48 protein-coding genes (2 of these 48 cut by a window edge) are annotated in these 57062 nt (G+C 73.2%); 18 read left to right on the top strand and 30 right to left on the bottom strand.

Translation table 11 applies throughout. From position 1 onward, the window contains the following. A protein-coding gene (locus MTO99_RS12340; protein ID WP_243553941.1) for an IS256 family transposase crosses the window boundary here: on the top strand, positions 1–441 show its 3' portion. It extends 786 nt beyond the left edge of the window; the window shows 441 of its 1227 coding nt (coding positions 787–1227); its start codon lies off the left edge, out of view; the stop codon is at positions 439–441. Positions 442–746: 305 nt separating this feature from the next. Here the strand turns inward: MTO99_RS12340 and hutI are convergent, their stop codons facing one another. The 4 genes from hutI to hutH all read right to left on the bottom strand — a co-directional run bounded on the left by hutI (position 747) and on the right by hutH (position 6978). Further along, entirely contained in the window at positions 747–1937 is a 1191-nt protein-coding gene (gene hutI / locus MTO99_RS12335) for an imidazolonepropionase (RefSeq protein ID WP_243553940.1), read from the bottom strand. 5 nt (positions 1938–1942) lie between these two features. Beyond that, entirely contained in the window at positions 1943–3616 is a 1674-nt protein-coding gene (gene hutU / locus MTO99_RS12330; RefSeq protein ID WP_243553939.1) for a urocanate hydratase, read from the bottom strand. 151 nt (positions 3617–3767) lie between these two features. Then, entirely contained in the window at positions 3768–5225 is a 1458-nt protein-coding gene (locus MTO99_RS12325; protein WP_243553938.1) for a M23 family metallopeptidase, read from the bottom strand. A gap of 121 nt (positions 5226–5346) precedes the next feature. Continuing rightward, positions 5347–6978, bottom strand: a complete 1632-nt coding sequence (gene hutH, locus MTO99_RS12320) for a histidine ammonia-lyase (RefSeq protein ID WP_243553937.1) — start codon at positions 6976–6978, stop codon at positions 5347–5349. Between the two features lie 187 nt (positions 6979–7165). Here hutH and MTO99_RS12315 point away from each other — a divergent pair, with 187 nt between their 5' ends. After that, complete coding sequence (locus tag MTO99_RS12315) at positions 7166–7900, top strand: IclR family transcriptional regulator (RefSeq protein ID WP_243553936.1); 735 nt, start codon at positions 7166–7168, stop codon at positions 7898–7900. Positions 7901–8073: 173 nt separating this feature from the next. On the opposite strand, the gene MTO99_RS12310 is transcribed toward MTO99_RS12315, so the two are convergent. Both MTO99_RS12310 and MTO99_RS12305 read right to left on the bottom strand, forming a co-directional pair. After that, positions 8074–9102, bottom strand: coding sequence for a YihY/virulence factor BrkB family protein (locus tag MTO99_RS12310; protein WP_243553935.1), 1029 nt, complete (start codon positions 9100–9102; stop codon positions 8074–8076). A gap of 63 nt (positions 9103–9165) precedes the next feature. Further along, a complete protein-coding gene (locus MTO99_RS12305; protein WP_243553934.1) occupies positions 9166–10179 on the bottom strand; it encodes an alpha/beta hydrolase in 1014 nt (337 codons plus the stop codon). Between the two features lie 278 nt (positions 10180–10457). Here MTO99_RS12305 and MTO99_RS12300 point away from each other — a divergent pair, with 278 nt between their 5' ends. The 3 genes from MTO99_RS12300 to MTO99_RS12290 all read left to right on the top strand — a co-directional run bounded on the left by MTO99_RS12300 (position 10458) and on the right by MTO99_RS12290 (position 14543). Continuing rightward, the gene (locus tag MTO99_RS12300) at positions 10458–12995 is read left to right on the top strand and encodes a DEAD/DEAH box helicase (protein WP_243553933.1); all 2538 of its coding nucleotides are present in this window, start codon (positions 10458–10460) and stop codon (positions 12993–12995) included. Between the two features lie 276 nt (positions 12996–13271). Beyond that, positions 13272–14057, top strand: coding sequence for an enoyl-CoA hydratase/isomerase family protein (locus tag MTO99_RS12295; protein WP_243553931.1), 786 nt, complete (start codon positions 13272–13274; stop codon positions 14055–14057). A 105-nt stretch (positions 14058–14162) separates the two neighbouring features. Further along, positions 14163–14543, top strand: coding sequence for a hypothetical protein (locus MTO99_RS12290; protein WP_243553930.1), 381 nt, complete (start codon positions 14163–14165; stop codon positions 14541–14543). 62 nt (positions 14544–14605) lie between these two features. Here MTO99_RS12290 and mnhG read toward each other — a convergent pair whose 3' ends face one another. The 7 genes from mnhG to MTO99_RS12255 form a co-directional block, all read right to left on the bottom strand. Beyond that, a complete protein-coding gene (mnhG, locus tag MTO99_RS12285) occupies positions 14606–14968 on the bottom strand; it encodes a monovalent cation/H(+) antiporter subunit G (RefSeq protein WP_243553929.1) in 363 nt (120 codons plus the stop codon). After that, positions 14965–15237, bottom strand: a complete 273-nt coding sequence (locus MTO99_RS12280; RefSeq protein WP_243553928.1) for an MrpF/PhaF family protein — start codon at positions 15235–15237, stop codon at positions 14965–14967. The genes mnhG and MTO99_RS12280 overlap by 4 nt, the downstream gene beginning before the upstream one ends. Then, complete coding sequence (locus MTO99_RS12275) at positions 15234–15830, bottom strand: Na+/H+ antiporter subunit E (RefSeq protein WP_243553927.1); 597 nt, start codon at positions 15828–15830, stop codon at positions 15234–15236. The genes MTO99_RS12280 and MTO99_RS12275 overlap by 4 nt, the downstream gene beginning before the upstream one ends. Continuing rightward, complete coding sequence (locus tag MTO99_RS12270) at positions 15830–17431, bottom strand: Na+/H+ antiporter subunit D (RefSeq protein WP_243553925.1); 1602 nt, start codon at positions 17429–17431, stop codon at positions 15830–15832. The genes MTO99_RS12275 and MTO99_RS12270 overlap by 1 nt, the downstream gene beginning before the upstream one ends. Continuing rightward, the gene (locus MTO99_RS12265; protein ID WP_243553924.1) at positions 17428–18024 is read right to left on the bottom strand and encodes a Na(+)/H(+) antiporter subunit C; all 597 of its coding nucleotides are present in this window, start codon (positions 18022–18024) and stop codon (positions 17428–17430) included. Before MTO99_RS12265 ends, MTO99_RS12270 begins: the two co-directional genes overlap by 4 nt. Continuing rightward, complete coding sequence (locus MTO99_RS12260) at positions 18021–21026, bottom strand: Na+/H+ antiporter subunit A (protein ID WP_243553923.1); 3006 nt, start codon at positions 21024–21026, stop codon at positions 18021–18023. The genes MTO99_RS12265 and MTO99_RS12260 overlap by 4 nt, the downstream gene beginning before the upstream one ends. 106 nt (positions 21027–21132) lie before the next feature. After that, positions 21133–21990: a class I SAM-dependent methyltransferase gene (locus MTO99_RS12255; protein ID WP_243553922.1), complete on the bottom strand. Its 858-nt coding sequence runs from the start codon at positions 21988–21990 to the stop codon at positions 21133–21135. Between the two features lie 144 nt (positions 21991–22134). On the opposite strand from MTO99_RS12255, the gene MTO99_RS12250 reads away from it, so the two are divergent. Beyond that, the gene (locus MTO99_RS12250) at positions 22135–23121 is read left to right on the top strand and encodes an FKBP-type peptidyl-prolyl cis-trans isomerase (RefSeq protein ID WP_243553921.1); all 987 of its coding nucleotides are present in this window, start codon (positions 22135–22137) and stop codon (positions 23119–23121) included. A gap of 300 nt (positions 23122–23421) precedes the next feature. Here the strand turns inward: MTO99_RS12250 and MTO99_RS12245 are convergent, their stop codons facing one another. The 5 genes from MTO99_RS12245 to MTO99_RS12225 all read right to left on the bottom strand — a co-directional run bounded on the left by MTO99_RS12245 (position 23422) and on the right by MTO99_RS12225 (position 29832). Then, positions 23422–24288 carry an energy-coupling factor transporter transmembrane component T family protein gene (locus tag MTO99_RS12245; protein WP_243553920.1) on the bottom strand — a complete coding sequence of 289 codons (867 nt, stop codon included), beginning with the start codon at positions 24286–24288 and terminating at the stop codon, positions 23422–23424. Further along, positions 24285–26156, bottom strand: coding sequence for an ABC transporter ATP-binding protein (locus MTO99_RS12240; protein WP_243553918.1), 1872 nt, complete (start codon positions 26154–26156; stop codon positions 24285–24287). The genes MTO99_RS12245 and MTO99_RS12240 overlap by 4 nt, the downstream gene beginning before the upstream one ends. A 280-nt stretch (positions 26157–26436) precedes the next feature. Then, positions 26437–28236 carry a carbohydrate-binding domain-containing protein gene (locus MTO99_RS12235; protein WP_243553917.1) on the bottom strand — a complete coding sequence of 600 codons (1800 nt, stop codon included), beginning with the start codon at positions 28234–28236 and terminating at the stop codon, positions 26437–26439. A 25-nt stretch (positions 28237–28261) separates the two neighbouring features. Next, entirely contained in the window at positions 28262–29110 is an 849-nt protein-coding gene (locus tag MTO99_RS12230) for a polyphosphate polymerase domain-containing protein (protein ID WP_243553915.1), read from the bottom strand. After that, the gene (locus MTO99_RS12225; RefSeq protein ID WP_243553914.1) at positions 29107–29832 is read right to left on the bottom strand and encodes a DUF4956 domain-containing protein; all 726 of its coding nucleotides are present in this window, start codon (positions 29830–29832) and stop codon (positions 29107–29109) included. The genes MTO99_RS12230 and MTO99_RS12225 overlap by 4 nt, the downstream gene beginning before the upstream one ends. A 218-nt stretch (positions 29833–30050) precedes the next feature. Here MTO99_RS12225 and MTO99_RS12220 point away from each other — a divergent pair, with 218 nt between their 5' ends. After that, a complete protein-coding gene (locus tag MTO99_RS12220; RefSeq protein ID WP_168209177.1) occupies positions 30051–30467 on the top strand; it encodes a transferase in 417 nt (138 codons plus the stop codon). Positions 30468–30553: 86 nt separating this feature from the next. On the opposite strand, the gene MTO99_RS12215 is transcribed toward MTO99_RS12220, so the two are convergent. After that, positions 30554–31630, bottom strand: a complete 1077-nt coding sequence (locus tag MTO99_RS12215; protein ID WP_243553913.1) for an LLM class flavin-dependent oxidoreductase — start codon at positions 31628–31630, stop codon at positions 30554–30556. A gap of 175 nt (positions 31631–31805) precedes the next feature. On the opposite strand from MTO99_RS12215, the gene MTO99_RS12210 reads away from it, so the two are divergent. Both MTO99_RS12210 and MTO99_RS12205 read left to right on the top strand, forming a co-directional pair. After that, positions 31806–33158 carry a DUF4407 domain-containing protein gene (locus MTO99_RS12210; RefSeq protein WP_243553912.1) on the top strand — a complete coding sequence of 451 codons (1353 nt, stop codon included), beginning with the start codon at positions 31806–31808 and terminating at the stop codon, positions 33156–33158. A 103-nt stretch (positions 33159–33261) separates the two neighbouring features. Beyond that, positions 33262–34461 carry a baeRF11 domain-containing protein gene (locus MTO99_RS12205; RefSeq protein WP_243553911.1) on the top strand — a complete coding sequence of 400 codons (1200 nt, stop codon included), beginning with the start codon at positions 33262–33264 and terminating at the stop codon, positions 34459–34461. Positions 34462–34463: 2 nt separating this feature from the next. Here the strand turns inward: MTO99_RS12205 and MTO99_RS12200 are convergent, their stop codons facing one another. Beyond that, positions 34464–34922, bottom strand: a complete 459-nt coding sequence (locus tag MTO99_RS12200) for a hypothetical protein (RefSeq protein WP_243553910.1) — start codon at positions 34920–34922, stop codon at positions 34464–34466. 97 nt (positions 34923–35019) lie between these two features. Between MTO99_RS12200 and MTO99_RS12195 the strand changes: the two genes are divergently transcribed. Together MTO99_RS12195 and MTO99_RS12190 are read left to right on the top strand one after the other, a co-directional pair. Then, positions 35020–36018 (top strand): LLM class F420-dependent oxidoreductase, encoded by a 999-nt coding sequence (locus MTO99_RS12195; protein WP_243553908.1) that lies wholly within the window; start codon positions 35020–35022, stop codon positions 36016–36018. 74 nt (positions 36019–36092) lie between these two features. After that, entirely contained in the window at positions 36093–36974 is an 882-nt protein-coding gene (locus tag MTO99_RS12190) for a hypothetical protein (protein WP_243553907.1), read from the top strand. A 24-nt stretch (positions 36975–36998) separates the two neighbouring features. Here the strand turns inward: MTO99_RS12190 and MTO99_RS12185 are convergent, their stop codons facing one another. Both MTO99_RS12185 and MTO99_RS12180 read right to left on the bottom strand, forming a co-directional pair. Continuing rightward, positions 36999–37277, bottom strand: a complete 279-nt coding sequence (locus MTO99_RS12185; protein WP_243553906.1) for a glutaredoxin family protein — start codon at positions 37275–37277, stop codon at positions 36999–37001. 101 nt (positions 37278–37378) lie between these two features. Further along, positions 37379–40987, bottom strand: a complete 3609-nt coding sequence (locus tag MTO99_RS12180) for a TM0106 family RecB-like putative nuclease (protein WP_243553905.1) — start codon at positions 40985–40987, stop codon at positions 37379–37381. A 158-nt stretch (positions 40988–41145) separates the two neighbouring features. Between MTO99_RS12180 and MTO99_RS12175 the strand changes: the two genes are divergently transcribed. Both MTO99_RS12175 and MTO99_RS12170 read left to right on the top strand, forming a co-directional pair. Further along, positions 41146–43011 carry a DUF2207 domain-containing protein gene (locus tag MTO99_RS12175; RefSeq protein ID WP_243553903.1) on the top strand — a complete coding sequence of 622 codons (1866 nt, stop codon included), beginning with the start codon at positions 41146–41148 and terminating at the stop codon, positions 43009–43011. 85 nt (positions 43012–43096) lie between these two features. After that, positions 43097–43852 (top strand): SDR family NAD(P)-dependent oxidoreductase, encoded by a 756-nt coding sequence (locus MTO99_RS12170; RefSeq protein ID WP_243553902.1) that lies wholly within the window; start codon positions 43097–43099, stop codon positions 43850–43852. A 35-nt stretch (positions 43853–43887) separates the two neighbouring features. On the opposite strand, the gene MTO99_RS12165 is transcribed toward MTO99_RS12170, so the two are convergent. Beyond that, positions 43888–45495 (bottom strand): molybdopterin-dependent oxidoreductase, encoded by a 1608-nt coding sequence (locus MTO99_RS12165; RefSeq protein WP_243553901.1) that lies wholly within the window; start codon positions 45493–45495, stop codon positions 43888–43890. Between the two features lie 161 nt (positions 45496–45656). On the opposite strand from MTO99_RS12165, the gene MTO99_RS12160 reads away from it, so the two are divergent. After that, on the top strand, positions 45657–46601 hold the full coding sequence (locus tag MTO99_RS12160) for an NADP-dependent oxidoreductase (protein ID WP_243553900.1): 945 nt from the start codon (positions 45657–45659) through the stop codon (positions 46599–46601). Here the strand turns inward: MTO99_RS12160 and MTO99_RS12155 are convergent. The 4 genes from MTO99_RS12155 to MTO99_RS12140 all read right to left on the bottom strand — a co-directional run bounded on the left by MTO99_RS12155 (position 46591) and on the right by MTO99_RS12140 (position 51201). After that, positions 46591–48438 carry a S8 family serine peptidase gene (locus MTO99_RS12155; RefSeq protein WP_243553898.1) on the bottom strand — a complete coding sequence of 616 codons (1848 nt, stop codon included), beginning with the start codon at positions 48436–48438 and terminating at the stop codon, positions 46591–46593. The genes MTO99_RS12160 and MTO99_RS12155 overlap by 11 nt on opposite strands. Positions 48439–48519: 81 nt before the next feature. Continuing rightward, on the bottom strand, positions 48520–49218 hold the full coding sequence (locus MTO99_RS12150; protein WP_435520754.1) for an alpha/beta hydrolase family protein: 699 nt from the start codon (positions 49216–49218) through the stop codon (positions 48520–48522). After that, entirely contained in the window at positions 49187–50089 is a 903-nt protein-coding gene (locus MTO99_RS12145) for a TspO/MBR family protein (protein ID WP_243553896.1), read from the bottom strand. Before MTO99_RS12145 ends, MTO99_RS12150 begins: the two co-directional genes overlap by 32 nt. Next, complete coding sequence (locus MTO99_RS12140) at positions 50086–51201, bottom strand: carboxylate-amine ligase (protein WP_243553895.1); 1116 nt, start codon at positions 51199–51201, stop codon at positions 50086–50088. Before MTO99_RS12140 ends, MTO99_RS12145 begins: the two co-directional genes overlap by 4 nt. Positions 51202–51364: 163 nt before the next feature. On the opposite strand from MTO99_RS12140, the gene MTO99_RS12135 reads away from it, so the two are divergent. After that, positions 51365–51589 carry a hypothetical protein gene (locus MTO99_RS12135; protein WP_243553894.1) on the top strand — a complete coding sequence of 75 codons (225 nt, stop codon included), beginning with the start codon at positions 51365–51367 and terminating at the stop codon, positions 51587–51589. Between the two features lie 36 nt (positions 51590–51625). Here the strand turns inward: MTO99_RS12135 and MTO99_RS12130 are convergent, their stop codons facing one another. Next, on the bottom strand, positions 51626–52666 hold the full coding sequence (locus MTO99_RS12130) for an FUSC family protein (protein WP_243553893.1): 1041 nt from the start codon (positions 52664–52666) through the stop codon (positions 51626–51628). A gap of 46 nt (positions 52667–52712) precedes the next feature. Between MTO99_RS12130 and MTO99_RS12125 the strand changes: the two genes are divergently transcribed. Next, the gene (locus MTO99_RS12125) at positions 52713–53540 is read left to right on the top strand and encodes an MBL fold metallo-hydrolase (protein ID WP_243553892.1); all 828 of its coding nucleotides are present in this window, start codon (positions 52713–52715) and stop codon (positions 53538–53540) included. Between the two features lie 46 nt (positions 53541–53586). Then, on the top strand, positions 53587–54519 hold the full coding sequence (locus MTO99_RS12120; RefSeq protein WP_243553891.1) for a 5'-3' exonuclease: 933 nt from the start codon (positions 53587–53589) through the stop codon (positions 54517–54519). A gap of 227 nt (positions 54520–54746) precedes the next feature. On the opposite strand, the gene MTO99_RS12115 is transcribed toward MTO99_RS12120, so the two are convergent. Further along, entirely contained in the window at positions 54747–55562 is an 816-nt protein-coding gene (locus tag MTO99_RS12115) for an ABC transporter ATP-binding protein (protein WP_435520753.1), read from the bottom strand. A 71-nt stretch (positions 55563–55633) separates the two neighbouring features. On the opposite strand from MTO99_RS12115, the gene MTO99_RS12110 reads away from it, so the two are divergent. Continuing rightward, positions 55634–55969, top strand: a complete 336-nt coding sequence (locus tag MTO99_RS12110) for a gamma-glutamylcyclotransferase family protein (RefSeq protein WP_243553890.1) — start codon at positions 55634–55636, stop codon at positions 55967–55969. A 459-nt stretch (positions 55970–56428) separates the two neighbouring features. On the opposite strand, the gene MTO99_RS12105 is transcribed toward MTO99_RS12110, so the two are convergent. Then, positions 56429–57062: the 3' portion of a LacI family DNA-binding transcriptional regulator gene (locus MTO99_RS12105; RefSeq protein WP_243553889.1), read on the bottom strand. The gene runs 398 nt beyond the window's last position; the window shows 634 of its 1032 coding nt (coding positions 399–1032); the start codon falls outside the window, past its right edge; it ends in the stop codon at positions 56429–56431.

The following is a 57062-nucleotide window of genomic DNA, read 5'->3' as shown; positions in this document are numbered from 1 at the left end:
GCGAAGGTCCCCAAGGTCGCCGGCCCGATGGTCGCCTCCATCATCCGCACCGTGTTCGTCCCGCGCGGCAAGGCCAGCCTCGTCAAAGCACAGTTCGGGGAGGTCGTTCGCATGCTCGAACGCTCCCATCCGGCCATCGCCGAGATGCTCGAGGATGCCCGCGATGAGCTCCTCGCGTTCACCGGGTTCCCGGCCGCGCACTGGCAGCAGATCTGGTCCACGAACCCGCTGGAACGGCTGAACAAGGAGATCAAGCGCCGCACCGACGTCGTCGGCACCTTCCCCAACCCTGCCGCGCTGCTGCGCCTCGCCGGGCACGTCCTGATCGAGCAGCACGACGAATGGGACAGCGCCGACCGCCGCTACTTCAGCGACGCCTCCATGGCCCTGCTGAACACCACCGGAGAGGAGGACAGCATCCCCGAACTCATCGCGGCATAATCAGAAGCAGCTGACCTCGCCGGTGTTGAGAAACTCCACCACTCAGAGGGACGCCACCGTTCGACCAGACGACGCGTACGAGTCGTTGTGGAATTGCGCTGGGCCGGATGGGGCGGACCTCTCGTTCGCGCTGTTCACAACGGAGGCCGACCGGAAGGGCAGATTCGTCTCAGCATCGGCCGAGGCGGCAGTCGAGTTCGATCGTTGGGGTCTGACCGGAACGGATTCCGAAGCCGTTGCAGACATCGCTCGGGCGTTGGGCGCTCCGAGTGAGTACGTCGACGGTACGACCCAGCGGTAGACGTTCAGCCGAGCCGGGCGCCGGCGCGCCAGACCGCCTCGACGAGCGGCACCCCGGGGCGGTAGGCGAGGTGCACGTGGTTCGGCGCGCGGAGCTGCACGAGGTCGGCGCGCGCACCGGGCGAGATGCGCCCCGCATCGTCGCGGCGCAGCGCGCGGGCTCCACCGGCGGTCGCCGCCCACACCGCCTCAGCCGGTGTCATGCCCATGTCGCGTACCGCGACCGCGATGCAGAACGCGAGCGAGCTGGTGAAACTCGATCCGGGGTTGCAGTCGCTCGCGAGCGCGACCGTCACGCCGGCGTCGATCAGCCGGCGTGCGTCGGGGTAGGGCTGGCGGGTCGAGAACTCGACGCCCGGCAGCAGCGTGAGCACCGTGTCGGATGCCGCGAGCGCATCAACATCGGCATCGGTGAGGTAGGTGCCGTGGTCGACGGATGCGGCGCCCACCTCGACCGCGAGTCGTATGCCGTCGCCCGGGCCGAGTTGGCTGGCGTGCACGCGAGCGCCGAGCCCGCGCGCCAGGCCGGCCTCCAGGATGCGCCGGCTCTGGTCGACCGAGAACGCGCCCGTTTCGCAGAACACGTCGATCCACCGCGCGTGCGGCGCGCACGCGTCGAGCATCGGCCCGACGACCAGGTCGACGTAGCCGTCGGGGTCGTCGGCGTACTCGGCCGGCACCACATGCGCGCCGAGGAATGTCACCTCGGGCGTCACCTCGGCGGCGAGGCGCACGAGCCGCTCCTCCTCGTCGACGCTCAGCCCGTAGCCGCTCTTGATCTCGAGGGTCGTCGTGCCCTGGGTGGTCGCCTCGGCGACGAACGCACGCAATCGCGCTCGCAGCTCGTCGTCGTTCGCGGCACGGGTCGCGGCCACCGTCGACCGGATGCCTCCGGCGGCATACGTCTGCCCGCGCATCCGCGCCTCGAACTCGGCGGTGCGATCGCCCGCGAACACGAGGTGCGTGTGGCTGTCCACGAACCCGGGGATGACGCACGCGCCGCCCAGATCGACCACCTCGAGGTCGGAGTCCCCGGCGGCGAACTCGCGGGCACGCCCCGCCCACGTGATGCGCTCGCCCTCGACGAGCACCGCCGCGTCGCGGACGATGCCGAGCGGGCCGGGTTCGGCCCCGGGCAGCGTCGGGTCGTTCGTGACGAGTTCGCCGATGCCGGTGAGCAGCGTGCCGCGAGGCATCCGGATCAGCCCTCCTGCATGGGCACCCGCAGGCCGCGCTCGCGGGCGACCTCGGCCGCGCGCTCGTAGCCGGCGTCGACGTGGCGCATGACGCCGGTGCCCGGGTCGTTCACGAGCACGCGGGAGATCTTCTGCGCGGCGAGCTCCGTGCCATCCGCTACGACGACCTGCCCGGCGTGGATGCTGCGCCCGATGCCGACCCCGCCGCCGTGGTGGATCGAGACCCAGGTCGCACCAGACGCGGTGTTCAGCAGGGCGTTCAGCAGCGGCCAGTCGGCGATCGCGTCGGACCCGTCGGCCATCGCCTCGGTCTCGCGGTACGGCGAGGCGACCGATCCCGCATCGAGGTGGTCGCGGCCGATCACGATCGGCGCGCTCAGCTCGCCCGACGCGACCATCTCGTTGAACTTCAGCCCCGCGAGATGCCGCTCCTGGTAGCCGAGCCAGCAGATGCGTGCGGGCAGCCCCTCGAAGTGCACCTTCTCGCTCGCCTGCGCGATCCAGCGCTTCAGGTGCTCGTCCTCGGGGAACAGCTCGACGATCGCCCGGTCGGTCGCGGCGATGTCGGCCGGGTCGCCCGAGAGCGCCGCCCACCGGAACGGGCCCTTGCCCTCGGCGAACAGCGGCCGGATGTACGCCGGAACGAACCCCGGGAAGTCGAACGCGTGCTCGTAGCCGCCCAGCTGCGCCTCGCGGCGGATCGAGTTGCCGTAGTCGAACACCGCCGCACCCCGCGCCTGGAACCCGACCATCGCCGTGACGTGCGCGGCCATCGACTCGCGTGCGAGCCGGGTGAACTCCTCGGCGTCGAGCGCGGCGAGCTCGTGCCACTCGGTGACCGACACGCCCTCGGGCAGGTAGGCGAGCGGGTCGTGCGCGCTGGTCTGGTCGGTGACGATGTCGATCGGCGTCTCGCGCCGCAGCAGCTCGGGGAACACGGATGCCGCGTTGCCGACGACCCCGACGCTCAGCGCTTCGCCGGCCTCGCGGGCTGCGACGGCGCGCTCGACCGCGGCGTCGAGCGACGGCGCGATCTCGTCGAGGTAGCCGTGCTCGACGCGGCGGCGCAGCCGCGACTCGTCGACGTCGACGATGAGCACCGCCCCGCCGTGCATGGTCACCGCGAGCGGCTGCGCTCCGCCCATGCCGCCGCACCCCGCGGTGAGGGTGAGCGTGCCGGCGAGGCTGCCGTCGGCGCGGCCGAGCGAGCGGCCGACGGCGCCGAACGTCTCGTACGTGCCCTGCAGGATGCCCTGCGTGCCGATGTAGATCCACGAACCGGCGGTCATCTGCCCGTACATCGTGAGACCTTCGGCCTCGAGCCGGCGGAACTCGGGCCACGTCGCCCAGTCGCCCACGAGGTTCGAGTTCGCGATGAGCACGCGCGGCGCCCACTCGTGCGTGCGGAACACGCCCACCGGCTTGCCCGACTGCACGAGCAGCGTCTCGTCGGCCTCGAGGTCGCGAAGCGTGCGCACGATCGCGTCGAACGCCTCCCACGACCGGGCCGCCTTGCCGGTGCCGCCGTAGACGACGAGGTCGTCGGGGCGCTCGGCGACCTCGGGGTCGAGGTTGTTCATGAGCATGCGCAGCGGCGCCTCGGTCTGCCAGCTTTTCGCGGTGCGCTCGGAGCCGCGCGGAGCGCGGACGGTGCGAGCGGCGGTGGGTGCGTCGGTCATGTTCCGATGCTCGCGCAGGCGTCGGAGGGCGACAACGGATGCTCCGCGGCGGGCGTCCGGGATTCCGGACTCGCCGATCGGGCGTGTGCCGAGTCGGGTGAGCGCCGACGTCGGGCGCCGGGCACTGGATCGCCGGTCAGCGGGTCGCCGATCACTGGATGAGGATGCCCCGAGCCGCCATGAACGACTGCGCCTCGACGGGGTTGCCGTCGAGGTGCACCTCGAAGTGCAGATGGCATCCGGTCGAGAGGCCCGTGTCGCCGACGATGCCGATGACCTGACCGGCCTGCACTGGATCGCCCGGCGCGACCAGGATGCCGCCGGGCGCGAGGTGCCCGTAGCCGGTCTCGACGCCGGCGCCGTGGTTCACCAGCACCCAATTGCCGAGCCCGCCGTTCGGACCCGCCACCGTGACGATGCCGCTCGTCGCGGCGAACACCGGGGTGCCGCACGATGCGGCGATGTCGGTGCCCGAGTGGAAGTCCTTCGTGCCGGGCAACGGCTTGTTCGGACGCGGGCCGAACCCGTCGGTCACCCGCCCCGACACGGGCAGCGCCCAACCCTGCTCGCTCAGCCGGGTGACGTCGACCGGAAGCTCCACGATCTGCGAGAGGCTCGCGGCCGCCACCCGGGTCTCGAGCGATGCGACCTCGGTGCGTGCGGCGACCACCGCGTTCTCGGCCTCGGCGACCAGCTGCGCGTAGTCGACCGTCGGCACGTCGTCGACCTCGCGCCAGGCTCGCTCGGCGCGTTCCTCGGCGAACGTCGCGGCCTCGTCGAGGTCGTCGGCGATCGACGCCAGCTCGTCGGCGTTCGAGGCGAGCCGGTTCACCCGGTCGATCGCACCGAGCCCGGCGAGCAGGTCCTTTCCGGATCCGAACGCCGCCCCGAGCGACTGGAGGGCGGTGTCGTCGGATCGGCGGCTGGCTGCGAGGAACGCCTCGGCTGCGGCATCCGCCCGATCGCGCGCGCGGTCGGCGTCGGCCGAGAGCTGCTCCGCGACGGCGCGCGCCGCGCGCTGCGTCGACATCGCGCCCGCGAGGGAGGTCTGCGCGCTGCGGAGCGCCCGCTCGGCCTGACCGACCGCGGTGCGCGCCCCGATCAGCGACACCACCGCCGGGTCGACCTGCGCGGCGAGCCGGCCGGCGAGGAGCGCCGAGATGGTCGCCGCATCGAGCGTGACGCGCGGCTCGGCGGCCGTGCCGCCGGGGCCGGGAGTCGTCGTCGGGGTGGTCGGCTGCGGCGTCTCGGTCGGCGTCGGCGTCTCGGTGGGCCCGGGCGTTTCGGTGGGCGTCGGCGTCTCGGTCGGCTCGGGCGTTTGGCTGGGCGGCGGCGTCTCGGTCGGCGTCGGCGTCTCGGTGGGCTCGGGCGTCGCGGGCGGTTCGGTCGTGGGCTCGGGGGTCGGCGTGCCCGTGCCGTCGCCCGGACCCTCGGTCGACACGGGAGCGCTGGGCTCAGGAGTGGCCGGCGCCTCTTCGGCGTTCGCCGGCGCGAAGGAGCCCGTGACGAGGGCGATGGTGCCGATCGCGCCCACCAGCGTGACCGCGGCCCGCCGAGCGATCTTCGCTCGGAACGGGTGACGCCGGTGTTCGTGCGTGGTCAGCGGCATGAGGTTCCATCCGGGTCGGCCCACCTCGGGCCGACCTCCCTCAGTCTGTCAGCCGCCCCCGACGCACACAATGCCGAATCGCGCCGATGACCCCCGAATGCGGGCCGCCGATCGGGCAGACTCAGCTTCCCGAGTGCGCCGCCGAGAGGTCGTCGAGTCGGCCCGCCGGCGACGCATCCGCCGCCGTCGCCGCGATCTCGCCCGACGCGACCGACGCGACCACCGCCTCGATCTCGGGAGCGACGAACCGGTCCGGCCCCGGGCCGCCGGCGACGCGCTCGACGACCGCGACGACCGCGCCGGTCGCGTCGCCGGGCGCGAGGGGCGCGCGCAACCGGATGCCACGGGCGGCCGTCAGCACCTCGATCGCGAGCACCCGCGAGAGCCCGTCGACCGCCCGGCGCAGCTTGCGCGCGGCGGCCCAGCCCATCGAGACGTGGTCCTCCTGCATGGCCGACGACGGGATCGAGTCGACCGACGCCGGCACGGCCAGCCGCTTCAGCTCGCTCACGATGCCCGCCGCCGTGTACTGCGCGATCATCAGCCCCGAATCGACGCCGGCCTCGTGCGCGAGGAACGGCGGCAGCCCCTGGTTGCGCGACCGATCGAGGAACCGGTCGGTGCGCCGCTCGCTCATGCTCGCGACATCCGCCACCGCGATCGCGAGGAAGTCGAGCACGTACGCGACCGGTGCGCCGTGGAAGTTGCCGTTCGACTCGACCCGGCCGTCGACGGTGAGCACCGGGTTGTCGATCGCGCTCGCCAGTTCGGCCTCCGCGACCGACGTGGCGTGGGCGAGCGTGTCGCGCGCCGCGCCGTGCACCTGGGGTGCGCAGCGCAGCGAGTACGCGTCCTGCACACGCGTGCACTCGGGACCCTTGTGGCTCGCGACGATCGGGGATTCCGCGAGCATCGCGCGCAGGTTCGCGGCCGAGATCTGCTGTCCGCGCTGCGGGCGCAGCCGGTGCAGGTCGGCGGCGAACACCGCGTCGGTGCCCAGCAGCCCCTCGACGCTCATCGCCGCGGCGATATCGGCCGTGGTGAGCAGCATCCGGAGGTCGGCGATCGCGAGCGCGAGCATGCCGAGCATGCCGTCGGTGCCGTTGATGAGGGCGAGGCCCTCCTTCTCCTCGAGCACGAGCGGGGCGATTCCGGCCGCAGCGAGCGCGGCCGAGGCATCCGCGACCGTCCCGTCGCCCTGGAGCCCGACCCGCACCTCGCCCTCGCCGAGCAGCGCGAGCGCGCAGTGCGCGAGCGGAGCGAGATCGCCCGAGCACCCGAGCGAGCCGTACTCGCGCACGATCGGGGTGATGCCCGCGTTCAGCACCGCCGCGTACGTCTCGGCCGTCACGCGGCGCACCCCCGTGCGCCCCGTCATGAGCGTCGCGAGCCGCAGCAGCATGAGCGCGCGCACCACCTCGCGCTCGATCTCGGCGCCCGAACCCGCCGCGTGCGAGCGGATCAGGCACGCCTGGAGCTGCGCGCGGCGGTCGGCCTCGATGAACGTCGTGGCGAGCGCGCCGAACCCCGTCGAGATCCCGTAGTGCGGCTCGGGGTCGTCGGCCAGCGCCTCGACGATCGCGCGGCTCGCTTCGACCGCGTCGAGCGCGGCCGGGTCGAGCACGACGGATGCCCCGTGCCTGGCGACGGCGACGACGTCGTCGACCGTGAGCGGGGCGGTGCCGACGGTGACGGGGCCGACGGTGACGAGGCCGGCGGTGGCGGCTGGTGCGGAGGCGGTGCTACGGGTCATCCTCCGATTCCACCTCGACCGGCCGGCGGCGGGAACGCGCGCGCCGCGGCATCCGTCCGGTATCCCGGACTATCCTGGCGGGGACGCTCGTGGGCGCCTCGCCGCGCGGAAGCGACCACGAACGACCCCGGCGAAGGTGCAGGGGGCGCAAGGCACGCGCAGTGCGAGGGTGAAGCGGGAGACGCGAATGGCCGAATCGAAGGTGCCCGCCGCGGACCAGGCGCTGCGGATCCTCAACCACCTCGCGACGCAGCGCGGCCCCGCGCCCGCCGCCGCCATCGCCGCGGCGCTCTCGCTGCCGCGCTCGACCACCTACCAGTTGCTCGCCGTGCTCATCGAGCGAGGCTTCGTCGTGCACCTGCCCGAAGAGCGCCGGTACGGGCTCGGCATCGCGGCTTTCGAGCTGTCGAGCGGATTCAGCCGGCAGCAGCCCCTCGCCCGGCTCGGCCGTCCGCTCGTCGCCGCCCTCGTCGACCGCCTCGGCGAGAGCGGGCACCTCGCGGTCCTGCACGGTCGCGACGTGCTCTACCTCGTCGAGGAGCGTGCGCCACGCCGCCCCTCCCTCGTCACCGATGTCGGCGTGCGGCTGCCCGCCCAGCTCACCGCGTCGGGCCGGGCGATGCTCGCCGCGCTTCCGGCGTCGCAGCTGCGGGCGCTGTACCCCGACCGCCACGAGTACGCCGGCCTGAAGCGGGTGCTCGCCGACGTGCGCGCGGCCGGTCTGGCGCACGAGGACGGCGAGGTCACCCCGGGGCTGGCGTCGGTCGGAGCATCCGTGCTGGATCATCTCGGGTGGCCGGCCGCCGCGATCGCGATCACCTACGCGAGCGATGCGGCGATCGACCGCGAGGCGGTCGCGGCGGGCGTGACGGATGCCGCGGCCGAGCTCTCCCGGCGGATCGGCGGCGGCCCGCGGCGCTGAGTGCCGGTACCGTCGCGCGCGGTGCTCGCCGGCACCCGGGCCGGCAGGAGCCCCGCGGTCACGGTCGATTCGTGCGATCGAGGCCGCCCCGGGCGGGGCGTACTCGCGCAGATCGACCTTGCATCGGGTGAGGGGCGGGGGCGCGGCGGGGCGGGCGCGGCGGCGGGGCGGGGTCAGCGATGGTGCACGGATGCTTCGGCGCGCAGTGCGAGCGCATCGCGGATGTCAGCGGCCCGCTGCTCGTGATTCTTGCGCACCATCCGGTCGTCGCGCAGCGGCAACTTCAGGTCGACCTCGGCCGCGATGCCCGCGCGGAGCTGCCGAACCCGCTCGACCTCGGTGTCGAGCACCGCGCCGAGCACCAGGGCGAGGTTCGACAGCCACACCCACAGCAGCAGCGCCACCGCACCGCCGAGCACCCCGTAGTTGCGCTCGTAGGTGCGGAACCCGAGCACGTAGACGCCGAACAGCCCCGTCGTCACGACCCACACCAGCAGCGCCGACGCCGCGCCGATGCTCATCCAGCGCAGGTGGCGGCGCTTCACGTTCGGCGTCGCCCAGTAGAGCAGCGCGATCGCGAGCGCGACGAGGGCCGCGGCGACCGGCAGCTTCGCGAGGTCCCACCAGAACGCCACACCCTCGTCGAGGCCGAACGCCTCGGCCACCGCCCCCGCCACCGGGCCGCTCACGATGAGCAGCACCGCGACCGCGGCCGCCAGGACGAGCAGCACGGCCGCGACGAGCAGCATCGCCGGCCGCGACCGCCAGAACGGGCGCCCCTCCTCGACGTCGAGGATGCGGTTCATGCCGCGACCGAACACCCCGAGGTATCCCGAGATCGCCCAGAGCGCGCCGGCCACGCCGACGATGAGCGCCGACCACTGGTGCGACGCGTCGAGCAGTTGGGCGAGCGGTTCATGGAGCGCGCTCGCTGCATCCTCGCCCCACAGGTCGCCGACGATGTCGAGCGCGGTCTCGCCGAAGCGCTCGGCCGACCCGAAGCCGCCGATGAGGGCGAGCGCGGCGAGCAGCGCCGGGAACAGCGCGAGCACCGCGTAATAGGTGAGGGCCGCGGCGATGTCGGCCCACTGGTTGATGCGGGCCTCGTGCCAGGTGCGGCGCAGGACGAGCCACCACTCGTCGCGACTGAATCGAGCGGGCGAGTCGTGGCCGTCACGGCCCGGGCCTGAGGGGTGGGGCATGCCGCGATGATGGCAGGTCGCCGTCGCGGGCGTCGAGGGGTTGCGACGCCGCGCCGGCCGAGATCAGCCCAGCTGCGCGTGCAGGAACGCGGCCACGCGTTCGCGCAGCCCGGCGTCGAGGATGCCGATCGAGTGCTCGCCGCCCGGCACGACGGCCAGCTCAACCGGCACACCCGCCGCCCGGAGCGACTCGGCGTAGCCGAGCGACTGGACGAGCGGGATGATCTCCTGTTCGGCGTGCCCGATGAACACGGGCGGGTCGGATGCATCGGCCAGCGTGCCCGGCGATGCCGGCGCCGCGGCGGGGCATCCGGTCGTGTCGAGCGTGTCGGGGTCGCACGCGAGGTAGGCGCCCACGATGCCGCGCAACCACTCCTCGCCCTCGGCGATGCCGTCGAGCACCACCGGACCCGACAGGTCGACCACGGCCGCGACCCGCGACCCCTCGTCGAGCGACCCCTCGCCGTCGGCGCCGACGAGGGCGGCCAGGTTGCCGCCCGCCGAGCCCCCGAACACGCCGATGCGGGCCGGATCGAGGTCGAACCGTTCGACCTGCTCGGGGTCGCGCAGCCACTCGACGGCGAGCTGCACATCCTCGAGCTGGGCGGGGAAGACGGCGTCGGGGACGAGCCGGTAGTTCACGGATGCCGCGACGAATCCCTCGCTCGCCAGCCACAGGCACACGTTGCGCCAGTCGGCGTTGGCCTTGTCGCCGCGCGCCCAACTGCCGCCGTGCACCGAGACGACCGCCGGGAGATCGAGGCCGAGACCGACCGCCGGCGGCAGACACACGTCCAGGGTGAGCAGCGTGCCGTCCTCGCGGGTGCCGTACTCGAGGTCGGCCGCGACGCGCAGCCCCGCCGGCGGGGTGAACGTGCGGATGCCGACGATCTCGGGACCGACGACCTCGCTCGCGGCATCCGGACCCTGCGGATCGATCGGCTCGAGCCGCGTGTGGAACGCGCTCAGCACCGAAGTCGTCGCGAGCGCGGCAACGACGGCGGCGGCGATCAGCAGGGACCGGCTGCGATGCCGGCCGCCGAGACCGCCGGTGCCGCGGGTTCGGGTCTGGGTCACGGGCGGGCTTCCGGTCGGGGGTGCAGTGATGGTATCTCACGTTCGGTGGCGGCGGATTCCCAGGCGGGACCGGTATCGTGGTGGGGTCGGTCTGGACACCGCGCCACGTGCGCGGATGGGTTTGTGAGTCTGCAGGGCCGGTTCCGAGGCGTTTAGGCCTCCGGATAGTCACCGTATGTGAACGGCCCCGGTCTACGACAGTTCCGGGTTCTCGATCGTGCTGCGCCTGCGCGTGGCACGTTCGCCATGTACTCGAGTACAACCCAGGAAGCTCCACCATGCCCAAGAACAAGAAGCCCGCCGGCGGACGACCCGCTCGCAACTTCGACCCCTCGTACGCGCGCGGCGCCTCGAAGTCGGGTGCCCCCAAGTCCGGATCGCGCAGCCCCGGTCACCGCGGCTACCGCCCCGACGAGGATGCCCCGAAGAAGGCCCGCTGGAGCCGCGACGAGCGCGTCGCCAGCGGCCGCACGCCGCACCGCGCCGACGCACGCCCCGAGCAGGGCGGACGTGATGGCCGCGACGCCGGACGCGACGGCCGCGACGCCGGTCGCCGGTACGACCGTGACGACCGCGCTCCGCGCCGCGAGTTCGACCGCGACCGTGCGCCGCGCGACGGCGGTGCGCCGCGCAGGTTCGACCGCGACGACCGCGCTCCGCGCCGCGAGTTCGACCGGGCTCCGCGCCGGTTCGACGACCGCGGTGAGCGTCCTGCGCGCCGCGAGTTCGATCGCGACCGCACCCCTCGCGACGGTGGTGCGCCGCGCCGGGACTTCGACCGCGATCGCGCCCCTCGCGACGGTGGTGCGCCGCGCCGGTTCGACCGTGACGACCGTGCGCCGCGTCGTGACTTCGACCGCACCGATCGTGCGCCGCGTCGTGACTTCGACCGCGACCGCGCCCCTCGCGACGGTGGTGCGCCGCGCCGGTTCGACCGCGACGACCGTGCGCCGCGTCGGGACTTCGACCGCACCGATCGTGCGCCGCGTCGTGAGTTCGACCGCGATCGCGCCCCTCGCGACGGTGGTGCGCCGCGCCGGTTCGACCGTGACGACCGTGCGCCGCGTCGGGACTTCGACCGTGACGACCGTGCCCCGCGTCGTGACTTCGACCGCACCGACCGTCCGGCTCGCCGCGACTTCGACCGCGACGACCGCGCCCGTGCCCCGCGCCGCTTCGACGACCGCGGCGAGCGGCCCGCGCGCCGCGAGTTCGACCGCGACCGCACCGATCGCGCCGACCGCGCCCCGCGTCGCGACGTCGAGCGCCCCGGCTTCCGCGACAGCGAGCGCCGCCCCTCCTCGTTCTACCCGGCCCGTGACGAGCGGCCCGCCTTCACCCCCGAAGACGATGTCGTGCTCGAGCGGCTCGCGGCCGACGCCATCCAGGCCGAAGCCGTCGACGGCGTGAGCTTCGGCGACCTCGGCCTCGGCCAGAACATCGTCCGCGCCCTGGGCGACCTCGGCGCCGAGCACCCGTTCCCGATCCAGGCCGCGACCATCCCGGTCGTGCTCGAGGGTCGCGACGTGCTCGGTCGCGGGCGCACCGGGTCGGGCAAGACGATCGCGTTCGGCGCGCCGACCGTCGAGCGGCTCATGCAACTGTGGGCGGCGAAGCAGCGTGACCTCCCGAACGGCCCCGACGGCCGTCGCAAGCGCGAGATGGGCCGCGCGCCCCGCGCGCTCATCCTCGCGCCGACGCGCGAGCTCGCGCTGCAGATCGACCGCACCGTGCAGCCGATCGCGCAGGCCGTGGGCCTGTTCACGACGCAGGTCTACGGCGGTGTGCCGCAGGCCCGTCAGGTCGGCGCGCTGCGTCGCGGCGTCGACATCGTGATCGGCACGCCCGGACGCATCGAGGACCTCGAGCGCCAGGGTCACCTCGACCTCTCGGCGATCGAGATCACCGTGCTCGACGAGGCCGACCACATGTGCGACCTCGGGTTCCTCGAGCCGGTGCAGCGGATCCTCCGCCTCACCAAGCCCGGCGGGCAGAAGCTGCTGTTCTCGGCGACGCTCGACACCGGTGTGGCGACGCTCGTCGACGAGTTCCTCGTCGACCCGGCGGTGCACGAGGTGGCCGGCGAAGACCAGTCGTCGGGCACGATCGACCACCGCGTGTTCGTCATCGAGAACCGTGACAAGCGTGACATCGTCGCGGCGCTCGCCGACCGCGACGGCAAGACCCTCGTCTTCTCGCGCACCCGTGCGTTCGCCGAGGATCTGACCGAGCACCTCGAGGAGGCCGGCATCCGCGCCGTCGCCCTGCACGGCGACCTCAACCAGTCGCGCCGCACGCGCAACCTGCACCAGCTCACCAGCGGGCGGGTCGACGTGCTGGTCGCGACCGACGTCGCCGCCCGAGGCATCCATGTCGACGACATCGACCTGGTGATCCAGGCCGACGCGCCCGACGAGTACAAGACCTACCTGCACCGCGCCGGCCGCACCGGTCGCGCCGGCCGCATGGGCCGGGTCGTCACGCTCATCCCGCGCAACCGTCAGCGCCGTATGAACGACCTGCTCGACCGAGCCGAGATCGAGGTCGACTTCGAGGACGTGCGCCTCGGCGACGCGCTGCTCGACGACCTCGGCCCGGTGGAGATCGCGGCGATCGAGTCGGAGGAGGGCTTCGAAGCGGACTCCTACGAGGCGGATGTCGCGGAGGAGCTCGAGGCTGAGGCCGATGAGGCTGAGGTCGACGAGGAGCTCGCGTCCGACGAGTCGTTCGAGGACGAGCTCGTCGTCGTGGACCTCCTCGACACCGACGGCGAGGCGGATGCCACGGAGCCCGTCGAGGCATCCCCCACCGCCTGACGAGTCCACCCACCCGCCACCCGCTCACCCACCCACGAGGTACGCAATTCAGGTCGGGAGTCGGCGTGTCGCTCCGACACGCCGACTTCCGGGGCGCGACACGCCCTCCGTACCTGAATTGCGTTCGGGGTGGAGCTGAATTGCGTTCGGGGTGGGGCTGGAGTGCGTTCGGGGTGGGGAGGGGTGCGGGGGTCGGTCGGTGCGCCCGGTTATGCTGACTGAACGATCGGTCGGTATCGCGCCGATCTCCCCGACGACGAGGAGCAGGGAGCAGCCATGATCGAGTTCGCCGTCCACGACGCGGTCGCCGAGGTGGTGCTGAACGCGCCCGAGAAGCTGAACGCGCTCGACGAGCGGGCGCTGCGCGACCTCGACGCCGCCTACGTCGAAGCCGCCCGGCTCGCCGACGCCGGTGACGTGCGCGCCCTCGTGCTGCGCGGCGAAGGTCGGGCGTTCTGCGCCGGCCGCGACATCGCGGGGGTCGACCCCCGCGAGGACGACGTGCTCGGCTACCTCGGCGGGCTCGTCGAGCCGCTGCTGCAGCGCATCGCCGGCATCCCGGTTCCGACGTTCGCCGTCGCGCACGGCGCGTGCCTCGGGGTCGGTCTCGGTCTGCTCATCGCGAGCGACGTCGTCTACGTCGCCGACACCGCGAAGATCGGGTCGCCGTTCGCCAACCTCGGCGCGACCCTCGACTCGGGCGGGCACGCCCTCTTCGTCGAGCGCCTCGGCGCGCACCGCACCATGGACCTCATCGTGACGGGCCGGCTCATGTCGGGGTCCGAGGCGGTCGCTTCAGGGCTGTTCTCGCGCGTCCTCCCCGCCGACGAGGTCACGGATGCCACGCTCCGGGCCGCGCGCACCGCCGCCGCCGGCCCGACGCTCGCGTTCGCCGCGTCGAAGCGGCTCGTCGCCGCGCTCCGCGACGAACGGCTCGGTCTGTGGGCGTCGATGGCCGAGGAGAACCGTGCGCAGGCGGCGCTCTGCGAGACATCCGATTACCGCGAGGGCTTCGCAGCCTTCCAGCAGAAGCGCACGCCGGTGTTCACCGGGCGCGACTGAGGCGTCCTCCCGTCCGCGCCGTGGGCGATCCCTTCCAGACCGTCGAGCGCGGGTCGGCGGGCGCGGCCGCTTGACCGACGGCATCGCGCCGTCCACGCTGAGGGCATGACCGAACCGGCACGCGCCCGGGGCGCCGCCTTCTGGATCTGCTACGCCATCACGGCGGTGAGCGCGATCGTGAGCGTGAGCTTCGCCGTCATCGCCGTCGTCGACGGCGGTGTCGCCGCTGACAACGCGAACGCGCTCTATGCGGCCGCGCGCAGCATCGCGCTCGTGCTCGTCGTGCTGATCGCGCCGATCTTCCGCGTCGACTCGGCGCTGCTCGTCGGCGCGGTCGCGATGACCATCGTGCAGGGCATCGACACGTTCATCGGTGCCGTGCAGGGCGACCTCGCGAAGACCGTCGGCCCCGCCGTGCTGTGCCTCGCCACGCTCATCGCGGCGACCGTGCTCGCCCGAAGCGATCGCATGCGCGACCGCGACTGAGGTCGATCTGCGCGACTGGGACCTCAGTCGCGAGATGGGGCGCCGCGAGACGAGGCGACCGCTCAGCGCTCGGATGCTTCGGGCTCGGCGTGCTCCGCGATGTCGCGGCCGAGCTCGTCCTCGATGAGCAGGTCGAGCCGCACGTGCGAGGTGCGGTAGGCGGAGCGGCCGAGCATGTGGGCCGTCATCGGCTGGGTGAGCAACTGGAACGTCATCACCAGCACCGCCGTGGTGAGCACGCCCCAGGTCGGGGCGCGCAGGACGATCGCGGCGAGGATGGTCGCGAGGCCCAGCACCTGCGGCTTGGTCGCCGCGTGCAGCCGGGTGAGCACGTCGGGGAATCGCACGATGCCGATGCCGGCGGCCATCGACAGGAACGCGCTCAGCAGGATGAGCAGTCCGACGGCGATCTCGGCGGGGCTCACGAGACGTCCTGTCGCGCCATGAACCGAGCGATCGAGATCGAGCCGACGACCGCGAACATCGCGAGCACCAGCAGGATGACGAGGGTGTCAGTGTGCCGGTTGATCGCCATCTCGGCGCCGAGTGCGCACATCGCGATCGCGAGCAGCACATCGGTCGCGAGGGCGCGGTCGAGGATGGACGGTCCGCGGATGATGCGGGAGACGGCGGCGAGTCCGCCGATGCCGAACATGATGCCGGCGGCGATGGCGACGATGTTGAGGAAGCTCATCGGTGCTCCTTCGATCGGATGTCTCGGGCGGCCGCGCGACGTTCGCGTCGCGCCTGCCGGATGGCTTCGGCCTGCTCGTGCGTGCCGATCGCGAGCACGATGCGTTCCTCGGTGCCGAGCACGTTGCGGTGCGTGCGTTCGAGGTCGGCTTTCGTGCGGGTGCCGAGCGCGTGCAGGTAGAGCAGGCCGCGCTCGCGGTCGATGTCGACCACGACGGTGCCGGGCACCACCGAGATCGCCTCGGCGGTGAGAGTGGTGACGAGGTCGCTGCGGGTGAGCAGCTGCACCGCGATGATCGCGCTGATCGGCTTCCACCCGGGCAGCAGCGAGTACACGGCGACCTGCAGGGACGCGACCACCACGTCGAAGATCATGCGCAGGCCGAGCAGCAGGCCGCGCCAGGGGTTGAACCGGCCGCTGAGCAGCACCGGCGGCAGGTAGAGCGCGCGGGTCACCGCGATCGCCAGCACCACGCCGGTCACGACGGTCAGGACGTCGATGTGGTCCCACAGCAGCAGCCAGAGCGCCACCAGGGCGACCAGCAGCGGCAGCTGGCGCCAGACGCTGCGCCAGCGCGAGACCTCGGCGTGCATCATCGGATCCCTCCGGGGAAGACTAGGGACACGTACAGCGACGGGTCGGAGAGGTTCGCCGCCGCCCGTCCGGCGAGGTCGAAGAACGGGCCGGCGAAGACCGTGAGCAGCAGGGTGACGACGACGAGCGCGGTGGTCGCGACGACCATGAGCACGGGGGTGGTGCGTGTCGCCGTCGCGGTGGTCGCGCCCTGCGCGCCCGGGAACTCCTGCACCGATTCGAGCAGCACCGACTCGTACCCCTCGAGTTCGTCGCGTCCGCGCCAGAACGCCATGTTCCAGAACCGGGTGAGGGCGTACAGCGTGATGAGCGACGTGAGTGCGCCGGCCCCGATGATCGCCCAGATGAGCCACGGCGCGCCGCCCGGGACATCCGTGCCGCTCGCCGCGGCGCCGCCCGCGAGGAACAGGCCCGCTTTGCCGAGGAATCCCGAGAACGGGGGGATGCCTCCGAGGTTCAGCGCCGGGATGAAGAACAGGATCGCCAGCAGCGGCGACGCCTTCAGCAGACCCGCGAGCCGGTTGATGGAGGTCGCGCCGCCGAACCGCTCGATCAGCCCGGTCGTGAGGAACAGCGCCGTCTGCACGGTGATGTGGTGCACCACGTAGTAGATCGTCGCCGCGAGGCCGGTCTCGTTCGCGAGGCCGATGCCGAAGATCATGTAGCCGATGTGACTGACGAGGGTGAACGACAGGAGTCGCTTGATGTCGGCCTGGGTGAGCGCACCGAGGATGCCGACGACCATGGTGAGCCCGCCGATCACGAGCAGCAGCGCAGACACGTCGCTGTCGGCGAAGATCACCGTCTCGGTGCGGATGATCGCGTACACGCCGACCTTCGTCAGCAACCCGGCGAACACCGCGGTGACGGGCGCGGGCGCGGTGGGGTACGAGTCGGGCAGCCAGAACGACAGCGGGAACACCGCCGCCTTGATGCCGAACGCGATGAGCAGCAGCAGGTGCAGGATGAGCTGCACGTCGGCGGGCAGTTCGGCGATGCGCACCGAGAGCTGCGCGATGTTCGCGGTGCCCGTGGCGCCGTAGACGAGCGCGATCGCCGACAGGAAGAACAGCGACGACATGAGGCTGACGATGATGTAGGTGACGCCGGCACGGATCCGTTCGCCGGTGCCGCCGAGGGTGAGCAGCACGTAGCTCGCGCTCAGCAGGATCTCGAATCCGACGTACAGGTTGAACAGGTCGCCCGCGATGAAGGCGTTGAACACGCCCGCCGACAGGATCAGGTACGACGGGTGGAAGATCGACACCGGCGTTTCGCGATGCTGGTCGGCGATGCCCTGGCCGACGGCGTACACGAGCACGCCGAGCAGCACGATCCCCGAGATCAGCAGCATGATGGCGCTCAGCCGGTCGACGACGAGCACGATGCCGAACGGGGGCAACCAGTCGCCGACGGCGACGACCACGCCGTGCCCGCTCTGGTCGATCGTGATCAGCAGCGTGGTCGCGATCACCACGACGAGCCCGAGCGCGCTCGCCGAGACGGCCATCTGGGCTTGCCGGTGGCGGCCGAGGATGAGCGCGACGGCGGCGCCGAGCAGGGGCAGCAGCACGACGAGGGGCACGAGGGCGGCGGTCACGGCAGCGGCTCCCCTCGGTCGCGGTCGGTGCGGTCGCCGTCGGCGGCGCCGGTCCGGTCGGTCGCGCCGGTCCGGTCGGTTGCGCCGGTCCGGTCGGCGCTGTCGCGAACGGATGCCTCGAGCTCGAGTTCGTCGTCGTCGGGCAGGTCGTACTCCTCGTCGCTGGCGTCGATGAGCTCCTGGATGGCGCGGTCGTCCTCGCCGGACGAGCGGATGAGGTCGGCCGCTTCCTCGGCGTCCTCGGCGAGCTCGGACTCGTCGTCGATGAGGTCGCCCTTCTCGCCGAGCTGCGCCAGCCACCACGACCGGTAGATCAGCGCGAGCATGAACGCGGTGATGCCGAGGTTGATCACGATCGCGGTGAGGATGAACGCCTGCGGCAGCGGGTCGCTGATCTCGTCGGCCTCGACGCCGTCGTTCATGATGGGCGCGACGCCCGGCGCCCCGCTCATCAGGTAGATGAGGATGTTCACGGCGTTGCCGACCAGCAGGAACCCGATGAGCACGCGAGTCAGGCTGCGCTCGAGCATGATCGTGACGCCGGCGCCGAAGAGCACCGCCATGAGCACGACGAGGGTGAGCGATGCGGTCATGTGCGGGCCCTCGTCTCCGAGGCGCGCGGCACCACGCGATCACCGGCGTCGACGGCGCGTTCGCCGGTCTCGGCCTCTTCGGCCTCCTCCTCCTGGCGATCGACCTCGGCGCCGAGCGAGCGCAGGATGTCGAGCACCAGGCCGATGACGACGAGGTACACGCCGATGTCGAACAGCGTCGACGTGCCGATCGAGAGCGTGCCGAGCACGGGCACGTCGACCTCGAACCAGCTCGACTCGAACACCGCGAGGCCGAAGAGCAGCGAGGATGCCGCGGTGCCGGCCGCGAGCAGCAGGCCGGTGCCGAGCAGCCGTCCGGCGTCGACGGGCGCCGCCTCGCCGAGCTCGTACCGCCCGCCCGCCAGGTACCGCGCGACGAGCGCGAGTCCGGCGAGCAGGCCGCCCGCGAACCCGCCGCCCGGCGCGTTGTGCCCCACGAACAGCAGGTACACCGAGACCACGATCGCGGGGTGGAAGAGCAGCCGGACGAGCACCTCGATGAGGATCGAGCGTCGGCGTGGCGAGAGCGTGCGCCCCGCGAGGAGCCAGGTCTGGCGCGTCTCCGCGGCCTCGGACGCGGCATCCGTCTCGTGCTCGACCTCGGCGAGGCTGGGCCGCGCCGCGCGGATGCTCGACGCCTTCTCAGGCACCGGGCGCAACCGGTCGCGGCCCTCGGGCCGATGCTCGAGCCGCGGCGCACCGCCGGTGCGCCCGGACACGAAGAGCAGGCTCGCCACACCGGTGGCGACCGCGACGAGCACCGAGATCTCGCCGAGCGTGTCCCAGGCGCGGATGTCGACGAGCATCACGTTCACGATGTTCTTGCCGTGCGCCTCGAGCGCGAGCGCGGGCAGCCCCTCGGCGATCGTCGGCTGGACGCGGGCGCCGAGCGCGATGAGCCCGATGACCCCCATCACCCCGCCGGCGACGAATCCGATGAGGCCGCGGGTGAGTTTGTGCACCGACGGATGCCGCTGCGCGATCTGCTTCGGCAGCCGGCGCAGCACGAGCACGAACACGACGATGACGATGGTCTCGACGAGCGCCTGGGTGAGTGCGAGGTCGGGCGCACCCGACATGCCGAACAGCAGCACCAGGCCGTACCCGGTGACGCTCACCAGGAGCACCGCCGTCATGCGCTGGCGCACGGTGGCGGCGGCGATCGCCGCGACGGCCATCACGAGCGCGAGGAACGGCTGGGAGGGGTAGTCCCACAGCCGCACGCTGCCGGGCCAGGTCGTGTTGACGATCGCCGAGAAGCCGAGCCCGCCGATGAACACCAGCACGATCACGGCCAGGTATCCGGGCAGACCGCGATGCTGGATCGCGGTGGTGACCGCGGCGGCGACCCGGTCGACGACCGACACGACGTGCAGGTACCCGCGGCCCGAGTCGATCATCGGCGGCAGCGCCGCCTGCATGCGGGCGACCCGCGCGCGACCCCAGACGAGCAGCGCACCGAGCAGGTAGACGCCGAGCGAGATGAACAGCGCCGGCTCGAACCCGTGCCAGAGCGCGAGATGCAGGTCGTGGGGGCCGGCCAGCGCATCGGCGTATCCGGCGAGCAGCGGCTCGAGCCATCCGATCGCGAACGCGAAGCCGAGGCTCGCGACGGCCAGCAGCAGCGGGGACGCACCGGCCATCGCCGCCGGCTTGTGCAGTTCGGTGGGGGCGATGTTCGGCCGGGTCCAGAACGCGCCCCAGACGAACCGGACGCTGTACGCGACCGTGAGGATCGACCCGAGCACCGAGCCGATCAGCGCGAGCCACGCCCAGCCCGCGAGACCCGCGGCGCCCTGGGTCGCGTGCGTCGCGTCGAGCAGCGAGGCGAACACCCCCTCTTTCGCGACGAATCCGATGAGCGGCGGCAGGCCGGCCATCGACGCGGCCGAGACGATCGCGACCGTCGCCAGTACCGGCATGCGCCGGCCGAGGCCCGACAGGCGGCGCCAGTCGCGCGTACCCGCAGCATGGTCGATGATGCCGACGACCAGGAACAGCGCCGCCTTGAACAGGGCGTGCCCGAGCAGCAGCGCGACCCCCGCGAGGGCCGCGTCGCGAGTGCCGAACCCGGTGACGAGCACCAGGAACCCGAGCTGCGACACGGTGCCGTACGCGAGCAGCAGCTTCAGGTCGTACTGGCGCAACGCGCGCCAGCCGCCCACCAGCATGGTGAACGCCCCCAGGACGATGACGATCGGATGCCACACCTCGAGCTCTGCGTAGCCTGGCGCCAGCCGGGCCACGAGGTACACGCCGGCCTTCACCATCGCCGCGGCGTGCAGGTACGCCGACACGGGCGTGGGCGCGGCCATCGCCGCGGGCAGCCAGAAGTGGAACGGCACGAGCGCCGACTTCGAGATCGCCCCGATCAGCACGAGCGCGATGCCCCACTCGCCGGCGGCGCCCGCGACCGGGTTCGCGATCAGCTCGCTGAGCGAGGTCGTGCCGCCCGCGACCGCGAGCACGACCAGCCCGACGAGCATCGCGAGCCCGCCGAACGTGGTGACGGTGAGGGCCTGCAGCGCGGCACCGCGGCTCTCTTTGCGGCCCGTGTAGTGGCCGATGAGCAGGTAGCTCAGCACGCTCGTGAGCTCCCAGAAGGTGAACAGCACGAACACGTCGTCGGCGGTGACCAGGCCCAGCATCACGCCCGCGAAGGCCAGCAGCAGCGCGGCGAACCGGCCGAGCGACGGCTCGTCGTCGTCGAAGTACCAGGTGCAGTAGGCGAGCACGAGCGCCCCGACGCCGGTGACGATGAGCGCGAGCAGCAGGGCGAGCGCATCGGTGCGGAAGCTCAGGGCGATGTCGAGCGCGGGGATCCACTCGACGGTCTCGACGACCGGATGCCCCGCGATCACGCCGGGCAGCCAGGTCAGCAGCACCACGAAGACCGCGGCCGGCAGCACCGCCAGCAGCAGGAAGACCCGCCGCCCCAGCAGCCTCGTGAGGAGCGGAGTGACCAGCGACAGCGCACCGAAGAGCACGAGGCTGAAGATCATTCACCCTCCTCGCGCGCCATGCCGACCGTCGCTCAATCCTACCGGGGCGCGGAAGATACCCCGCCGCGGTATCCGCAGCTCGCGGCCGCGCGCGTGCGGTGGGCGCTCAGACGGGCCGGCGCCCGACTGCCACCAGCACCGATGCGTCGACCGACGCGATCGACCGGTCGGCGATCGCGGCGAGCGCCCTGGTGCGGACCCGCTCCACGGCGTCGTCGTCGAGGACGTCGATGAGCGTGCGCAGCGTCGTGCCCGTCACCAGCCGCCAGGCGAGCTCCTCGTCGAGTTCGAGATGCAGCGGCACGAGGGCGGAACGCACCCCGATCAGCCCGTACCCCGACAGCAGGCGGGCGAACGCACCGGGGGTCTCGGCGCCGGGCAGCGTCGGGTTCGCGGACTCCGCCAGCTCCGAGGCATCCGCGGCGCCGCCGTACTCGGGTGCGAGCGCCCCCGCGAGGATCTCGGGAAGCGGGTCGAACGATCCGCCCGCCCAGACCGCGATCGCGACCCGCCCGCCCGGCCGCGCCTGCGCGACGAGCCGCTGCACCACCCCGCCGACCCGGTCGAGGTCGCCCGCCGCGAGCCGCCGCACCCCGAGCGTGCACTGCACGAGGTCATAGCCACCCTCCGCCGCGTCCGCCGCCTCCCGGTCGGTCGGATCGCCGACGGACGGCCGCAGCTGCGGCATCCGGTCACCCGCGCGGTCGCGCACCAGCGCGACCAGCGCTTCGTCGGGATCGAACGCATCGACCCGCCCGCCCGGCCCGACCAGCTCGGCGGTCGGCAGCGCCGTCGCACCGTCGCCGCAGCCCGCATCGAGCACGACCTCGTCGAAGCGCGGCTGCGACCGCACCAGCACCCCGGCGGCGATCGGATCCCAGAGCACCGCGTCGAGCGCGGCATGGTCATCGGCGGGGCCGGCCGGCACCCGGCCCGCCTCCTCCGCTTCGAGTACGTCCCCCATCCGCCCATTCTGTCCCGTCGGATGCCTCGGACGCGACGGGTGACCGGCACGGATGTCACGCGGGGACGCGACGGATTCAGGCAATCCAGAGCCGCGGCACGGCAGACTGGAACTTCACGTCCTGATCGGAATCGAGACCTCCCCATGAATCGTGCCCTGCGCCTCGCTGCGCCCGTCGCGCTCGCCGCGTCGGCAGCGCTCCTGCTCGCCGGCTGCGCCGGCGGCGCCGAGTCGACCCCGACGCCCACTCCGACCGCCGACGGCGCGCTGCCCTGCTTCGAGGCCGTCCCGGGGCCCGACAGCGAGGCGATCACCGTCGACGGCGCGTTCGGCGAGGCCAACCCGACCGCGACGTTCACGACTCCGCTGAAGGCCACCGACCTGCAGACGACGGTCCTCACCGAAGGCGACGGCGACGAGGCCGCGAGCGGCACCAGCGCCGACGTGGTCATCACGATGATCAACGCCACCACCGGCGAGCAGATCCTGTCGCAGCAGGCCACCCTCGCCGTCGGCGACGGGACGCTGCTGGACTCGTTCCGCTCGGCCATCGACTGCCAGCCGTACGGCAGCCGCACCGTCACCGTCGCGCCGCCCGCATCGCTCTACGGCGAGACCGGCAACGAGACCCTCGGCGTCGGCGCCGACGACACCGTCGTGATCGTCGTCGACATCGTCGGCGAGTACGTCGAGCCCGAGCCCGAGCCCCTGCCGACGCCCGCCGAGTGGACCGAGAACGTGCCCGAGGTCACGCAGAACGGCGACGACGCCCCGACGATCGTCATCCCCGACGCCGCCCCGTCGGCCGAGCTCGCCCTGAAAGTGCTGGACGAGGGCGACGGCACCGTGGTGCAGAACGGCGACAGCGTCACCGTGCACTACGTCGGCATCAACTGGGACACGAAGGAGCAGTTCGACTCGAGCTTCGACCGCGGCGAGCCGGCGACCTTCGGCACCGCCGACGTCATCCAGGGCTTCGGCGCCGCGCTCGTCGGCCAGCCGGTCGGCACGAAGCTGATCGTGACCATCCCGCCGGAGCTCGGCTACGGCACCGAGGAGTCGTCGAACGGCCTCGGCGGTCACACGCTCGTCTTCTACGTCGAGATCGTCGACACCGCGGCCGCGGGGTAACGCGCCGGCCGCTCGCTGTCGCTTGCGCGCTGCCGGCGTCGCTCGCTGGCGCCGCTTGCGCGCTGCCGGCCGCTCGCTGCCGTCGCTCCCCGCCGTCCGCTGCGCCAGTTCGGCGTTGTCCGCGCCAGTCGGACTGGCGCAGAGGCGACCGACTTGGCGCAGCCGCGAGGGAAGGTGCGCGCGGCACGGCGAGGGCGGCTGCGCGCGGCACGGCGAGGGCGGCTGCGCGCGGCACGGCGAGGGCGGCCGCGTGCGGCACGGCGAGGGCGCGTGCGCGCGGCACGTCGCGGGACGCATGCGTCAGCCGGCGGCGAGCACCCACCAGTACAGGGCGATCGCGCCCGCCCAGAACAGCAGCACGAACACCGTGTCGCGCACCCGCCAGCGGCTGATCGTGCGCTCGGTGCGGGTGCGGTGCGCGCCGAAGGCGCGGGCGTCCATCGCGAGGGCGACGCGTTCGGCGTGCCGGATGGCGCCCGCCAGCAGCGGGATCGCGAGGCCGAGCGTGCGACGGATCCACGCGATCGGGCCGTGCCCGTGGTCGGTGCCGCGCACCCGGTGCGCGGCCCGGATCACCTCGAGCTCGTGCCCGAACCGGGGCACGAACCGCAGCGCGGCGAGCGCCGTGTAGCCGATGCGGTACGGCACCCGCAGGTTCTGCACGAGCGCGCGCACGAGTTCGGGCCCGCCGGTGGTGAGCCCCGCGAGCAGGGTCAGCACGAGCAGGGCGGCGATGCGCAGCGCGGTGGCGAGGCCGATCAGGTAGGCGGCGAGCGTGAAGCGCCAGTCGCCGATCGCGATCAGGGTGACGGATGCCGCATCCGAGTCCTGGTCGACGAACGCCGGGTCGACCCAGATGCCGAAGCTCACGCCGAACGCGCCGATGAGCAGCGGCAGGCCGATGAGCAGCGCGACGATCACGCGCCCGCGCAGCTTCGCGCCGACGAACAGCAGCACGAGCGAGACGACGATGATGACCGTGGGGATCAGGGCGCCACGCGTGAAGACGAGCGCGAACATCACGGGCAGCGGGCCGGCGATCTTCGCGAGGGGGTTGAGGGCGTAGAGGAAGCGTCCGCGCGGCTTGGGCGCTTCGGCGAACGGGTCGACGTGCGTCGCGGTCGGCTGAGCGGATGCCTCGGGCGAGTCGGCGGCGGTCGCGGTCATCGGATGCCTCGGGCCTCGGTCGGCACCGCGCCCGGCGCGTGCCCGTCGTCGGTCGTCGTGGACGCGGGGGCGACGGCTGCGGGCAGTTGCGACATCCGGGTCACCTGGCGCCAGCCGGGGTGGTGCTCGAGGCCGCGGGTGGCGCGCGCGAGCGGTGGATGTCGCAGGCCGGCCTGTTCGATGAGCGGCCCGGCGAGCACCTCGGCGGTCGGGCCGACGCCGAGCACCCGGCCCTCGGCCATCACCGCGACGCGGCTCGCGTAGTCGGCGACGAGCTGCAGGTCGTGCGTGACGACGAGGATCGTCGTGCCCTGGGCGTTCAGCGTCGCGAGCATGTCGAGGAGTTCGGCGGCGCGTTCGCGGTCCTGGCCGAAGGTCGGTTCGTCGAGCGCGAGCACGGGCGCGCCGGCGACGAGCGCGGTGCCGACCGACAGCCGCCGCTTCTGCCCGCCCGACAGGAGGAAGGGGTGCCGGTCGCGCAGGTCTCCGAGCCCGAACCGGTCGAGGATGCGGGTGATCTCGGCGTCGCGGGCGGCCTCGTCGAGGCCCTGCAGCTTCAGGCCGAGGTCGAGCTCTCCGGCGACGCTCGTCGCGACGAACTGGTGCTCGGGATTCTGGAACACGAACCCGATGCGCCGGCTGCGCTCGCGCGCGTCGGCGCGCTGCGGGTCGAGGCCGAGCACGTCGACGGCGCCCTCGGGCGCGGGCGTCACGCCCGCGATCGCCTGCAGCAGGCTGGTCTTGCCGGCGCCGTTGGTGCCGACGATCGCCAGGAACTCACCGGATGCCACGTCGAGGTCGACGTCGTGCACGACGATCGGCCCGCGCTTGCCCCCGCGACGCACCGACAGGCCGCGCGCCGTGATCGCCGCCTGCCCGGCCGTCGGTCGAGGGGCGCCCGACGGAGTCGGACGCGTCTCGAGGCCCGGTGAGGTGCGCTGGGTCGCGTCGGTCTCGAGACGTGTCGTCGCGTCGCGTCCGGCGGCGACGAGCGGCGCGGGCAGCACCGCGTGCGCATCCAGTGCGGCCGCGAGTTCGGCGGGGGTGAGCGGCAGGGGGTCGAGCACGACGCCCGCCTCGCGCAACCGCAGCGCGGCCAGCGTCGAGACCGGCAGCCACACGCCGAGGGCGAGCAGCTCGTCGGTGCGCCCGCGCAGGACGTCGCGCACCGGCCCGTCCATCGCGAGCCGCCCGGCCGCATCGAGCACGACGACCCGGTCGACCACGTCGACCGCCGCGTCGAGGTTGTGTTCGACGAGCACGATCGCGTGATCGCGCTCGTTGGCGAGCTCGCGCAGTACCGCGTACACCTCGTCGATGCCGGCCGGGTCGAGGTTCGCGGTCGGTTCGTCGAGCACGAGCACGGGCGACGCCATCGCGAGCGCGCACGCGATGGCGAGCCGCTGGCGGCCTCCGCCCGAGAGCCGGTCGGGGTTCTCGGTGCGGCGCTCCCAGAGGCCGACGAGCTTCAGCGCGCGTTCGGCGCGGGCGAGCACGTCGTCGACCGGCAGTCGCAGGTTCTCGGGGCCGAACGCGACCTCGTCGAGCACGGTGCCGGTGACGACCTGCGCGTCCGGATCCTGGAACACCATCGCGACGTGTTCGCTCAGCTCGCCGACGTGGTGGTCGCGGGTGTCCAGGCCGGCCACGAGCACGCGCCCCTCGAGGTCGGCGGGCACGGCGTGGGGGATGAGCCCGTCGAGCGCGAGCGCGAGGGTGGACTTGCCGCAGCCCGACGGCCCGAGCACCAGCACCACCTCGCCCGGACGGATCGCGAGTGTGACGCCGTCGGGCGTCGCGCGCTCGGCGCCGTCGTGGCGGATGCGCACCTCGTCGAGCTCGACGAGCGGGGCAGCGGTCATGGGCATCCAGTCAGGCGGGGCCGAAGCGGAACTCAGGTAAGCCTAACTTCTCGCACGGATGTCCCGGCCTGCCGCCCGCTCCGCCCGTCGCGCCTACCGCGCTCGCTCCCCCTGCCGTCCGCTCCGCTCGCGTCCTGCGGCTGCGCCACTTCGACGCCGCCTGCGCCAGTTCGTCTGGCGCGGAGGCCGCCGAAGTGGCGCAGCGCGGGGCTGCGTGGGGCGCGAGCGGCGTGCGCATGGGTGCGAGCGGGGCTGCGTGGGGCGCGAGGGAACGCGAGGCCCGCATTCAGGGCCGGGTCGGCGGCTGCCCGCCGCCGGGCCCGCCACCCCCGCCGGGCCGCCCGCCGCCGGGCATGCCCATCGAGACCTGCTCGCCCGCGACCGCCGAGCCGACGGCGGCGCCCTCGGCCGTGACGGTGTACGTCTCGCCGTTCACGAGGCCGGGCGACGAGAACGCCACCGAGCCCGCCTGCTTCGCGGCCGTGACCGTGCCGACGACGGTGCCGTCGGACGCGGTGACCTGCAGCGTCGTCCCGGCCGCCACGGTGCGGTCGAGGGTGACGAGCACCGAGGCTTGCGAGGCATCCGCACCGGGGGCCATCGCCATGCCGCTCGCGCCGACCGCGATCAGCGTGCCGCCGGTGATGTCGAACGTTCCGTCGTAGTCGAGCGCGGCGTTGCCGTCGTTCGTCGGCCCCTGCACCGTGACGGTGCCGCCCGACATCGAGATCGAGCCGTTCGCGTCGAGGCCGTCGCCGTCGGCGTCGACCTCGAGGGTGCCTCCGGTGACGGTGAGCGTCAGCGCGTCGGCGGTCGACGCGACGTCGCCGGCCGACACGTTGACCCCGTCGTCGGATGCCGCGACCCGCGTGGTGCCGCCCGCGATCGTGATCGCCGAGCCCTCGAGACCCTCGTACGACGCGGTCACGTCGACGGTGCCTCCCGAGACGGTGAGCGCGACATCCGCGTGCACGCCGTCGTCGCCGGCGGCGACCTCGACGGTGCCGTCGGCGAGGTGCGCGGTGTTGTCGGTGTGGATCGCGTCCTCGGCGGCATCGACCGTCACCGATCCGCCGTCGATGACGACGTAGACCCGGCCTTTCAGCCCCTTCGCCGACGCGTCTTCGGCGACGCTCGCCTCGTGCCCGCCGCCCGACGTCACGTCGAGGGTGCCGCCCCAGACGACGACGTCGGTCGCGGCATCCAGCCCGTCGCCGCCGGCGGTGACGGTCACGTCGCCGCCCGCGATCGCGAGGTACCCGCGGTCGGCGTCCTCCTCGTCGTCGGCCTTCAGTCCGTCGCCGCCCGCGGTAACGGTGATCGTGCCGCCGTCGATCTGCACCTCGTCCTTGCCGCGGATGCCGTCGTCGACCGCATCGACGGTGATGGTGCCGCCGGTGATGCGCAGGCCGTCCTTGCTCGCGATGCCGTCGTTGCCGTTGCCGTGGACGACGAGTTCGCCGGTGCCGGCCGACTCGGCGGCGATCACGAGGTCGGTCGCGCTGAACAGCGCGGCGTTCACGTCGGCGCCGTCGGCGTACGCCGCGGTGTCGGCGAGCGTGTTCGAACTGCCGTCGGCGAGCACGACCTGCACCTCCTCGGCCGCCGTGATCGCGATCGCGGCGGAGGAATCGCTCGCGATGTCGACGCCGTCGAGCACGAGCCGTACGAGCCCGTCGCCCGGCACGTTCACCACGACCTGCCCGTCGAGATCGCCCGACAGTCGGTACGTGCCGGCGGCGGTGATCGTCACGGTGCCGTCGTCGACCGAGACCGCGTCGGAGTCGCTCGTCGCCGACGAGCCCGACAGCGTGATCGCGGTCTCGTCGGCCACCGACCAGGTGTCGTCGCCGTCGCCGCCGGGTGCGGCTTCGTTGTCGGCCATCACCTCGGCGGCGGTCGCGCCCGGGTCGACCGCCTCGACGGTCGCGAGCTCGACGGATGCCTCGGAGCCGGTGCCGAGCGTCGCGCCGGTGTCGGCGGTGTCGCCGGTCGAGCAGCTCGCGAGCACGAGGGCGCCGACGAGGGTGAGGGGTGCCGCGATCGCGGCGGTGAGCCAGGGGCGGCGGGAGGGATGGGCGTTCATGGAGTCTCGTTTCGTGGGAGCTTCGTCAGGAGCTGGTGGTCGGGGCGTTCGCGGGCTCGCGCCGGGCGCCCGCGAAGTCGCGGGCCAGCACGCGGTGCCAGCGGTTCGCCGGCAGGCCGGGCCGGAGCGCTGCGAGCCCCGTCGCGTACTTCGAGATGCGGGTCGGTCGGTGCCCGCACGCCCACAGGGCATGGTCGACTTCGCCTGCGGAGGCGCCCGATTTCGTCTCGACGATCACGCGGTCGGGCGTGGTCATCACCGTCGGGAACGAGCCGCCGCGTCCGCGGTCGACCCAGGTGAGGTCGAGGTCGACGGTGGCGCGGCTCTCGGGGCGGGCGCCGGTGGCCGGCACCAGCAGGGTCGCCCGCCGGTACCGGGTGGTGAGCACGGCATCGAGGTGCAGGTCGGAGGGCGCTCCGATGCCCGACTCGTCGAGCACGTCGCGCGCGTAGGCGTGACCGTCGCCGGAGAGGGCGGTCGTGGCATCCGGATCGACGGCGACTCGATCCTTCACCGTGACGGCCCGGCCGCCGCGGGTCTTCACCTCGAGGAATGCGAGATCCGAGCCGAGGTAGCTGCGGGTGCGCACTTTGAAGCGCCGACGCCGCCCGCGAGCGGCGAGCGTGAAGCTCACCAGGTCGGCGGTGTCGAAGTACACCGACTCGTACCGCTGGGCGCGGGCGCCGTCGATCTCGAGCGCGAGGGTGCCGGCGGGCAGCCGGTCGAGCACCCGCGGCAGGTCGGCGAGCGGCAGGAGGTACTTGCGGTCGACCCGGGTGAGCAGCTCGGCCCGGGTGTTCAGCTCGTCCAGGCTCACCGGGGCGAGGGTCGCGAGGGATGCGAACGCCCGCTCGCGCCCGCTCACCGCGGTCATCGCGCAACCTCGAGCGAGACGGTCTCGGCCGCCGGCCGCTCGGCGGTCGCGGCCGGGCGGGCCTCGACGGGCGTCGCGGCATCCGAGCCGGCCGTAGCGGGCCGCGTCGCGCCCGGCCGCGTCGCGCCCAGCCGGGTCGCGCCCGACCGGGTCGCGCCCGGCCGCGCCGCGCCGGCCCTGGGGGCCTCGAACCGCACGTCCACCTTCGTCGTGTCGTCGACGAGGTCGAGCTGTTCGACGCGCACCCGCAGCACCCGCCCGCCGAGCACCTGCTCGAGCCGGGCCGTGAGTTCGTGCTCGTCGGCGATCGCCTGGTCGAGCACGACCGACTGCTGACGGGAACGGCGGAACAGCGCCGGGTGGTCGCCGATCGCGAGCACGACGAGGACGAGGGCCATGAGCCCGATCCCGAGCCAGGACGCGGTGCCGACCAGGCCGCCGATGAGACCGAGCGCGAGCGCGGCGAAGTAGTACGCCACCTCGTGCTGCTCGATCTCGCGCGAACGGAGCCGGATGATCGACAGCACGCCGAACAGGCCGAGGCCGAGCCCGGCGCCGACGGCGGTCTGCCCGAGCACGAGCGCGACGGCGAGCACGCCGACGTTGACGGTCAGGTAGGCGACCACGAGGTCGCGCCGTCGGTGCCTCGGGAAGTACAGGCCGAACACCAGAACGGCGATGGCGACGAGGTCGACGGCGATGAGCAGGAGGGACTGGTCCACGGTGGGCTCCGATCAGTTCGATGGGATGCCTCCATCCAGCCGGATCCCGCAAGCCGGGTGCTGTGGGTTCGCCATGCGGAACCTATGCGTCCCGTGTCGGAGTGCCGAACGTCGATGCATCCGTATCGAGCCGCACCGCCGAACCGCGGGAATGCCCCGGTCAGCATCGGTGTTGTAGCACCTGCGGACGCATCCGAGCGTCCCGAAGGGAGGAGTCCGTGGGCATCAGCTACGTCGAGTTCGAGGACGAGAACGGGGTTCTGCGGCGCTACCGCAAGCACGTGAACGGGCGCGGCCTCGTGGCCACGACCGCGAAGGTCGACCCCACCGCGTTCGTCGACCCGACCGCCTACGTCGACCCCGGAGCAGAGGTCCAGCGCCACGCCGTCATCGGCCCCGGAGGCTGGGTCGACCGCGACGCCATCGTCGCCGAGCGCGCCGAGATCGGGGTGCGCGCCCATGTGGGCCGCGGCGCCGTCGTCGGCCGCAACGCCGTCGTCGGCCCGTACGCCTCGATCGGCGCCGCCGCGCGAGTCCAGAACGGTGCGCGCGTGCCGCGGGAAGCCAAGGTCGCCGAGGGCGACGAGTACCGCGCCTCCACGGAGGATCTGCGCAGGCTCGGTCTCGCGGCCTGAGCGAACCCGCCGGTCGGGGTGCGCCGGGCGCGTGCCGAGGCCCCGAAGGGCCGCTCACCTGGTGGCGATACGCTCTCCGGTGCTCGCTACTCGACCGGCGGGTTGGTCGCCCGCTCTTCGAGCAGCGCGCCCGCCAGCAGTTCGAGGGTCTGCACGCGGCCGGGCGAGGCATCCGCCGGTTCGGCCGCGTAGGCGCCCGTGACGGGCACGACCATCACCTCGTCGACGCCGTGCCGGACCGCGAGGTCGCGCAGGCGCGCGGACGCGGCATCCGGTTCGCCGATGATCCAACGCCCGCGCATCGCCGCGATGAGCTCGTCGGCGAGTTCGTCGGCGGGCGCGGCGAGCGCCTCCTCGACCGTCTCGAGCGCGTGCATCGGCCGGTTGAGCCGCAGCCGCGCCATCTGCCGCAGCTGCGGCAGGGCGCGCTCGTGCGCCTCGGCCGCGGTGGGGGCGACGACCGCGTTCACGGTGAGGAAGGTCTCGGGGGCCGGATGCCGCTCGCTCGGCGTGTATCCGCTGCGGTACAGCTCGAGCGCGCGCTCGAGCCCTTCGCCCGAGAAGTGGTTGGCGAACACGTACGGCAGGCCGAGTTCGGCGGCGAGCTTCGCCGAGTAGTCGCTCGAGCCCAGCAGCCACACGGTCGGCGCGCCCGCCGCGGCGGGGGTGGCGGCGATGGGGTACTCGCGCCCGCTGGTGAGCCGCAGCGTCGCGCCGTCGGGCTGGAGCAGGCTGACGATGTCGGTGACGTGGTCGGGGAACCGGTCGACGTCGGCGGTCGGCCCCGAGATGCGCAGCAGCTGCGTGATGACGGGGTCGCTGCCCGGAGCGCGCCCGATGCCGAGGTCGATGCGGCCCGGCGCGATCGCCTCCAGCGCGGCGAACTGCTCGGCCACGACGAGCGGCGCGTGGTTCGGCAGCATGACGCCGCCCGAGCCGACCCGGATCCGCTCGGTGCGCGCCGCGATCGCGGCCGCGAGCACGGGCGGGGTGGTGGAGGCGACGGCCGGCATGTTGTGGTGCTCGGCGAACCAGTAGCGGGTGTAGCCGAGCCGGTCGGCGGCCTGCGCGAGGGCGACCGAGGCGGCGACGGCGTCGGCGCTGGTCTGGCCCGTGCGCACGGGAACGAGGTCGAGCACGGACAGGCGCGGTGTGGTGGTCATCGCTTCGATGCAACCGGATGCCTCGGCCGCCGTATTCCGCCGTGTTCCGCCGGTCGACGTGTGGAGGCGACGGGATCAGGGTCGATCGGGGGATTCCCCCAGTGTCGCCGGAACGGTCGGGGGAGTATCGTGTCCGGTCTGACCTGATCGGGGGATCGGCGGATCGGGGGGATCGATGAGCCGGCTCGGTGACGCGCTCGTGACGTTCGGCGGCGCACGGCCCGATGTGATCGGGCGTGCGCCGGGCCAGCGTCAGCGGTACCTCTCGATGGGGCTCGTCCTCATCGCGACCGCCGCCGTGTCGGCCGCGGCGGCGTCGTTCGCGATGCTGATGGCGTTGACCGCGCCGCCGTGGGTCGCGATCGGCGTCGGCATCCTGTGGGGTCTGGTCATCCTCGCGATCGACCGCATGCTCGTCGTCGGCATGCCGCGTCAGCCGCGCCCTTCGGCGAACCTGCTGCTCGCCCTGCCCCGCGTGGCCCTCGCGCTCGTCATCGGCATCGTCGTGGCGACCCCGCTCACGCTGCAGGTGTTCGAGCGGGAGATCGCGGCCGAGACCGAGGTGATGGCACTCGAGGCGAAGCAGGCGTTCGAGGAGGAGCTCGCGTCCGACCCGCGCTACGCCGAGATCGACGGACTGACGGCGAGCGTCGCCGCGCAGCGCGCACTCATCTCCGACGGCGGCCGCGACGCGCTCGCCGCCGACCCCGACTACGTCGCCGCGCAGGCCGCGACCGCCGCCGCGCAAGCCGCCTACGACGAGGCGAACCGGGTGTGGCTGAGCGAGCTCGACGGCACCGAGGGCACCGGCATCGTGGGCGACGGCCCCATCACCCGGTCGAAGAAGCTCGACCGCGACGGCAAGCTCGCCGCACTCGACGCCGCGAAGGCCGCCGAGGCCGACGCCAAGGCGCAGGCCGAGGCGCGCATCGAAGCGGGCGCCGCCGAGGCGATCGCCCAGGCCGAGCAGACCCTCGCCGCCGACCAGGAGCGGCTCGACCGGCTCACCGCCGCGCGCGACCTCGAGCAGACCCGGTACGAGGCGGCGGCCGAGCAGAGCAACGGCATGCTCGCCCGGCTCGATGCGCTCTGGCGCATCGGCGAGCGCAACGGCCTGCTCGGGTTCGCGCACCTGATGATCGCGCTGCTGTTCGTGTGCGTCGAGCTCATGCCCGTGCTCACGAAGACGCTGCAGAACCTGATGGCGCCGACGGCGTACGACGAGGTGGCGCGCATCACCGACGACGCGATCGTGGCGTCCGAGCGCGAACGGTCCGACGAGCGTCTGCGCGCCGCCCGCGAGGAGTCCGCTCCGCGCGTCGACGTCGCCGAGTACCGCGCCGGCCTGCGACGCGAATCCGGCCGCCGCGTCGCCGAGGCGTTCGTCGCCAAGCAGGAGGAGGCGGAGCTCGCCGCCATCGACGAGTGGGCCGAGCAGCGCGCCCCGTTCATCGCGACCCGCGCCGTGCGCGAGTGGGAGCGCGACGTCGACGGGGCGCCCGTCGAGCCGTCGGCGTCGAAGGCGTGAGCCGACCCCGGTCGGGACTGTCGTTCTCGCGCGCGTCTCCCTAGGCTGGAGGGACGCGACGCCGCGGTTGCGGCTCGCGACGATTCCCAGGGGGAGGGAACGCATGACCGTTCACCACGACATGCCCACCACGGCCGACTTCACCGCCCTCGCCGGTGTCCATCACCCGGCCATCTCGATCTACGCCTCGACGTCTCCGGTCGTCGCCGAGCGCGAGCGCGCCGAGGTCGCCGTGAAGAGCGCGTTCGACGCCGCGATCGAGCAGGTGAAGAGCGACGGGGCATCCGCCGCCGAACTCGACGCGCTGCGCGCCCGGCGCGACGCGATCCTCGGCGACCTGCAGCTGTGGGGCACGCTCGCGAGGTCGCTCGCGATCTTCGTCGCGCCCGACTTCGACGACGTGTTCGTGCTGCCGAACCGACTCGACGACTCGTGGCACGTCGGCTCCCACTTCACGCTCGGGCAGCTCCTGCGCGCACCCAGCCAGGACCAGGAGGCGTTCGCCATCACGATCTCGGCGCACGAGTGGTCGCTGTGGCACGCGACGCCGGTCGCGCGGGCCGCGAAGCTCGAGCTCGACGCGCAGGGCGTGGCGAACCTGGACGAGGCGACCAACCGCGAACCCGGCGAGGACCGCCCGCGCGGTGCTCAGCGCGGCACCAACAGCCAGGGCGGAGCGAGCCGTCTCACGGGCGACGAGGGCCGCAAGACGCTGCTCGACCTCTACGCCAAGCGCGTCGTCGACGTGGTGCGCCGCGCGCTGCACGAACTCGACCCCGACGAGCGGGTGCCGCTGTTCGTGTTCTCGGCCGAACCGCTGCTGAGCCTGTTCATCGACCGCGCCCGCAACTCGCGCCGGGTCGTCGGGGTGTCGGGCGGCGCCGACCGGCTGACCGCCGCCGAGGTCGACGAGGCCGTCCGCCAGCAGCTCGCGAAGCTGAACATCCACGAGGCGGAGTCGCAGTTGCGCACCCTCGTGGAGGGAACCGCGGGCCGAGTCGAACGCGACCTCGCCGCGATCGCCCGCGAGGCGGCCGACGGTGCCGTCGAGACGTTCTGGTTCGACTTCACGACCTCGGTGAACGGCACGCTCGCCGCCGACTCGGGCGCGATCGAATTCGCGAGCGGCAACGGCACCGGCGACGCGCTCGCCGACGGCACCCGCGCCGGCGACCTGCTCCCCCAGCTCGCCCTGCTCGTGCTGGCCAAGGGCGGCAAGGTGGTCACCGTGCGCGGCGACGATCTCGACGGCGGCGTCTGGTCCGGCCCGGCGATGGCCGAGCTGCGGTACGCGCTCGCGTAGGGTCAGCGCGCGTCGCGCCCGGTCCACCGGCCGGGCGCCGCGCTCGCCACGCCCACCTGGGCGGCCTCCAGCACGGGCACGGTGATCGGGGCGCGGTACGCGAAGCGGATCATCACCTCGTTCGCAGCCGAGTCCTCGATGAGCGTCTCCACTTCGACGTCGGTCAGCACGCGGGCCGCGGCATCCGAGGGCGGTGTTTCGCGCAGTTCGAGCCAGACTTGCTCGGGGTGCGGCACGACGCCGGGGTTGGCCGCGACGAGCGTCAGCGTCCAGCCCGCGGTGGGGCAGCGGCCGGCCCCCGCGACGCGGATGATGCGCACGCCGCACGCGGTCGACGCGGTCGCGGTGAAGTCGGCGGCCGAGAACTCGCAGGCCGGTGCGGGCGGCCGGATCCGGTGCACGGCGGCGACGAACGGGATGCGGAGGGGGCGGGTGTTCAGGTCGGTGTCCAGGTCGGTCATACCGGCCGACGGTACGGAGGACACGGGCCGGATGCCTCAGGGCTGGCGCTGAGATCCGGATGCCGCGGGCCCGTGGCATCCGAATAGGCTCGACCCCATGCGATTCGGAATGTTCGTTCCCCAGGGTTGGCGTCACGATCTCGTCGGCATCGAGCCGGCCGAGCACTGGGCGGTGATGCACGGCCTCGCCGCGCACGCCGACCGCGAGGGCTCGCCGTGGGAGTCGATCTGGGTCTACGACCATTTCCACACCGTGCCGACGCCGTCGCTCACCGAGGCCACGCACGAAGCCTGGTCGCTGGTGAACGCGTACGCCGCGTCGACCTCGCGCGTGCGCATCGGCCAGATGTGCACGTGCATGTCGTACCGCAACCCCGCGTACCTCGCGAAGGTCGCCGCGACCGCCGACATCGTCTCGGGCGGGCGCGTCGAGATGGGCATCGGCGGCGGATGGTACGAGCACGAGTGGCGGGCGTACGGGTACGGGTTCCCGCCCGTGCGGGAACGGCTCGGGCGGCTGCGCGAGGGCGTCGAGATCATGCAGCAGGCGTGGACGACGGGCACCGCGACCCTCGACGGCGAGTACTACCGGGTGGACGGCGCGATCTTCCAGCCGCAGCCGCTGCAGCCGGGCGGCATCCCGTTCTGGATCGCCGGCGGCGGCGAGCAGGTCACGCTGCGCATCGCGGCGAAGTACGCCTCGTACACGAACTTCTTCGGCTCGCCCGAGGAGTTCACCCACAAGAGCGAGGTGCTGCGCGGGCACTGCGAGAAGCTCGGCCGCGATTTCTCGTCGATCACCCGGTCGTCGAACTTCAACACCGTGATCGGCAGCGACGCCGCCGACGTCGACCGCCGGCTCGCCCGGCTCGAGGCGCGGGTCGCCCCCTACCTCGGCCCCGACGTCACGGCGCGGTTCATGGCCGACTACCGCGGCCCCAACTCGCTCGTCGGCACGCCCGCCGAGATCGTGGCGAAGCTGTCGAGCCTGCGCGAGCTCGGCCTCGAGTACGTCATCACGTACCAGCCCGAGCTCGCGTACGACCGCAGCGGGCTCGAGCTGTTCGAGCAGGAGGTCGTGCCGCAGCTGCGGTGAGCGGCCACCCGCCGGTCGAGGAGGGCCCGACGGGGGAGCACGCGTCTCGAGCCCCGCACCGCTAGCGTGGGCGGATGCGGTGGGAGCCGGAGGTCTCGCGCGGCGCCTGGATCGTGCCGCGGCTCGATCGCGCGTGGGGCACGATGCACGTCGTCGTGCCGCGCGGATTCGAGGCGTACGCGCGGGTGTTCCACCCGATCGGAGTCCAGCGGCCGGTCGGCCTGACGTGGGACGACGTTCGGGCCGGCGGGTGGCCCGACTCCTGGGAGCGGCGCTCCACCACCTGGGCGGCGGCCGCCGCCGACGCCGGGCTGACGTGGCATCCGCTGTTCCAGTGGGAGCGGGTGCGCGACACCGATCCGGACCGCGGGTCGTGGAACGGCGTGCCCGTCTCGCAGGGGTGGCGCGTCGATTCACCCGAGCAGGGACGCCTCGAGCCTGAGCTGCTCGCATCGATCACGGCGGTGCTCGCGCGGCACACGGCGACGCCCGACTCGGGGTGCGCCGCAGTGTGGGAGGGCTGGGGCGGGCTGTTCGGCCGAGGGGTGGTGCGGCTCGCCCTCGTCGACTCGGCGGATGACGAGCGCGGCCGAGTCGTGAGCACCACGCCGCCGGCGGTGCTCGGCTCCGAGGTCGAGGACGGCCCGCGGCTGTCGTTGCCGATGCGCGAGCACGTGCTGTTCGACGCAGGCGTCGCCGAGTTCGCGGATGCCTCGTGGCCGACGCGGGCGCCCTGGATCGCTGAACCCGAGCTGCGCGGTGAGTCGCCGAGCCTCATCTGGCCCGACGACCTCGCCTGGGTGCTCGTCAGCGAGATCGACTTCGACTCGACGGTGGTCGGCGGCACGGCGGCGTGCATCGCCGACCTCCTCGCCGTGCCGGGCATCGAGGCGGCTGAGATCCCCGAGGGCGCCGACCTGTCGATCGTGGGCGACCGCGTCAACCCGCGGTCCTGACCGATGTCGCCGCCTGCGAGGGGGTCAGGCGGTGGGCGCGCCGACCTCGTCGAGCTTCGCGCCGAGCTCGGCGTCGCTCGGCTCGGTGAAGTGCGTGCCGTCGGGGAACACGACCACGGGGATGTTCGTGCGGCCCGAGATCGCCTTCGCGCGGTCGGCGCCGTCTTCGACGACCATCAGGTCGACGTACTCGTAGTCGACGCCGCGACGGTCGAGCAGGGCCTTCGAGCGGCGGCAGTCGATGCACCACTCGGCGCCGTACATCGTGATGCGGGCAGGGTTCAGGTCGGAGGGGGAGGTCATGCCATGAATCTACGCAGCGAACCTGTGCGGTATTCCCAGCCGGCGCCCCGGGCGCACGCTGCCCGCGCCCATCGGGCCGGCAGGTGCCGTACCGCGGTCGCTCAGGCGAGCACCGGCGCCCCGCGCTCGGCGCCGACGAGGCGCATGAACGCGCTCAGCTGGGCGACGCCGTCGGCGTACCGCGGCAGCCCTTCGAGCAGCCCGGGCGAGTAGACGAGGTACGCCGCCCACTTCGCCCGCGACACCGCGACGTTCAGCCGGTTCTTCAGCAGCAGGAACTCGAGGCCTCGCGGCACGTCGGCCGCCGACGACGCCGCGAGCGAGATGATCGCCACGACCGCTTCTTGCCCCTGGAACTTGTCGACGGTGCCGACGGGGACGTCGACGTAGCCGGCGAGGTCGAGCGCGGTGCGCACGACGGCGAGCTGCGCGTTGTACGGCGTGACGACGATGAGGTCGGTCTGCTCGAGCGGTCGGCCGGGCTCGGTCACGATGCCGTCAGGGGTCTCGGATGCCTCGGACCACTCGCGCCCCATCAGCGACGCGACGAGTTCGACGATCACCTGCGCCTCTTCGGGCGAGTAGGTGGCGTTGCCGACGTGCTCGATGGGCAGCGGGGTGAGCCCGGGTGCGACGCCGGCGAGCCGGCGGGCCGAGGCGACCGGGTGCGAGCGCAGCTCGCCCTCGTACGACAGCCGCGAGACCGGAGCGGCGATCTCGGGGTGCATGCGCCGGCTCTCGGCGAGGAAGTACCCGTACTCGCTCGGCAGCACGTCGTGCCCGTCGGCGATCCAGCCGAGCGCCGACGTGTTGACCGGTTCGGGGTGCAGCGCCTGGCTCACCTGCGGCAGTTGCTGCGGGTCGCCGAGCAGCAGCAGGTTCTGCGTCGAGACCGCGACCGCGATCGTGGAGGCGAGCGAGAACTGCCCGGCCTCGTCGATGACGAGCAGGTCGAGCGCGCCACGCCCCACCCGGCGGGTGTTGCAGAAGTCCCACGCGGTACCGCCGACGACGAAGCCGTCGGGGTGGTCGCCGATGAAGCCGGCGAGCCGGTCTTTCTGCGTGAACGCGGTGAACGGCGCGCGTTCGACCTCGGCTGCGCTGCGCACCGACTTGCCGACCATCGCGGGGTCGAGGCCGGCGTCGACCACTGCGCAGAGCACGTTCTCGACGACGGCGTGCGACTGGGCGACGACGCCGATGCGGTAGCCGTGGTCGGCGACGAGCCGAGCGATGACGTGCGACGCGACGTAGGTCTTGCCGGTGCCGGGCGGCCCCTGCACGGCGAGGTACGAGCGGTCGAGCCGCCGCACCGACTCGACCACCTCGGCGACGACATCGCCGCCCTCGGCGTGCGGCACGAGCCCGCCCCGCGCGCGAGGAGGGAGCCGGCGCAGGATGTCGATCGCCGGCCCGTGCGGCAGCGCGGGCACCGGCTCGGCGGGCACCGGCAACGCCCCAGCCGCAGGCGCCGCGCCGCCCGCGCCCAGCCTCGCCACGATCGGCGACGCCCACTCGGCGATCGCCTCGCGCAGCTTGTCGGCGCGAGGCGGCCGCCCCGGTGCGATCGCGAACGGCAGCGGATGCCACGGATCGGCGCCGGCCACCGACGACTCCTCGACGACGACCCCGAGTTCGGTCGCCTCGACCACGACGGCGTCGGTCCACGCGCGCTGCCCCGGCCGGAACGTGTTGGACGGCATGGGTGCGGGCCACTCGTACAGCAGGAACACCTCCGTGCCGGGCGTGAAGCGCGACCCGGGTGCCACGCGCCCCTCGAGGTGCAGTTCGCGGCGGGGCTTGCCCCAGCGCGGCTCTTCATGCCACTGCTGCCGCACCGTCGAGCTCGCCGGGTCGACGACCAGCACGTCGCGATGGTCTTCCCACGTCTCGACGGGCTGGTCGGTGCGCAGGAAGTGCGCCCACCAGAAGCTTTTGTCCTCGCGCTGGTGGTAGTCGATCGCAGCCGACGCGAGCGCGAGCGCGGTGCGATCGGCGTCGCGCTCGTGCCCCGATTCGCGGGGCCCGGCCGCCTCGCGCAACGCCGCGGCGAGCGGGCTCGGCTCGTAGACCTTCGCGCCGCCGAGCTCGGCGAGGTACCGCGGCGGCACGGGCTCGACGCCCTCGCGGCGGGCGACGGCGAGCAGCCAGTCGCGCAGCCGCCGGGTCGACACGCAGTCGTACCGGTTGTACTCGGCGAGATCGTCGAGGATCGCCTGCGCCTCGTCGGCCGCACCCGGCCGCCCCGACTCGGCGAGCTCGCGCGACCGCACGTACTCGGTGATCGAGTCGCCGCCCGACTTCACGTCGGCCTCGCGCAACTCGTCGCCCATGTAGAGCGGCTCGAGCTTCTTGATCGAGTACGACCGGCTGCCCACGCGCACCGCGCGCTTGACGATGGGGTAGAGGTCGACGAGCACGCCGTCGGCGAGCAGTTGGTCGACGTCGGCCTCGCCGACGCCGTGGCGGGCGGCGATCGACGTCAGGTGGGTGCGCTCGTAGGACGCGTAGTGGTAGATGTGCAGATCGGGATGCTGCGCCCGGCGCAGCTTGACGAACTCGAGGAACCGCACGAGCGCCTCGCGCTCTTCGGCGAAGGAGTGCGCCCAGAACGCGGTGTACGTGTCGTGCTCGTCGACCATGCCCCACAGGTAGTCGAGATTCCACCGGGTGCCGTCGCCCTCGGTGTAGAGCGGGTCGCCCTCGAAGTCGAAGAACAGATCGCCCGGGTCCGGCACCGGGATCGCCGCGAGCGCACCGGCCTCGCGCACCGAGACCGGCGGCGGCAGCGGCGGATCGTCGGGACCGCGCGACCCGGATGCCTCGGCCTCGCGCTCGGCCGCCTCGGCCGCGAGCTGCAGGCGTGCCTGTTCGCGCAGGCCCTCGAGCGTGGCATCCATCAGATGCGGAACCGGCCCGGAGGACGCGGCGAGGTCGTCGATGGTGCGGATGCCGACCGCCGCGAGCGGGTCGCGCTGCGTGATGCGCAGCCCGCCGACCATGAGCACGTCGCGCCCGACCTGCACCTCGAGCTCGCAGGTGGGGCAGCGCCCGTCGTGCGCGTAACGCGGATCGCCCCACCGCACCGGGTCGGGATCGGCGAGGCGCTCGGTGACGATGGCGTGCAGCCGGGCGACCCGCTCGCGATACACCGGGCGGATGTCGTCGAGCAGGTGCGTGCTGGACGTGCCGTCGCCGAGGAGCAGCTCGACGGTGTCGTCGCAGGGGATGCCGAGCCGGTCGAGCTGATCGGCGTACGCGGCGAGCTGCAGCAGCGCGGTGACCCGCGCGTGCCGGGCGAGCTTCGAGTCCTGCACCCGATAGCGCCCGTCGGGCCGTCGCACCAGGAAGTCGGCGAACCCGACGAACCCGTCGTCGCGGAACATCGCCTGGTAGACCACCGGCGCACCGCCCTCGAGCGCATCGATCGTCGCCGCGACCGCCGCCTCGACCGCGGGCAGGTCGCGCACGCTGGGCTGCTCGATCTCGACGACCGCGTCGCCGAACTCGGCCCGGTAGCGCTCGAGCACGCGCAGCTCGTGCTCGGTGCCGAGCAACCCGGCCCGCCGCAGCATCTCGTCGTCGGGTGCCTCGAACAGCGTGTCGCGGCCGAGCTTGACGTCGAGCTCGCGCAGGAACGCGAACTCGCAATCGGACGCCTTCTTCAGATCGCTCGCACTCGTGACGACTCGCCCGTCTTCGACGTACATGCGACCCCATCTCCTCGTGTGCTGCCCACGCTAGCCGCGACATCCGACATCGAGCGCGGAGCATCCGCAATCGATCGGATGCCTCGCGGCGGCGCGGTGCGCGTCGTCATGGGCAACCTTCCCCGATCGCGTCGACGGAACCTCCTAGGCTGGGCGGCGTGAACAGCCGTGTGCGCGATCTCGCCGTGCGCGTCGCCGTGGGCGGCGCCATCACCCTCGCGACGGTGTTCGCGATGCCCGCGGCGGCGGTCGCGGCGCCGACGCCGGCCTCGGTCGCGTCCGGCGTCGAGGACTTCACGTTCGACTCGTTCCACGCCGACTACGAGCTCGGGCGCGACGACGGAGGCCATTCGACGCTCACCACGGTCGAGACGATCGTCGCCCGGTTCCCCGACTTCGATCAGAACCGCGGCATCGTGCGGCAGCTCGTCGACACATACCGCGGGCAGCCCACCGACCTGCACGTGGTCTCGGTGACCGACGCCGAGGGGCGGCCGGTGCCCTACGAGAGCGAGTCCGAAGACGGCATCGTCACACTCGCGCTCGGCACCGACGAATTCGTGCACGGCGTGCAGACCTACGTCATCACGTACACGCAGCGCAACATCACCCGCCACTACGCCGACACCGACGCCGACGAGTTCTACTGGGACGTGAACGGCGAGCACTGGCGGCAGCCGTTCGGCACGGTGAGCGCCGAGGTGCACGTCGACGACGACCTGCGCGCGGCCGCGACCGGCGGAGCCAACGCGGGCGTCGGCTCGTTCGGGGAGACCGACCCGGTCGACATCGTGACCACCGATACCGGGTGGTCGGTCACGACGACGGACGTGCAACCCGAAGCGACGCTGACCTTCGCGATCGGCTTCGAGCCCGGCACGTTCACCCCCCGCGATACCGGCTTCTTCGCCGAGCCCTGGCCCACGCTGTCGGTGCTCTCGGCGCTGCTCGCCGTGGCCGCGCTCGTCATCGCCGCCAGGGTGCGGTCGACTCGGCTGCGCGACGCGCCGGGCCGGGCGACCATCGTCGCCGAGTACCTGCCGCCGCGCGGGCTCAGCATCCCCATGGCCACGACGGTGGCGCGCTCGTCGAGAAGTCCCATCACGGCCCAGCTCCTGCAGCTCGCGCTGCTCGGCTCGATGCGCGTCATCGAGAAGCCGGGGCTCGGCGGTCTGCTGCGAGCACCCGAGTACGTGCTGCAGTACGTCGAGAACCCCGCACCCGAGAGTGCCGCGCGCCGGCTCCGCCGACCCGAGGCCACCCCCGACGACACGCGTGCGCTGCACGCGGTGTTCGGTGAGAACCTCGTGCACGGCGAGACCCGGTCGCTCAGTGCGCCCAGCGCGTCGATCGCCAGCGGGCTGCAGGCGCTGCTGAGCTCGGCGCGCACTGCGGCGGTCGACCAGGGGTTGCGCCGCAAGCGGCCGATGGGGCTGGTGATGCTGGTCGGGGCGATGGCGGGTCTCGGCACGGTGCTCGCCCTGGTCTTCGCCATCACGTCGGTCGAGCGCGACGTGGGCGGCGGGCTGCCCTGGATCGGCGTGCTGGCCGGGGTCGGGTCGCTGATCGCCACGATCGCGCTGGTCGCGAAGTGGCCGTACGAGGCGGCCGGTGCCGAACTGCGCGACCACCTCGCAGGCCTCGACCTGTACATCCGCCTCGCCGAAGCCGATCGCATCCGGGTGCTGCAGTCGCCCGCCGGGGCGATCCGCGAGCCGATCGCAGTGGACGACCCGGCGCAGGTGCTCGAGCTCACCGAACGCCTGCTGCCCTGGGCGGTGCTGCTCGGTCATGAGCGGCGCTGGGCCGAGGTGCTCGGTCGCGCGTACGAGCAGGCGGGCAGCGAGCCCGACTGGTACGTCGGCACGCAGCCGTTCTCGTCGGTCTCGTTCGCCTCGTCGCTCGACTCCATCTCCACCACCACGACGGCCTCGTTCGACAGCTCGAGCTCGAGCGGAGGGTCGGGCGGCGGCGGTGTCTCGGCCGGCGGCGGCGGCGGTGGCGGCGGCGGCGGGGGCCGCTGAAGCGGCGGCCGGGGTCGCCGCCGTGAGGAGCGATCGCTAGCGTGGGATCGTGCGGGTCGGGGGGCCCGCCGGAAGGGGGAACAGCATGGCCACCTACGACGTCGCCGACCGTTCGGCGATCGTGACCGGAGCCGGCAGCGGCATCGGCAAGTCCATCGCGGTGCTGCTCGGCGCCAACGGGGCATCCGTCATCGTCAACGACCTGAACGCCGAGCACGCCGCCGAGGTCGTCGAGGAGATCCGATCCGCCGGCGGCACCGCCGAGGCATCCGTCGGCGACGTGACCGACCCGGCGTGGAACCGTGCCGCCGTCGACGCCGCGAACGCGCTCGCGCCGCTGCGCATCGCGGTGAACAACGCGGGCATCGGCGGACCGGCCGCGGTCATCGGCGACTATCCCGACGACGGATGGGCCCAGGTGATCGCGGTCAACCTCTCGAGCGTGTTCCACGGCATGAAGGCGCAACTGCCCGCGATCGTCGCGAACGGCGGCGGCGCGATCGTGAACATGGCATCGATCCTCGGCAGCGTGGGGTTCGCGTCGTCGTCGGCGTACGTGAGCGCGAAGCACGGGCTCGTCGGGCTCACGAAGAACGCAGCGCTCGAGTACGCCCCGCTCGGCGTGCGGGTGAACTCGGTGGGCCCCGGCTTCATCAAGACGCCGCTCATCGACGCGAACCTCGACGAGGCGACCCAGCAGTTCCTGGTGTCGAAGCATCCGATCGGCCGGTTGGGCGAGGCCGACGAGGTCGCTGCGCTCGCGGTGTTCCTGGCCAGCGATGCGGCGAGCTTCATCACGGGCAGCTACCACCTCGTCGACGGCGGGTACACCGCGCTCTGATCGGATGCCCCGCGGCGCGAGCCGGCTCGAATCGTTCAGTTCACCGTGATCTCGACGGCGTGCAGCCCGGTCGCGCCGTCGGGCACGACCGGGGCGATCTCGTCGGTCTGCACCTCGCCGTCGCGGCCGGTCGCGCGCACCCGCAGCGTGTGCCGGCCGGCCGGGGCGTTCCAGGTCCACCGCCACTGCACCCAGGTGTCGTCCGAGATCGCGGCGGCGAGGTCGGCGTCGTACCACGGCCCCTCGTCGATCTGCACTTCGACCCGGTCGATGCCGACGTGCTGGTGCCAGGCGACGCCGGCGACGGTGACCGGCCCCGTCCCGACCGACGAGCCGCGCCGGGGCACGTCGATGCGGCTCTGGAGCTTCACCGGGCCTGCCGCGCTCCAGCCGCGGTCGGTCCAGTAGGCGGATGCCGCGCTGAACCTGGTGACCTCGAGCTCGGTGACCCACTTCGTCGCCGACACGTACCCGAAGAGCCCCGGCACCACCATGCGCACCGGGAACCCGTGCTCGAACGGTAGCGGCTCGCCGTTCATGCCGATCGCGAGGATCGCGTCGAGGCCGGGATCCTGGAGCGCCGACAGCGGGGTGCCGGCGGTGAATCCGTCGATGCTGCGGCTCAGCACCATGTCGGCGCCGGGCGCGGGCTTCGCGCGTGCGAGCAGGTCGCGGATCGGCGTGCCGAGCCAGACCGCGTTGCCGATCAGGTCGCCGCCGACCTCGTTCGACACGCACGCGAGGGTGACGACGTGCTCGGTCATCGGCAGGGCGAGCAGGTCGTTCCACGTGATCACCGCCTCGTCGGCGACCTCGCCGTGGATCCGCAACGACCAGTCGGCCGGGTCGATCTCGGGCACGCGCAGGGCGGTGTCGATGCGGTAGAAGTCGGCGTTCGGCGTGACGAGCGGGGTGAGGCCGTCGACGTCGAACTCGGCGCCCGCCGGAATCGTCGCGGTCGCATCCGGCACGGGGAGCCGGATCGCCTCGCGCACCGCCTGCAGGGCGCGCCGCCCCGCCTGGGCCGCGTACCCGCCGAGCCCGGCGAGCACGCCGACGACCGCGGCGCCCCCGGCCCAGGCCAGGAATCGGCGCCGGTCGGGTGCGGCGGCGGGAGCGCGGGCTGATTCGGGCGGACCGGATGCCTCGGGCGGACCGGATGCCTCGGGCGGACCGGATGCCTCGGGCTCGGCGCCGCGTGCCGCGATGCGCCGCACGAGCACCACGACCGCGATCGCCCCGGCGGCTCCGGCGAGCAGCGACGGGGCGACGGCGAGCGGACCGGCACCGGCCCGGGTCGCCGCGGCGACCGCGCCCACGACGCCGAGCAGCCCGAACACGACCCGCCCCCACGGCGGGCGAACCCGCTCGAGCACGCCCGCACCGGCCGCCGCCGCGGCGAGCACGATCGCGATGCCGACGATCAGCGCGGCCTTGTCGGCGGTGCCGAACAGCCCGATCGCGGCATCCTTGGCCCATCCCGGCGCCAGGTCGATGAGCGCCGCGCCCACCGCCACGAGGGGCCCCGAGCCGGGCGCGATGATCGCGGCCGCCAGCTCGCCGACGCCCAGCGCGAACACGGCGGCGGCGAGGCCGGCGATCGCGGCGAGCCATCCGTGCCGGTTCGCGGCGGTGGCGGACATGGCGGCAGCGTACCCCCGCCGTCTGCGCGCCGTACCGGCCGGTGCGGTCGGGTCCGCGCGGGAGGCGGGTGTTTCTCCGCATGACGCGGGCTCGGAGTGCCCCGACCGGTGCAGCCGACCTAGGCTGGAGCCACCCGGGAACCCCGACGAAGGAGGACCTCTTGCCGCACGCCATCGAATACGACCGGTTCGGCGGGCCCGAGGTGCTCGAGTTCCGTGAGATCCCGTACGCGGTCGCCGGGCCGGGCCAGGCGGTCGTCGAGGTGCGCGCCGCCGGGGTGAACCCCATCGAGTGGAAGCTGCGGGCGCGGCTGCGCCCGAGCGGCGAGATCACGGCGCCCCGCCGGCTCGGGACGGATGCCTCGGGCGTGATCACCGAGGTCGGCAGCGGCGTCGAGGCGTGGTCGGTGGGCGACGAGGTGATCGTGGTCGGCGCGCGCGGCGCCTACGCGTCCGAGCTCGCGGCGGATGCCTCGCAGCTCATCCCCAAGCCCGAGGCGCTGAGCTTCGAGCAGGGCGCGGCGCTCGGGGTTCCGGCCGGCACCGCCCACCAGGTGCTCGCGTCGCTCGGCGTCGCGGAGGGCGACACGCTGCTGTGGCACGGCGGCGCCGGGGCGGTGGGCCAGGCGGCGATCCAGTTCGCGCGGCGCCTGGGCGCCGAGGTGGTGGCGACCGCGAGCGAACGCAACCACGCGCACCTGCGGGAGCTCGGCGCGGTGCCGGTCGTCTACGGCGCGGGGCTCGCCGACCGGGTGCGCGCGGCAGCGCCGCAGGGCGTCACCGTCGCGGTCGACGGCGTCGGCACGGACGAGGCGATCGAGGTGTCGAAGCAGCTGGTCGCCGACCCCGATCGCATCGGCACGATCGTGCGCGGGGCCGAGGCCGACGGGTTCGGCATCCGCTACTGGAGCGGCGGCGGTCCCGAGCCGCTGACGGCAGCCGAGCAGGCCCTGCGGTTCGAGGGCGTCGCGCTCGCGGCCGAACTCGCCGCGCGCGGCGAGTTCGTGATCGAGATCGCGCATCGGTACCCGCTCGCGGACGCCGCCGAAGCGCACCGGCAGAGCCAGACGGGGCACGTGCGCGGCAAGATCGTGCTCATTCCGTGAGCCGGACCGCCCGAGCGGCTCGCGATGCGCGCCGCCGGCGGTGCAGCGCCATGAGCAGCCCGGCCAGCGTGAGCAGCGTCGCCGCGGCGAGCGCCGGGATCGGCTCGGGCCCCGAGGCGGCAAGCTGCCCGGGCGGTGCCGCCGTCGGCGGCGCCGGGAGCGCGGCGAGCAGCGCGGCTGCGTCGGCCAGGCCGGCTCCGACGACGTTGGCGTCCTCGAAGCCGAACTGCGCGTACGGGTTGGTCATGGGCTTCGCGGTCTCGAACAGCAGCCGGAGGAGTTCCTCGCGCGAGGTCGTCGGCGAGTAGGACTTCGCGAGCGCCATGATCGCCGCCACATGCGGTGCCGAAGCGGAAGTTCCGGAGAAGCGGCGCGCGCTCTCGTCATCCGGCTGCCCGAAGAACGAGGTCTGGGTGCCGTCGACACCGGTGATCTGCGGTGCCGTCGTCACGATCGGCTCGGGCAGCGGCACCGCGATGCGGACAGCGGCCGACCGGACCGCCGGCCGGACCGGCGGCCCCGCCGCCGGGACGACCGGTACCGGGCCGTCGGCCACCTCCGCCGGCAACGGTTCGTCGAACGGCGTGAACAGCTCGATGCCCGGTCCGATCGAGCTGAAGACCTCGGGCACGTCGGGCGTCGTCCAATCGGCCGCGGCCACCCCGATCGCGGTGCCCTGCGCCGGGTGCCCGTAGCTGGTCGGCCCGACGACGTCGGGGCCCGCGCTCACGCCGTACTCGGGGGCCATGGTGAACGCGCGGTACCGGAAGAAGGGCATCATCCAGATCGCCGGACGCGCGGACTCGTCGGCGGCGGCGGTCCGGGCGACGACGATCTCGTAGTCGCCCGCGGGCAGGATCGGGCCGTCGTCGTCGTCGAAGCTCGCCACGGGCAGGAAGGGGCGGTGCTGCGGGGCGGTGCCGACGAGCGCGTGCTCGGCGTCGTAGACGCGGAGCTCGAAGGACGACGGCGTCGGCGGTCCGGCCGTCATCGGCTCACCCCAGTGCAGCAGGGTGTAGAGCAGGTGCGTGTCGGCGCCGGTCGTCACGCCGTACGCGGCGTCGCCGTCGCCCGTCGGGCTGAAGTCGAGGCAGTCCAGTTCGGTGCCGTCGACGGCCCACTCGGGGCACTCCGCGGGCCGGTAGGCCGGGGTCTGCCACGAGCCGACGGGGCGGCCGGCGACGGAGGTGCCCGGCGTTCCGAGCACGTTGTCGTTGCCGGCCGAACTGAAGAACATGAGCGACGGATCCGCAGCGGCCGCCGCGCGCATCATCGCCGAGGTGATGCCCTGCTGGAAGTACAGGTCGAGCTCCTCGCCGATGTCGTCGACGATGATGTCCGCGCCCGCCGCCACGAGCAACTGGACGGCGTGGAAGATGTGGCGAGGGGTCGTCCGGCCCAGCGAGTCGAGGTCGGTCGTCGCGAACAGCAGCCTCGCGCCCGGGGCGATGCCGTGCACGAGCTGGGCCATCGCGCGGCCCTCGTCCGAGCCGGGCCCGTCGGCGAGGACCTCGACGGGGGTCTCGTAGCCGCACGGGTTCCCGGGGCCGGGCAGGGAGCCGATCGAGACATCCTGCTCGGGTGTGGTCAAGAGGCCGGGAGCGGTCGCGAACGAATCCGAGATGATGCCCACCGTCACGCCGGTGCCGTCGACGCCGAACGTCGCGCGGGCCTCCGCCGAGCGGTGCGGACCGTCGGCCTCGACGGGGATGAAGCGGCAGGATGCCTCGCGGGCTGTCGCGGCGGCGCTCGAGCCGGCCGGTGCGGGCGCCGTCACGGTCGCGACGGACAGCAGCGCGACCGCGATCGCGCCTGCGACGAGCACTCGTCGTGGCATGAGGCCCCCAGCCGTTGCACCCCGAACGGTCACAAACTAGCAGGCCGCCGGGACCGGGGTCGTGCTGCGGCGGACCGGGCCTCAGTGCGAGCGCACGAACTCCGCGACGCGCGGGGCGAGGTCGGCGGCGACGTCTTCGGGCGGGCGCTTGCGCCCCTTCACCTCGAACGAGTGCCCGCCGCCCGCGATCCAGTCGACGGTCGCGTTCGGGCCGATCCGCGCGACGAGGTCGTCGAGCTGCTCGTTCGGCGTCGCGAACGGATCGTTCGTGCCCTGCACGAACCGCATCGGCAGGGTGAGGCCGGGCAGGTGCTCGTCGCGCAGTCGGTCCGGTCTTCCAGGCGGATGCAACGGATACCCGAGGAACACCAGCCCCGCGGCGGGCATGCCCTCGGCGACCGCCATCGACGCCATCCGCCCGCCGTACGACTTGCCCGCGGCCCACACCGGCCCCGGAGCATCCGCCCGCACCCGATCCATGACGGCGCGCCACGCGGCGATCGCGGCCGGCGGGCGTCCGGGCATCCGCCTGCCCTGCTCGATGTAGGCGAAGTTGAACCGCAGCGTCGCGAGGCCCCGCGCGTTCAGCGCGCGCGTGAACCCCGACAGGAACGGATGCTCCATGCCCGCGCCGGCACCGTGCGCCACCACGACCGTGGCGGTCGCGCCGTCGGGTCGCGCGGCGATCGCGCCGACCGGCGTGCCGTCGACGTCGATCGTGAGGCGGGTCTCGTCGGTCACGGCTCCATCATGCCGATTCGCTCGCGTGCCGCGGAGCATCCGGCCCGTCGTCGGGCACCGGCCCGAGCCGTTCCTGCCGGCCGGTGACGAACCGGATCGCGAGCGTCGCGACCACCACCACGACGGCCGCGACGATCGCCGCGAGACCGACCGCGAACGAGGCCGGCTCGCCCGTGAGCCGGCCGACCGCGATCCAGACGAGCCCCCAGACCGCCGACAGCATCGGCGCGAGACCACCGCGGCTGAAGGCGGCGAGCGCGATCATCACCAGCGTGACCAGTGCGAGCACCGCGATCGCCCACGCCGCGGGCGGGATCCCCCAACCGTCGAAGCCGGCGTCCACGAGTGCGGCGGTGACGTTCGCCGCAGTCGCCACGCTGACCCAGCCCAGGTACAGGCCGATGACCCCGTCGGTGAGCAGCGCGTCGGCGAGCCGGTGCGGCGGGTGCCGCACGCACGCGGCGTAGGCCGTGCACAGCACCGCGAGCAGCAGCGCGATCACGATCACGCTCAGCCACAGCAGACCGGCCTGCACCACCAGGAGCCAGGCGGCGTTCAGCAGCAGGGATGCCGCGACGAGGTACCCGACCCGCCGTTGCCGCGCCGACGCCCGCTGCGCGGGCAGCGCCTGCCACACCGCGTACGCGGCGAGCCCGAAATAGATGAGCGACCAGATCGTGAAGGCGGGGGCGGCCGGGGCGATCAGCGTGGCGTCCGCGTCGAGGGCCCCGCCCGCGGCATCCTGCACTGGTGTCCCGCCGAACGCACCCGAGCCGAGCGCCGCGCCCGCGATCGCGATCACCGCGGTGATCGCGACGATCCACACCCGGGCGAGATCGGAGCCGGTCGCGGGCACGGCCGACGGCGTCGCCGCCGGTGCGGACGGATCGGACCCGCGTTCGGCGCTCATGCGGCCCGGCGGCGATCGGGGTCGTCGCAGATCGTCGTCGAGTACAGTCGCTCCAACCCTTCGATGCCGGCGCGCCGGAACGCCGCGCGCTGGCGGATCGCGCCGGTTCCCTTCTGCAGCAGCCGTGCGACGAGATCCGCCACCCGAGGCGCATCGCCCGACCGATCCAGATAGGGGCCGATGCGCTCGAGCAGCCGGTCGAGCACCACCCGCGCCTCGGACGGGCCGCGGGTCACAGGGTCGTACAGCACGCCGCGCAGTCCGGTGTGCGCCGCGTGCATGACGGCGGCGCTCAGCAGCTCCATCGGGATGTCGGCCTCGCGAGGCGGGCCGCCCGCCGTGTCCAGCGCGTACTCGACGAGCCCGCGGCACACGGCGGCGATGAGGATCGCGTCCTCCGCGGTGAGCTGCGCGTCGGCCATGCGGAACTCGACGGTCGGCAGCTGCTCGCTGAGGCGCACGTTCCACATCACGAGGTGCAGGTCGGTGATGCCGGCCATGCCGATCAGCGCCCGGATGCGCCGGTCGTAGTCGGCCGCATTGCGGAACCGCGGCGGAGAGCCGGCCGTCGGCCAACGGCGCAACTGGATGGTGCGCCAGCTCTCGTACCCCGTGTCGTACCCGCGGAAGAACGGCGAGTTGCCGGCCATCGCGGTCAGAAGCGGCAGCCACGGTCGCACCGCGTTCAGCGCGACCACCCCCGCCTCACGGTCGGGCACGCCGATGTGCACGTGCTGCCCGCTGAACTGGTGGTCGCCGATCAGGCCCGCCATGTCGCGCACGATGCGCTCGTAGCGCTCGACATGCGCGACCACGGGGAACGCGTTCGCATCCGGGGTGGTGCCGATGCTCGCGACGAGCACGCCGAGACGGGTCGCCTCGTCGGCGATGCGCCGGCGGAACGCGTTCAGCGCCGACTCGGCGTCGGCCAGGTCGGTGAACACGCGCGACGCGTGCTCGACCTGCGACGCGAGGAACTCGCGATGCGTGAACGGAGCCCAGGCCGGCTCGGAGGTCAGCTGCGCGAACGCCTGCTCGGCCACGTCGGCCGGCCGCAGGGTGATCGGGTCGAGGAAGATGAACTCCTCCTCGATGCCGAACGTCGTCGCCATGGCGCCTCCCCTCGCTCCCTTCGAGGCTGCGGGGCTTCGCGGGGGATGTCAACCGGTTGTGCCGGATCGTCCCGGTCGGTGCGACATACGGCGACACGGGCGGATGCCTCGACGCGCGCCGCACGTCGAGGGGATGTCGGAGGCCCGGCGTACCGTTGGCGCCATGACCGAGCAGATGCAGCAGAACGTCGTTCCCGGCGGCACCGCCGTGCACGACGACCCGTGCCCGCGCTGCGGCTCGACCGGCGTGCGGGTCATCCTCTACGGCCCCCTCGACCTCGAGGTCGAGGCCGTGCCCGGCTTCGCCGGCGTCGACGACGCCCCCATCTTCGACTGCCGCGAGTGCGGCTTCGAGTGGGGGCTCGCGGTGCGCGAGCTGCTCGGGTAGCGGCCCCGGGGGGTGCTGCCGCCGGGCGGGGCGTGCTCAGTCGCCCGGCTGATCCTCGAGGAGTTCGTCGTGGATGCGCCGGAGATCCTCGACGAGCGAGCCGATCAGCACCCAGTGGTTCGACTGCGGCGGGCTGACCACGAGCGTGGAGGTGAGCGCCGGAATGGCGGACGTCGGCGGGTCGGGCACCACGTCGGCCAGGTGCACGGCGAGGCGCACGTCGTGGGCCGCCCGACGCAGTTGCTCGACGATCGCCGGCACCGTCGACTCGTCCGAGATCTCGTCGTCGTAGTGGTCGAAGAACGCCCGGGTCATCCCGATCACCTGCGTCACGATCGGCCCGAGCCGGTCGAGCAGCGCGCGCAGGTGGGCGAGCTCCTCGCGGTGCGCCGAGCGGCGCGGATTGAAGGTCAGGGATTCCTCGCCCGCACGGATCGAAGCGTCGGCGGCGTCGCGCATGGGCCGCATCAGGCGTGCCTGCAGCATGAGCTCCTCGCGGGCCGCGGGCGACTGCATCGACTCGAGTGCGACCGCGAGCCGATCGAGCGACGCCGCGAGTTCGCCGCCGAGCAGGGCGAGATCGCGGCGGGCCGGCGCGATCGCCACGGGCGGCACGACGAGCGCGTTCACGACGATGCCGATCGCCGCGCCGATGAGCGTCTCGATCACCCGGTCGAGCGCGTACTGCGGCGACGACGCACCGAGCGCGAGCACGAGCATCGCGCTGATCGCGACCTGGTTCGCGGTGCCCGGCGTCATCTTCAGCAGCCACGCCAGCAGCATCGCCAGCACGATCGCCAGCAGCACCACCCAGCTCGACTGCCCCAGGACGAGCGAGATGGCGGTGGCCACCAGCACGCCGATGATGACGCCGATCGAACGTTCGATCGCCTTGCCGAACGACTGGTTCACGCTCGGCTGCACCACCAGCAGCGCGGCGATCGCCGCGAACACGGGCAGCTGACCGGGCACGATCCATCCGGCGATCAGCCAGGCCGCGATCGTCGCGACCGCAGCCTTGCCCACCTGGATGATCGGCGGGCGCTTCGCCGCGCGCAGCGTGTCGGCGAATCCCATGCGGTCAACGCTAGTCAGCGCGCCCCGCGGGGCATAGCATCTGGCCATGGCGCGCAGGCCCACCCTGACCCGCATCGGCGGACCGACCCTGCTCATCGAACTCGCCGGCTGGCGCATCCTGGTCGACCCCACCTTCGATCCACCGGGCCGAACGTACTCGTTCGGATGGGGCACCTCGTCGCGCAAGACCGAGGGGCCGGCGATGCCGCCCACCGAGCTGCCGCCCGTCGACGTGGTGCTGCTCAGCCACGACCAGCACGCCGACAACCTGGACGAGGCCGGGCGCGCCCTGCTGCCCGGGGCCGGGGAAGTGATCACGACCGCAGCCGGCGCACGGCGGCTGCGACGGCAGGGGTTGCGCCGCGCGCACGGGCTGCACGCGTGGGAGACCGCGGTGATCCCGCCGAACGACGGCGAGTCCTCCGACGACGGCGGCGCACGCGACTCCCTCACCGTCACCGCGACGCCCGCCCGGCACGGGCCCGCCTGGGCGCGGCCGATCGTCGGCAGCGTGATCGGGTTCGCGCTGTCGGTCGGCGACGCCCCCGAGACCGCCGTGTGGATCTCGGGCGACAGTGTGCTGCACGACGGCCTGCGCGATGCGGCCTCACGGCTCGACGTCGACGTCGCGGTCGTGCATCTGGGCGGCGTGCAGTTCCCCGTGACCGGGTCGGCCCGGTACACGATGACGGCGTCGAGCGCGATCGACCTGATCGGGTCGCTGCAACCGCGAGCGGTGGTGCCGGTGCACTTCGACCAGTGGACCCACTTCCGCGAGCCGGGGGAGTCGGCCCGCCGGGTGCTCGACGAGGCATCCGTCACGGTGCGCGACCGGGTCGTCTGGCTGGAGCGCGGACTGCCGACCGTGGTCTGAGGCGCGTCGGATGCCGCCGTCGGCCGGGCATGACAGGATCGGGCGCGTGACCGACCGATTGATGCTGCTCGACACCGCTTCGCTGTACTTCCGCGCGTTCTACGGCGTGCCCGACTCGATCCGGCGGGCCGACGGCACGCCCGTGAACGCGGTGCGGGGGCTGCTCGACATGATCGCTCGGCTGGTCGCCGACTTCGAGGCGACCCACCTCGTCGCCTGCTGGGACGACGACTGGCGCCCCGCCTGGCGGGTCGAGCTCATCCCGAGCTACAAGGCGCACCGCGTCGCGCAGGTCGTGCCGGGCCCCGCGCCCGACGTCGAAGAGGTGCCCGACCCCCTCGAGGCGCAGGTGCCGCTCATCCTCGAAACACTCGCGCTCGCCGGCATCACCGTGATCGGCGCGCCCGAGCACGAGGCCGACGACGTCATCGGCACGCTGGCGACCGGTGCCGGCCTGCCCGTCGACGTCGTCACCGGTGATCGCGACCTGTTCCAGCTCGTCTCCGACGCCGACGGGGTGCGAGTCGTGTACACCGCGCGCGGGATGAGCCGGCTCGAGGTCGTGACCGACGCCGTCGTCGTGCAGAAGTACGGCGTGCTGCCCGAGCAGTACGCCGACTTCGCGGTGCTGCGGGGCGATGCGTCCGACGGGCTGCCGGGCGTGGCGGGCGTGGGCGAGAAGACCGCGGCAGGCCTCCTGCAGCGGTTCGCCGGCCTCGACGGGATCCGCGACGCCGCGGCGTCGGGGGCGCCCGGCATGGCGGCGGGCGTGCGTGCGAAGGTCGCCGCCGCATCCGACTACCTGGATGTCGCGCCCACCGTGGTCCGCGTCGTGCGCGATCTGGCCCTGCCGCCCTTCGACGCGCGGCTGCATCCCGTGACCGGTGACGCCCGGGTGCGGCTCGAGCAGCTCGCCACGGAGTGGAACCTCGGCGGCTCGGTGGCGCGCGTGCTCGCGGCGCTCGACGCCGCGGGCTAGCCCGCCCGCCCGCCGGCCCCACCCCGGGCCCGCCGCGCCCGCCCTCCCGCCCGCGGTTTCCCGTTCCAGGCACGTTGTTCAATTCACGGTGGCGCCGACGCTGCCGTCGACTGAAGAACGTGCCTGGAATGAAGGGGCGGGCGGCAGCGAGGGGGGCGGGGCGCGGCGGTGCGGCGGGCCGTGGGCGGGGCGGGTGGCAGCGAGGTGGGCGCGGCGGTGCGGCTGCGTCAGGCGGCGGGTGTGCGCGGGCGCCGCACGGCGCGGGCCGACCAGCGGCCGTCGTCGCGGCCGACCCGGATGGGGTGCTCGAACGCGGCCGACACGTGCTCGCTGGTCACGACCTCGTCGGCGCCGCCGACCGCGACGATGCGTCCGTGCGAGATGAGCAGCGCGTGCGTGGTGGTCGCGGGCAGTTCCTCGAGGTGGTGGGTCACCAGCACCGACGCGAGCTCGGGGTGCGTGCGCTCCAGGTCGTCGACGGTCTCGAGCAGCTGCTCGCGCGCGGCCACGTCGAGGCCCGTCGACGGTTCGTCGAGCAGCAGGAGCCGGGGCTCGGAGATGAGCGCGCGGGCGATCAGCGTCCGGCCGCGCTCGCCCTGCGACAGCGTCGGCCAGCGCGCATCGCGGCGGTCGGCGAGACCGAGCTGGTCGATGAGCCGGTCGGCGGCGGCGAGTTCGTCGGCGTTCGGCGCCCAGTGCATGGGCCGCTCGATGGTGCCGGTGAGCCCGGTCAGCACGACCTCGCGCACCGTGCGCCCGCTCTCCAGCGGATGCCGCGGGTTCACGTGCCCGATGCGGCGCCGCAGCGCCTGCAACTCGACCCGGCCGAGCCGTTCGCCGAGCACCTGCACCGACCCCGACGTGGGGTGGGTGACCGCGCCGCACATTCCGAGGATGGTGCTCTTGCCGGCGCCGTTCGGCCCGAGCAGCGCCCAGTGCTCGCCGGCGCGCACGGTGAACGAGATGTCGTCGAGGATGGCGCGACCCTCGCGGCGGAAGACGACGCCGTCGAGCTGCGGCACGGGCTCGCGCAGGTCGTTCACGGATGCCTCCTTCCGGCCCGCCGTGGCGGCGCGCCATCCGTCAGCGTACGCCCGGCCGGTAGGGTCGCAGCGTGGTGGAACGGCTCTTCTCATACGGCACCCTGCGCCTGCCCCGAGTGCAGCGCGAGACCTTCGGCAGCGAACTGCCGACGAGCGTCGATGCGCTCGTCGGCTGGCGGGTGCGGATGCTCCGCATCGCCGATCCCGCGGTCGTCGAGCTCAGCGGCGAGGCGGAGCATCCGATCCTCGAGCGCACCGGCGACCCGACCGACCGGGTCGAGGGCGCCGTGCTCGAACTCACGCCAGCCCAGCTCGCGGCCGCCGACGAGTACGAGGTCGACGAGTACGCGCGCGTGCCGGTGACGCTCGCGTCGGGACTCGACGCGTGGGTGTACGCGGCGCGCTGAGCGCCGGTCAGACGTCGACCGCGACCGCCCACGCGCGCAACGGCAGCCGGACGGGGCCGGCGTCGGCGTGCAGGCGCTCGCCGACGAGGGCGCGGAGATCGGCCCGGGATGCCTCGTCCAGCGACGCGACGTACGCGGCGGCCGGTCCCTGCCCGGCGAGGAACGGCGCCCAGGAGTCGTCGAGGTCGGCGAACTCGGCGACCAGGTCGATGACGGTCGTCTCGGGCTCGCCGCCACGCCCGCCCGCACCGGCGAACAGGTCGGCGAGCCGGCCCGGCCTCCACGAGGCGAAGCGGGTGAACTCGGCCAGCTCGATCGCGGCGGGGTCCAGTTCGACGGCCGAACCGGTCTCTGCCCTGCATGCCCGAGTTCTCCTCGACCGGCCCGGGGCCGCAATGCGCGTTCCCCGTTGGTGGCCAGACGCGTCCTCCTTCGTCGGGCGCTCCTCGACGCAGCGGTTCAGCGCCGCGGGATGGTGGAGCCGCGGATGACGAGGCGCACCGGCAGGTGGTGCACGCCCGTGTCGGGTTCGATTCCGTCGATGGCGTCGAAGATGCGCATCGCGGCGGCGCGGCCCAGCTGCTTGAGGTTGGCGTCGATGCTGGTGAGCTCGGGGCGGGAGTTCGTGGCGAGCACCTCCCAGTTGTCGTAGCCGATCACGGCGACGTCCTCGGGCACCCGCTTGCCGAGGTCGCGCAGCGTGTCGAGCACGCCGCGCGCGATCTGGTCGCTGCCGCAGACGATGCCGTCGACGTCGGGATGGCTCGCGAGCAGCAGGGCGGATGCATCGCGGCCCCAATGCTCGCTCCACTCGGAGTAGAGCACGTCGCCGACGAGCTCCAGCCCGGCGCCGGCGAGTGCCGCCTGCACACCGACCGTGCGGTCCTGGGCTGCGGCGTAGGCCGGGTCGCCGCTGATGTGCGCGATGCGGCGGCGGCCGGTCGCGATGAGGTGCTCGGCCGCGAGCCGGCCGCCGGTGACGTTGTCGGGGGTGACCGAGACATCCGTGTCGTCGTCGCTCGGCGCGTACGCGTACACGACCGGCACGGGCAGGTCGTGCCCGAGCGACGGGCGCGGGTCGGTCTGGCGGCCG

It is taken from the genome of Agromyces larvae (assembly GCF_022811705.1).
Lineage (GTDB): Bacteria > Actinomycetota > Actinomycetes > Actinomycetales > Microbacteriaceae > Agromyces > Agromyces larvae.
Note: the sequence above shows the minus strand (reverse complement) of the source record. Positions and strands in the feature narration are given on the sequence as shown.

What these genes read in the sequence shown, in the direction of transcription:
- hutI (WP_243553940.1), bottom strand. Translation starts at nt 1,937, where the DNA reads ATGCCTCGCGGCACGCTGCTCACCGGCATCGGCGAACTCGTCACGAAC.
- hutU (WP_243553939.1), bottom strand. Translation starts at nt 3,616, where the DNA reads ATGACCGACGCACCCACCGCCGCTCGCACCGTCCGCGCTCCGCGCGGC.
- MTO99_RS12325 (WP_243553938.1), bottom strand. Translation starts at nt 5,225, where the DNA reads ATGCCGCTGACCACGCACGAACACCGGCGTCACCCGTTCCGAGCGAAG.
- hutH (WP_243553937.1), bottom strand. Translation starts at nt 6,978, where the DNA reads ATGACCCGTAGCACCGCCTCCGCACCAGCCGCCACCGCCGGCCTCGTC.
- MTO99_RS12315 (WP_243553936.1), top strand. Translation starts at nt 7,166, where the DNA reads ATGGCCGAATCGAAGGTGCCCGCCGCGGACCAGGCGCTGCGGATCCTC.
- MTO99_RS12310 (WP_243553935.1), bottom strand. Translation starts at nt 9,102, where the DNA reads ATGCCCCACCCCTCAGGCCCGGGCCGTGACGGCCACGACTCGCCCGCT.
- MTO99_RS12300 (WP_243553933.1), top strand. Translation starts at nt 10,458, where the DNA reads ATGCCCAAGAACAAGAAGCCCGCCGGCGGACGACCCGCTCGCAACTTC.
- MTO99_RS12295 (WP_243553931.1), top strand. Translation starts at nt 13,272, where the DNA reads ATGATCGAGTTCGCCGTCCACGACGCGGTCGCCGAGGTGGTGCTGAAC.
- MTO99_RS12290 (WP_243553930.1), top strand. Translation starts at nt 14,163, where the DNA reads ATGACCGAACCGGCACGCGCCCGGGGCGCCGCCTTCTGGATCTGCTAC.
- MTO99_RS12280 (WP_243553928.1), bottom strand. Translation starts at nt 15,237, where the DNA reads ATGAGCTTCCTCAACATCGTCGCCATCGCCGCCGGCATCATGTTCGGC.
- MTO99_RS12275 (WP_243553927.1), bottom strand. Translation starts at nt 15,830, where the DNA reads ATGCACGCCGAGGTCTCGCGCTGGCGCAGCGTCTGGCGCCAGCTGCCG.
- MTO99_RS12265 (WP_243553924.1), bottom strand. Translation starts at nt 18,024, where the DNA reads ATGACCGCATCGCTCACCCTCGTCGTGCTCATGGCGGTGCTCTTCGGC.
- MTO99_RS12260 (WP_243553923.1), bottom strand. Translation starts at nt 21,026, where the DNA reads ATGATCTTCAGCCTCGTGCTCTTCGGTGCGCTGTCGCTGGTCACTCCG.
- MTO99_RS12255 (WP_243553922.1), bottom strand. Translation starts at nt 21,990, where the DNA reads ATGGGGGACGTACTCGAAGCGGAGGAGGCGGGCCGGGTGCCGGCCGGC.
- MTO99_RS12250 (WP_243553921.1), top strand. Translation starts at nt 22,135, where the DNA reads ATGAATCGTGCCCTGCGCCTCGCTGCGCCCGTCGCGCTCGCCGCGTCG.
- MTO99_RS12245 (WP_243553920.1), bottom strand. Translation starts at nt 24,288, where the DNA reads ATGACCGCGACCGCCGCCGACTCGCCCGAGGCATCCGCTCAGCCGACC.
- MTO99_RS12240 (WP_243553918.1), bottom strand. Translation starts at nt 26,156, where the DNA reads ATGCCCATGACCGCTGCCCCGCTCGTCGAGCTCGACGAGGTGCGCATC.
- MTO99_RS12235 (WP_243553917.1), bottom strand. Translation starts at nt 28,236, where the DNA reads ATGAACGCCCATCCCTCCCGCCGCCCCTGGCTCACCGCCGCGATCGCG.
- MTO99_RS12230 (WP_243553915.1), bottom strand. Translation starts at nt 29,110, where the DNA reads ATGACCGCGGTGAGCGGGCGCGAGCGGGCGTTCGCATCCCTCGCGACC.
- MTO99_RS12215 (WP_243553913.1), bottom strand. Translation starts at nt 31,630, where the DNA reads ATGACCACCACACCGCGCCTGTCCGTGCTCGACCTCGTTCCCGTGCGC.
- MTO99_RS12210 (WP_243553912.1), top strand. Translation starts at nt 31,806, where the DNA reads ATGAGCCGGCTCGGTGACGCGCTCGTGACGTTCGGCGGCGCACGGCCC.
- MTO99_RS12205 (WP_243553911.1), top strand. Translation starts at nt 33,262, where the DNA reads ATGACCGTTCACCACGACATGCCCACCACGGCCGACTTCACCGCCCTC.
- MTO99_RS12200 (WP_243553910.1), bottom strand. Translation starts at nt 34,922, where the DNA reads ATGACCGACCTGGACACCGACCTGAACACCCGCCCCCTCCGCATCCCG.
- MTO99_RS12195 (WP_243553908.1), top strand. Translation starts at nt 35,020, where the DNA reads ATGCGATTCGGAATGTTCGTTCCCCAGGGTTGGCGTCACGATCTCGTC.
- MTO99_RS12190 (WP_243553907.1), top strand. Translation starts at nt 36,093, where the DNA reads ATGCGGTGGGAGCCGGAGGTCTCGCGCGGCGCCTGGATCGTGCCGCGG.
- MTO99_RS12185 (WP_243553906.1), bottom strand. Translation starts at nt 37,277, where the DNA reads ATGACCTCCCCCTCCGACCTGAACCCTGCCCGCATCACGATGTACGGC.
- MTO99_RS12180 (WP_243553905.1), bottom strand. Translation starts at nt 40,987, where the DNA reads ATGTACGTCGAAGACGGGCGAGTCGTCACGAGTGCGAGCGATCTGAAG.
- MTO99_RS12170 (WP_243553902.1), top strand. Translation starts at nt 43,097, where the DNA reads ATGGCCACCTACGACGTCGCCGACCGTTCGGCGATCGTGACCGGAGCC.
- MTO99_RS12165 (WP_243553901.1), bottom strand. Translation starts at nt 45,495, where the DNA reads ATGTCCGCCACCGCCGCGAACCGGCACGGATGGCTCGCCGCGATCGCC.
- MTO99_RS12155 (WP_243553898.1), bottom strand. Translation starts at nt 48,438, where the DNA reads ATGCCACGACGAGTGCTCGTCGCAGGCGCGATCGCGGTCGCGCTGCTG.
- MTO99_RS12150 (WP_435520754.1), bottom strand. Translation starts at nt 49,218, where the DNA reads ATGCTCCGCGGCACGCGAGCGAATCGGCATGATGGAGCCGTGACCGAC.
- MTO99_RS12145 (WP_243553896.1), bottom strand. Translation starts at nt 50,089, where the DNA reads ATGAGCGCCGAACGCGGGTCCGATCCGTCCGCACCGGCGGCGACGCCG.
- MTO99_RS12140 (WP_243553895.1), bottom strand. Translation starts at nt 51,201, where the DNA reads ATGGCGACGACGTTCGGCATCGAGGAGGAGTTCATCTTCCTCGACCCG.
- MTO99_RS12135 (WP_243553894.1), top strand. Translation starts at nt 51,365, where the DNA reads ATGACCGAGCAGATGCAGCAGAACGTCGTTCCCGGCGGCACCGCCGTG.
- MTO99_RS12130 (WP_243553893.1), bottom strand. Translation starts at nt 52,666, where the DNA reads ATGGGATTCGCCGACACGCTGCGCGCGGCGAAGCGCCCGCCGATCATC.
- MTO99_RS12125 (WP_243553892.1), top strand. Translation starts at nt 52,713, where the DNA reads ATGGCGCGCAGGCCCACCCTGACCCGCATCGGCGGACCGACCCTGCTC.